The sequence below is a fragment of the Microbacterium sp. C23T genome (assembly GCF_053345975.1).
The window spans coordinates 1-46172 of record NZ_JBKFBD010000038.1; the positions used below are offsets into that span (position 1 = coordinate 1).

41 protein-coding genes, 1 tRNA gene and 1 pseudogene are annotated in these 46172 nt (G+C 69.8%); 10 read left to right on the top strand and 33 right to left on the bottom strand.

Features of this window, described 5'->3' with window-relative positions:
- From ACLBXX_RS18170 to ACLBXX_RS18205, 8 genes are all read right to left on the bottom strand, one after another.
- A partial coding sequence (locus ACLBXX_RS18170) for a twin-arginine translocation signal domain-containing protein (RefSeq protein WP_447659178.1) occupies window positions 1–315 on the bottom strand: 315 nt, incomplete at its 3' end.
- 88 nt (window positions 316–403) lie between these two features.
- Window positions 404–1120: a copper homeostasis protein CutC gene (locus tag ACLBXX_RS18175; protein WP_447659179.1), complete on the bottom strand. Its 717-nt coding sequence runs from the start codon at window positions 1118–1120 to the stop codon at window positions 404–406.
- On the bottom strand, window positions 1120–2463 hold the full coding sequence (locus ACLBXX_RS18180) for an alpha-L-fucosidase (RefSeq protein ID WP_447659180.1): 1344 nt from the start codon (window positions 2461–2463) through the stop codon (window positions 1120–1122). Before ACLBXX_RS18180 ends, ACLBXX_RS18175 begins: the two co-directional genes overlap by 1 nt.
- Complete coding sequence (locus ACLBXX_RS18185) at window positions 2460–4037, bottom strand: M81 family metallopeptidase (RefSeq protein ID WP_447659181.1); 1578 nt, start codon at window positions 4035–4037, stop codon at window positions 2460–2462. Before ACLBXX_RS18185 ends, ACLBXX_RS18180 begins: the two co-directional genes overlap by 4 nt.
- Entirely contained in the window at window positions 4021–5001 is a 981-nt protein-coding gene (locus ACLBXX_RS18190; RefSeq protein ID WP_447659182.1) for an ROK family protein, read from the bottom strand. The genes ACLBXX_RS18185 and ACLBXX_RS18190 overlap by 17 nt, the downstream gene beginning before the upstream one ends.
- Window positions 4998–5957 carry a carbohydrate ABC transporter permease gene (locus ACLBXX_RS18195; RefSeq protein ID WP_447659183.1) on the bottom strand — a complete coding sequence of 320 codons (960 nt, stop codon included), beginning with the start codon at window positions 5955–5957 and terminating at the stop codon, window positions 4998–5000. Before ACLBXX_RS18195 ends, ACLBXX_RS18190 begins: the two co-directional genes overlap by 4 nt.
- Entirely contained in the window at window positions 5947–6855 is a 909-nt protein-coding gene (locus tag ACLBXX_RS18200) for a carbohydrate ABC transporter permease (RefSeq protein WP_447659184.1), read from the bottom strand. The genes ACLBXX_RS18195 and ACLBXX_RS18200 overlap by 11 nt, the downstream gene beginning before the upstream one ends.
- A gap of 46 nt (window positions 6856–6901) precedes the next feature.
- Window positions 6902–8164: an ABC transporter substrate-binding protein gene (locus tag ACLBXX_RS18205; protein ID WP_447659185.1), complete on the bottom strand. Its 1263-nt coding sequence runs from the start codon at window positions 8162–8164 to the stop codon at window positions 6902–6904.
- A gap of 190 nt (window positions 8165–8354) precedes the next feature.
- Between ACLBXX_RS18205 and ACLBXX_RS18210 the strand changes: the two genes are divergently transcribed.
- Complete coding sequence (locus ACLBXX_RS18210; protein ID WP_447659186.1) at window positions 8355–9506, top strand: ROK family protein; 1152 nt, start codon at window positions 8355–8357, stop codon at window positions 9504–9506.
- Between the two features lie 4 nt (window positions 9507–9510).
- Here ACLBXX_RS18210 and ACLBXX_RS18215 read toward each other — a convergent pair whose 3' ends face one another.
- From ACLBXX_RS18215 to ACLBXX_RS18245, 7 genes and pseudogenes are all read right to left on the bottom strand, one after another.
- Entirely contained in the window at window positions 9511–10776 is a 1266-nt protein-coding gene (locus ACLBXX_RS18215; protein ID WP_447659187.1) for an alpha-L-fucosidase, read from the bottom strand.
- Window positions 10777–10939: 163 nt separating this feature from the next.
- Window positions 10940–12025 (bottom strand): annotated as a pseudogene (ilvC, locus tag ACLBXX_RS18220) (ketol-acid reductoisomerase); the annotation flags it as partial.
- Window positions 12018–12527: an acetolactate synthase small subunit gene (gene ilvN / locus ACLBXX_RS18225; protein WP_045297961.1), complete on the bottom strand. Its 510-nt coding sequence runs from the start codon at window positions 12525–12527 to the stop codon at window positions 12018–12020. The pseudogene ilvC and the gene ilvN, both read right to left, overlap by 8 nt.
- A 3-nt stretch (window positions 12528–12530) precedes the next feature.
- Complete coding sequence (locus ACLBXX_RS18230) at window positions 12531–14336, bottom strand: acetolactate synthase large subunit (RefSeq protein WP_447659188.1); 1806 nt, start codon at window positions 14334–14336, stop codon at window positions 12531–12533.
- Window positions 14337–14383: 47 nt separating this feature from the next.
- Window positions 14384–16102 (bottom strand): dihydroxy-acid dehydratase, encoded by a 1719-nt coding sequence (gene ilvD / locus ACLBXX_RS18235; RefSeq protein WP_374974632.1) that lies wholly within the window; start codon window positions 16100–16102, stop codon window positions 14384–14386.
- A 66-nt stretch (window positions 16103–16168) separates the two neighbouring features.
- Window positions 16169–16942, bottom strand: a complete 774-nt coding sequence (gene otsB, locus ACLBXX_RS18240) for a trehalose-phosphatase (protein ID WP_447659189.1) — start codon at window positions 16940–16942, stop codon at window positions 16169–16171.
- Window positions 16939–18387 carry an alpha,alpha-trehalose-phosphate synthase (UDP-forming) gene (locus ACLBXX_RS18245; RefSeq protein WP_387136758.1) on the bottom strand — a complete coding sequence of 483 codons (1449 nt, stop codon included), beginning with the start codon at window positions 18385–18387 and terminating at the stop codon, window positions 16939–16941. Before ACLBXX_RS18245 ends, otsB begins: the two co-directional genes overlap by 4 nt.
- Window positions 18388–18523: 136 nt before the next feature.
- Between ACLBXX_RS18245 and ACLBXX_RS18250 the strand changes: the two genes are divergently transcribed.
- Window positions 18524–18778 carry a hypothetical protein gene (locus ACLBXX_RS18250; RefSeq protein WP_387136756.1) on the top strand — a complete coding sequence of 85 codons (255 nt, stop codon included), beginning with the start codon at window positions 18524–18526 and terminating at the stop codon, window positions 18776–18778.
- A 69-nt stretch (window positions 18779–18847) separates the two neighbouring features.
- Here ACLBXX_RS18250 and ACLBXX_RS18255 read toward each other — a convergent pair whose 3' ends face one another.
- The 3 genes from ACLBXX_RS18255 to ACLBXX_RS18265 are packed head-to-tail and all read right to left on the bottom strand — an operon-like array spanning window position 18848 to window position 21484.
- Window positions 18848–20032 (bottom strand): acetyl-CoA C-acetyltransferase, encoded by a 1185-nt coding sequence (locus ACLBXX_RS18255; RefSeq protein WP_447659190.1) that lies wholly within the window; start codon window positions 20030–20032, stop codon window positions 18848–18850.
- Window positions 20029–20682: a CoA transferase subunit B gene (locus ACLBXX_RS18260; RefSeq protein ID WP_310291401.1), complete on the bottom strand. Its 654-nt coding sequence runs from the start codon at window positions 20680–20682 to the stop codon at window positions 20029–20031. Before ACLBXX_RS18260 ends, ACLBXX_RS18255 begins: the two co-directional genes overlap by 4 nt.
- Window position 20683: 1 nt before the next feature.
- Window positions 20684–21484, bottom strand: a complete 801-nt coding sequence (locus ACLBXX_RS18265; protein ID WP_447659191.1) for a CoA transferase subunit A — start codon at window positions 21482–21484, stop codon at window positions 20684–20686.
- A 108-nt stretch (window positions 21485–21592) separates the two neighbouring features.
- Here ACLBXX_RS18265 and ACLBXX_RS18270 point away from each other — a divergent pair, with 108 nt between their 5' ends.
- Together ACLBXX_RS18270 and ACLBXX_RS18275 are read left to right on the top strand one after the other, a co-directional pair.
- Entirely contained in the window at window positions 21593–22381 is a 789-nt protein-coding gene (locus ACLBXX_RS18270) for an IclR family transcriptional regulator (protein WP_447659192.1), read from the top strand.
- A gap of 196 nt (window positions 22382–22577) precedes the next feature.
- Window positions 22578–25913, top strand: coding sequence for a PxKF domain-containing protein (locus ACLBXX_RS18275; protein ID WP_447659193.1), 3336 nt, complete (start codon window positions 22578–22580; stop codon window positions 25911–25913).
- A gap of 66 nt (window positions 25914–25979) precedes the next feature.
- Here ACLBXX_RS18275 and ACLBXX_RS18280 read toward each other — a convergent pair whose 3' ends face one another.
- Genes ACLBXX_RS18280 through ACLBXX_RS18320 form a run of 9 tightly spaced genes read right to left on the bottom strand, consistent with a single transcriptional unit; the run spans window position 25980 to window position 34697 of the window.
- Window positions 25980–26894, bottom strand: a complete 915-nt coding sequence (locus ACLBXX_RS18280; protein ID WP_387136745.1) for an alpha/beta hydrolase — start codon at window positions 26892–26894, stop codon at window positions 25980–25982.
- Window positions 26879–27631: a 3-hydroxybutyrate dehydrogenase gene (locus ACLBXX_RS18285; RefSeq protein WP_447659194.1), complete on the bottom strand. Its 753-nt coding sequence runs from the start codon at window positions 27629–27631 to the stop codon at window positions 26879–26881. The genes ACLBXX_RS18280 and ACLBXX_RS18285 overlap by 16 nt, the downstream gene beginning before the upstream one ends.
- Window positions 27631–28317, bottom strand: coding sequence for a TetR/AcrR family transcriptional regulator (locus ACLBXX_RS18290; RefSeq protein WP_447659195.1), 687 nt, complete (start codon window positions 28315–28317; stop codon window positions 27631–27633). The genes ACLBXX_RS18285 and ACLBXX_RS18290 overlap by 1 nt, the downstream gene beginning before the upstream one ends.
- A complete protein-coding gene (locus ACLBXX_RS18295) occupies window positions 28314–29942 on the bottom strand; it encodes a class I adenylate-forming enzyme family protein (protein WP_447659196.1) in 1629 nt (542 codons plus the stop codon). Before ACLBXX_RS18295 ends, ACLBXX_RS18290 begins: the two co-directional genes overlap by 4 nt.
- Window positions 29939–31087, bottom strand: coding sequence for a branched-chain amino acid ABC transporter permease (locus ACLBXX_RS18300; protein ID WP_447659197.1), 1149 nt, complete (start codon window positions 31085–31087; stop codon window positions 29939–29941). The genes ACLBXX_RS18295 and ACLBXX_RS18300 overlap by 4 nt, the downstream gene beginning before the upstream one ends.
- Complete coding sequence (locus tag ACLBXX_RS18305; protein ID WP_310291422.1) at window positions 31084–31959, bottom strand: branched-chain amino acid ABC transporter permease; 876 nt, start codon at window positions 31957–31959, stop codon at window positions 31084–31086. The genes ACLBXX_RS18300 and ACLBXX_RS18305 overlap by 4 nt, the downstream gene beginning before the upstream one ends.
- A complete protein-coding gene (locus tag ACLBXX_RS18310) occupies window positions 31956–32669 on the bottom strand; it encodes an ABC transporter ATP-binding protein (protein WP_310291425.1) in 714 nt (237 codons plus the stop codon). Before ACLBXX_RS18310 ends, ACLBXX_RS18305 begins: the two co-directional genes overlap by 4 nt.
- A complete protein-coding gene (locus ACLBXX_RS18315; RefSeq protein WP_447659198.1) occupies window positions 32666–33478 on the bottom strand; it encodes an ABC transporter ATP-binding protein in 813 nt (270 codons plus the stop codon). The genes ACLBXX_RS18310 and ACLBXX_RS18315 overlap by 4 nt, the downstream gene beginning before the upstream one ends.
- 19 nt (window positions 33479–33497) lie before the next feature.
- Window positions 33498–34697 carry a substrate-binding domain-containing protein gene (locus ACLBXX_RS18320; RefSeq protein WP_447659199.1) on the bottom strand — a complete coding sequence of 400 codons (1200 nt, stop codon included), beginning with the start codon at window positions 34695–34697 and terminating at the stop codon, window positions 33498–33500.
- Between the two features lie 216 nt (window positions 34698–34913).
- Here ACLBXX_RS18320 and ACLBXX_RS18325 point away from each other — a divergent pair, with 216 nt between their 5' ends.
- From ACLBXX_RS18325 to ACLBXX_RS18335, 3 genes are read left to right on the top strand one after another with little or no spacing between them, the layout of a single operon-like run.
- Window positions 34914–35372, top strand: coding sequence for a MarR family winged helix-turn-helix transcriptional regulator (locus ACLBXX_RS18325; RefSeq protein ID WP_447659200.1), 459 nt, complete (start codon window positions 34914–34916; stop codon window positions 35370–35372).
- Window positions 35369–36601 (top strand): MFS transporter, encoded by a 1233-nt coding sequence (locus ACLBXX_RS18330; RefSeq protein ID WP_447659201.1) that lies wholly within the window; start codon window positions 35369–35371, stop codon window positions 36599–36601. The genes ACLBXX_RS18325 and ACLBXX_RS18330 overlap by 4 nt, the downstream gene beginning before the upstream one ends.
- Before the next feature lie 50 nt (window positions 36602–36651).
- Window positions 36652–37794 carry a flavin-containing monooxygenase gene (locus tag ACLBXX_RS18335; RefSeq protein WP_447659202.1) on the top strand — a complete coding sequence of 381 codons (1143 nt, stop codon included), beginning with the start codon at window positions 36652–36654 and terminating at the stop codon, window positions 37792–37794.
- Between the two features lie 48 nt (window positions 37795–37842).
- On the opposite strand, the gene ACLBXX_RS18340 is transcribed toward ACLBXX_RS18335, so the two are convergent.
- A tRNA-Lys gene (locus tag ACLBXX_RS18340) sits at window positions 37843–37915 on the bottom strand.
- A 94-nt stretch (window positions 37916–38009) separates the two neighbouring features.
- Here ACLBXX_RS18340 and ACLBXX_RS18345 point away from each other — a divergent pair.
- Together ACLBXX_RS18345 and ACLBXX_RS18350 are read left to right on the top strand one after the other, a co-directional pair.
- Window positions 38010–38837, top strand: a complete 828-nt coding sequence (locus tag ACLBXX_RS18345; protein WP_447659203.1) for an inositol monophosphatase family protein — start codon at window positions 38010–38012, stop codon at window positions 38835–38837.
- 52 nt (window positions 38838–38889) lie between these two features.
- The gene (locus tag ACLBXX_RS18350) at window positions 38890–39468 is read left to right on the top strand and encodes a hypothetical protein (RefSeq protein ID WP_387136720.1); all 579 of its coding nucleotides are present in this window, start codon (window positions 38890–38892) and stop codon (window positions 39466–39468) included.
- Window positions 39469–39481: 13 nt separating this feature from the next.
- Here ACLBXX_RS18350 and ACLBXX_RS18355 read toward each other — a convergent pair whose 3' ends face one another.
- The 5 genes from ACLBXX_RS18355 to ACLBXX_RS18375 form a co-directional block, all read right to left on the bottom strand.
- Window positions 39482–41053, bottom strand: a complete 1572-nt coding sequence (locus ACLBXX_RS18355) for a peptide ligase PGM1-related protein (RefSeq protein ID WP_447659204.1) — start codon at window positions 41051–41053, stop codon at window positions 39482–39484.
- Window positions 41050–42186 (bottom strand): response regulator, encoded by a 1137-nt coding sequence (locus ACLBXX_RS18360; protein ID WP_447659205.1) that lies wholly within the window; start codon window positions 42184–42186, stop codon window positions 41050–41052. Before ACLBXX_RS18360 ends, ACLBXX_RS18355 begins: the two co-directional genes overlap by 4 nt.
- Window positions 42176–42568, bottom strand: coding sequence for a response regulator (locus ACLBXX_RS18365; RefSeq protein ID WP_310291454.1), 393 nt, complete (start codon window positions 42566–42568; stop codon window positions 42176–42178). The genes ACLBXX_RS18360 and ACLBXX_RS18365 overlap by 11 nt, the downstream gene beginning before the upstream one ends.
- A complete protein-coding gene (locus ACLBXX_RS18370; protein ID WP_447659206.1) occupies window positions 42565–44814 on the bottom strand; it encodes a GAF domain-containing protein in 2250 nt (749 codons plus the stop codon). The genes ACLBXX_RS18365 and ACLBXX_RS18370 overlap by 4 nt, the downstream gene beginning before the upstream one ends.
- An 89-nt stretch (window positions 44815–44903) precedes the next feature.
- Entirely contained in the window at window positions 44904–45464 is a 561-nt protein-coding gene (locus ACLBXX_RS18375; RefSeq protein WP_447659207.1) for a Chromate resistance protein ChrB, read from the bottom strand.
- A 53-nt stretch (window positions 45465–45517) separates the two neighbouring features.
- Here ACLBXX_RS18375 and ACLBXX_RS18380 point away from each other — a divergent pair, with 53 nt between their 5' ends.
- Window positions 45518–46057, top strand: a complete 540-nt coding sequence (locus tag ACLBXX_RS18380; protein WP_387136708.1) for a YaeQ family protein — start codon at window positions 45518–45520, stop codon at window positions 46055–46057.
- Window positions 46058–46172: the final 115 nt, after the last annotated feature.

The following is a 46172-nucleotide window of genomic DNA, read 5'->3' on the forward strand; positions in this document are numbered from 1 at the left end:
CGGTGTCGATCGAGATGGGGAACGCCTTCGCGAGCGCGTTGCGCGTCGAGCCGTCCGGCTCGGGAACGGTGATCCCCGTCGCCTTCGTCTGGTAGGGCAGCTGCCGACGCACGGCCCGCGCGAAAGTGCCGGGGGGCCCCCCCCCCCGGGGGCGGCAGGCGCCGGCGGCGCCTGCCCCCACCCGGCCGCGGCGAGCCCGCCCGCCGCGGAGACGCCGACGAGGAAATTGCGTCGACTCAGACCCGAGTGGGGCGGGTTCGCCGCCGTGGTCCCGAGGTCGTGGTCGGATGCGTGATCAGGCATGTTTTCTCCCATGGCGAGGATCGAACCACGCTCCCGGGCACGCCGACAAGGGTCCGCGGATGAGGAAACTCTCAGCAATCGCTCCGACCGGCAGCGGTGCTCAGCCCCGGGCGGCGGCCACAGCTTCCGCCACGATCCCCGGATCGGTCACGTCGTGCCCGTCCGAACCGCCGCCGGGTCCCGCGGGCGCGCCGAGGCCGGCGCGCCGGCGCGCCGAGAGATGCACGGCGCCCACGCCGGCGTGGACGAGGTGGCGGATATCGGCCGGCGCCACTCCCCCGCCTGCCGTCACTTCGAGGTCCGGCCCGGCGAGGCGTGCGTACGCCTCCAGGCGGTCGATCCCCCGGATGCTGCGTTCCGCGCCCCCCGACGTCAGCACCCGGCCGACGCCCTCGGCCAGGAGGGTCTCGAACACCTCGGCGCTGCGCGGCGACGCGTCGATCGCACGGTGGAACACGAGCGTCGCCGGGCCCGCGGCATCCGTCCACCGGCGAAGCGCCTCGCGGTCGGCGCGGCCGTCGCCCTCGAGCGCGCCGACCACGACGCCGCCCACACCCCGCGCGACGCAGGCGCGGATGTCGGCCGTGACGACCGCGACCTCGTCGGCGTCGTACACGAAGCCGCCGCCCCGGGGACGCACCAGCACGTTCACCTTCTCGGCGCCGACCGCGTCGCACACGGCCTCGATCGACCCGATCGACGGCGTGAGACCGCCGACGACGAGCGCCTGGCAGAGCTCGAGCCGATCGGCACCCGCCTCGATCGCCGTACGGGCGCCCGCGGTGTCCTGCACGGCGATCTCGACGGCCGCGCGCATCACAGCTCGACCCGGAGGGCGATCGCCGGATCGGCGCGGAAGGCATCGGGGACGGTCGCGTGCGAGCGGCCATCGGGCGTGCGCTCGAGCGCCGCCTCGGAGCCGTCCGCCCAGCGCGCGGGTCGTCCGGCGAGCTCCTCCGGAAGATCGAACTCGCCTGCGGCGGGGTCGAGCGCGATCACGTTCACCACCCCCTCCGCGGCGGTGTAAGCGCGCGGCGCGCCGGTCTCCTCATACGCGCGCACCCACGGACGCGTGGCGTAGATCGCGTCGCCGTCGCGGCGGAGCCACGCGCCGAGCTCCCGCATGGCGCGTTCCTGCAGCTCGGGGATCGATCCGTCGGCGCGCGGGCCGACGTTGATCAGGAGGTTGCCGTTCTTGCTCACGACGTCGGCGAGGAGGCGGATGAGGGCGGCGCCCGACAGCGAATGACTCGCATCCTCCGCCTGGTTGTAGCCGAAGGAGTACCCGAGACCGCGCGTCGACTCCCACGGCTCGGCGACGATGTCGGCGACGTGGGTGTACTCGCGGGTGAGGAAGCCGTGCCGAGGCACGCCCCAGCGGTCGTTCACGGTGCCGTCCGGCACGGCAGCGAGGTACCGGCGCAGCAGCGCGGCGACCGCGTAGTCCTGCTGCCCCTTGCCGCCGTCCGGCCATTCGATGTCGTTCCAGAGCAGGTCGGGGCGGAAGCGATCGACGAGCTCGTCGAGCTGGGCGGCGGCGTACCGCGAGAACCACTCGTCCGCACGGCGGAAGCGGAAGAGGTCGGTGTCGGACTCGATCGGCGGGTAGTCGCTCACGTGCCAGTCCAGCGCACCCGAGAAGTAGACGCCGAACCGCGTACCGGCGCGACGCGTCGCGTCGTGGAGCTCGGCGATCAGGTCGCGGCGTGGGCCGCGGCGGGCCGCGCTGAACGACGTCGTCGCGGTGTCCCACAGGCAGAAGCCGTCGTGGTGCTTCGTCGTGGGGACGACGTACCGCGCGCCCGCGTCGACGAGCGCGTCGACGAAGGCGTCGGCGTCGAACCCGCCCGGATTCCACTGGTCCGCGAGGTCCTCGTAGCTCGTGCCGGTGCCGTACAGCTCCTGGTGGCGCCGCCACGTCGGGCTGCCCGCGATGCGCACCGTGTTGGCATACCACTCGGCGTACTGGTGGTGGGCATAGGCGTCCTCGGCGGGCACTCCCCCGGGAGGGTGGGCCGGCGCCCATGCAGGCACGGAATAAAGGCCCCAGTGCACGAAGAACCCGAGCTTCGCGTCGCGGTACCACTCGGGGACCGGAGTATCGGGGTACTCGGGCGCCGCGTCGCCGAGATCGGGTCCGGTGCGGGTCTCGAAGTTCATGCGCGTGCCTCCGTGCCGCGGCGTCGGGTGACCAGTGCCGCAAGATCCGGCTCGTCGTCGGTCGTGGCGAACGGGTAGGTGCCGGGGCGCAGCCGGGAGTGGCCGAGGCGCAGCAGATCCTGGTCGACACCCCCGGGTGTGAGCGCGAGCGTCCATCCCGCGGCGAGATCGTAGAGCTCGGGCTCGAGATAGCCGATCTTCACGATCACGATGTCGGCCGTCTCGGGGTCGAGTCCCAGCATCCGGAAATCGTCGAGGTGGTGGAAGGGCTTGCGCCGCTCCGTCACGATCGCGTGCACGGCGCCGCGGCGCACCACGACCTGCGTGCCCGCGACCGGATCGCCGCCGGTGATCGAGACGATCTCGCCGGTGACCTCGACGGGCCCGCGCGGACCGGGATCGACACGCCCGCCCACGTGCACCGTGACCGTGGCGCCGATCCCCGCCGCCTCGGCGGCGCGCACCGCCTCCGGATCGAAGACGGATGCCGCGAGCACCGTGCGCGACGCATCCTGAAGGTCGGCCCGCTCGAGCAGACGTCCGAGGGTCCACGAGACGTCTCCGGCGCCGCCCGCCGTCGGGTTGTCGCCGGAATCCGAGATCACGTAGGGCCTCGGCGCGTCGTCGGCCAGGGCCAGATCGAGCGCCTCATCGAGGCTCGCGGTCGGACCCACGAAGACGAAGTCCGCGCGCGCGTCCCAATACCGCTGTCCGAGTCGCTCGGCTTCACGCGCGATCACCGCCGGGTCGTCGCCGGTCACGATGACCGTGGCGTGGCAGCGGGGCTCGTCGGCCCACGCGTACCCCACCCACACGGCGGCGTCGACGACGCCCTCGAGCTCCTCGACATCCGGGATGGTGCCGTACAGCCCCTTGGCGGGCTCGAGCCGCGTGCTCGTCTTCTCGCCGGGCAGCAGCACCGGAACGCGCACCCACGCCTTGTGGGGGCGTCGCGCATCCGGGTCGGCGCCCGAAGCCGCGCGCAGCCGCTCGAGCAGATTGTGCACCGCGCGCTGCTTGGTGTTCATCCAGTCCTCGTGCGGCGCCATCCGGTAGCACGTGATGAGGTCTACGGCGTCGAACAGGGCGTCCGACACGTTGCCGTGCAGATCCATCGATGCCGACACGAGCGTGTCGGGACCGAGCGCCTCGCGCACGGCGGTCGCGAGGTCGCCCTCGGCGTCGTCCATGCCCACGACGCTCATCGCTCCGTGGATGTCGAAGAAGAACGCGTCGAACGGGCCCTCCGCGCGGATCCCCTCGACGATCGCCTGCTTCATGCGCGCGTACGTCTCCGGGTCGACAGCCCCACCGGGCAGGGAGCGCCCGTGGGTGAGCGGAACCCAGGCCGCAGCATCCCGCAGCTCCTCCCCCTCGGCGAGGAAGGGGTAGTACGCGAGCAGCTCGTCGCCGGTGCGGATCGTGAACGCCTCGTCGCCCGAGATATGCGGGGAGAACGTGCTGGACTCGATCGAGATGCCACCGATGCCGATGCGCGGGCGCGCGAGCCCCGACGGGTGGAGCGGGCCCAGCGGGCCCTTCCAGATCTGGTCGTGGTCAGGACGCGACGTCACGGAGGAGCTCACCTTCTGCGAACTGTTCGGAGGGGATGGACCGATCGGATGCCGCCACCATCGCCGCGGCGCCGAGCACGACCGCGTCGCCGCGCAGCGCGCCGGGGACGATGCGCAGGGGGGCGCCGGACACCGGCGGATCGGTCAGGAGGGTGGCATCGACGGCAGGAGCGAGCAGGTCCCATGCGGATACCACCCCGCCCCCGACCACCGCGAGCGGCACGTCGACGAGGGTCGCGGCGGAGATGCACGCGAGGGCGACCGCCCGACCGGCGTCGTCGAACACCGCCTTCGCCGCCGGGTCGCCGATTCGCGCCCGATCGGCCACGACCCGCGCTGACACGACGCCATCGCCGGTCGCCGCCGCATAGCGGCGCGCGATCGAGGTGCCCGAGGCCAGGGTCTCGAGGTGACCGGTGCGGCCACAGGTGCAGACGAGATCGCCGTAGCCCGGAGTGTGGCCGATCTCGCCGGCGGCTCCGTAGGGACCGTGGCGGAGTCGGCCGTCGAGCACGAGCGCTCCGCCGACGCCGGTGCCGAGCATCACGCCGAGCACGTCGGCGCCCCGCCCCGAGCCCCATGCGGTCTCGCCGAGGAGGAAGGCGTTCACGTCGTTCTCGACGCGCACCTCGACCTCGAGCCTGTCACCGAGCCGCTCGCCGAGCGGGAATCCCGCCCAGTCGACGAACATGTCCGACGCGGCGCGGATCGCACCGCTGCGCGGGTCGACGACCCCCGCCGCGCCGACGCCGACCGCATCGGGACGCACGCCCGCGTCATCGACGAGCTCCTCGACCAGGAGCGCCGCCGTCTCGGCCATCGCGGCGCCACCGGTGCGGGCCGGGGTGTCGCGCGTCGCGCGCGCCAGCACCGTGCCGTCCGCGGCGACGAGGGCGCCGGCGGTCTTCGTGCCCCCGATGTCGATGCCGGCGACGACGGCGGGGGCCTCTGCGCACCCGCTCATCGGCCGCCCAGCCCGGCCATCGCGATGCCCTTCACCAGGTGCTTCTGCAGGACGATCACGAGGATCGTGGTGGGGATCATCGAGATGATCGCGGCCGCCATCTGCAGGTCCCAGCGCGTGCCGGTGAGGCCCGAGAAGCTGGCGAGGCCCACGGGGAGCGTGCCCAGTGTCGCGTAGTCGACCGTCACGATGAGCGGCCAGAGGTAGCTGTTCCAGAACGACAGGAACGTGAACACCGCCAGCACCGCCACCGCCGACTTGGACAGCGGAAGGATGATCTGGAGGAACGTGCGCACCGGACCCGACCCGTCGACCCGGGCAGCCTCTTCGAGCTCGAACGGGATGCCGCGGAAGAACTGACGCATGAGGAAGGTGCCGAACGCCGTGAAGGCGAACGGGAAGATGAGCGCCTGATAGGTGTTGACCCATCCGAACCACTGCATCACCTGGAACATCGGGATGACGAGGACCTCTGCCGGCACCATCAGGGTGGCCAGGAACAGCACGAAGACAGCGTCGCGCCCCTTCCAGCGCAGGCGCCCGAACGCGTAGCCCGCCGTCGTCGAGACGATGAGCACCACGAGGGTGCCGGCGACGGCCACGAACAGCGAGTTTCCGATGTAGGTGAGGAACGGCCCGTAGGCGAACACCTCCGCGAAGTTCCCCCACTTGATCTGCGAGCCGACCAGCGTGGGCGGCATCGAGAACATCTCCTCGTTGGGCTTGAGCGCCGAGAAGAAGGCATAGACGAGGGGCGCGACGAAGATGAGCGCCGCCAGGTAGATGCAGATGTGCGCGAGGACCAGGCGGATGCGCTCACCCGGGGTACGCGCGGCAGTGCGACGGCGCGCCGGGGGCTCCTCGACGAACTCGTCGTCCGACGTCATCAGCAGCGTCTGCTCGATCGCCGACGCGTCCTTGTCGGTCTCGGTCTCGGTCTCGGTGTCAGTGCTCATAGTGCACCCACTTCCGCTGCGCGGCGAACTGCATGCCTGTGATGAGGATGATGATCGCGAAGAGGATCCACGCCGCTGCTGCCGCGAGTCCCAGGTCGCCGAAGGTGAAGCCCTGCTCCCAGATGAACATCACGAGCGGCTTCGTCGCGTTGCCCGGGCCACCGCCGGTGAGCAGCTGCGGCTGCGCGAACACCTGGAGCGCGGTGATCATCGTCATGATCGTCGCGAAGAAGATCGACGGAGAGATCATCGGGATCATGACGCTCCAGACGAGGCGGAAGCCCCGGGCGCCGTCGATGCTGGCCGCCTCGAGCACGCTCTCGGGCAGCTGTTCGAGCGCCGCGGAGAAGATCAGCATGTTGTAGCCGAGTCCCTGCCACACGCTCATGGCGACCACCATGATCATCGCCCACGAGGGATCCGCGAGGAAGTTCGGCAGCGTGGCGCCGAACCAGCTCTGCGCCAGGCCGTTGAACAGACCCTGCGGCTGCAGCATCATCTTCCACACCAGGACGTTGGCCACCATGGGCACGACGACCGGGATGAAGAAGAGCACGCGGAGGGCGCCACGGCCGCGGATGCGCGGCCCGAGTCCGATCGCGAGCGCGAGCGAGAGGGCGATGCTGAGCGGCACGTACAGCAGCGTGTACACCGCGGAGTTGCGCAGCGCCGGCCAGAAGTCGGGGCTGCTGGTGAACAGCTTTGCGTAGTTCTCGACGCCGTTGAAGGTGCGGTCGCCGAACGTCGGCCAGTCGTAGACGCTCATCACGATCGAGAGCCCGACGGGCACGATCGTGAACAGGGCGAGCCCCACCAGGGCCGGGCTTGCGAAGCCCAGCGCCTGGCGGGCCTCGGCCCTGGCGAGCGACCCGCGACGTGTCGTCGTCGTGGTCGTCATTGCTCTGCTCTCTTGCTCACGTGCGAGGGTTCGAGGACGAACCCGGTCAGTTGCCGAACTGCGCCTGGGCGCTCTCCAGCAGGTCCGACATCTCCATCTGGCCGTTGTAGACGCTGACGAGGTTCGGCTGGATGTAGCTGTCGAGCTTCTCCCAGTTCTTCGTCATGTACAGCGGGACGGTGGTGGCGAACGCCGACTCGAAGACCGTCTGGACCTGCTCGCGGTACTCCTCGTCGATCGAGTCGAAGTACAGCGGCTGCGACTCGGTGCGTGCCGGGTACGAGCGACCCGACGAGGCGATGTAGTCCTGCGCGTCCTTGCCGAGGAGCGACCCCATGACCTTGAGCGCGGCCTCGGGGTTGTCGCAGGTCTTCGAGATGCCGTAGCCCGAGCCGAGGATCGGTCCGGAGTTGCCGTGGTCGCCCGCCGGGAGCGGCGCCATGCCGGCGGCGAAGCCCGACTCGTTGTTGAGGTAGCTGACCGCGTTCCACGTGCCGTCGACCGCCATGGCGGCGTTGCCGCCGGTGTACTGGTTCTCGCCCCAGCCGGTGTCCGACGCCGAGGCGACCGGCGCCGCGACGCCGAGGTCGGTGACGAGACCCGAGTACCACGACGCCGCGTCGACGAAGTCGGGGTCGTCGATGTGGAGCGTGCCGTCCTCGGAGGCCGGCTGCTTGCCCGAAAGCGCGATGGGCATCGACATCCACTGGTAGCCGCCCATGCCCATGCCGAAGCCGTACTTGCCGTCGGCCGTCGCCGTCGTCGCGATGTCTTCGAAGTCGTCGAAGGTCCAGTCGATCTCGGGCGTGGCCGCACCGGTCGCGGTCAGCATGTCCTGGTTGTAGTAGACGAGCATCGTCGCGACGTCGAAGGGAACGCCGTACAGGCCGCCCTCGAAGCTGAGGATGCCCTCGGCGCCCGGGTTGAAGTCGGCGAAGTCGAGACCCGCGGTCTCGAGGTCGTCCGCCGTCAGCTCGCGGAATCCGTCGGTGAACCCGCCGAGCTGTGCGCCGCTCATACCCGTGACGCACGCCATGTTCCCGCTGGCCATGTTGGTGGTGAGCTTCGTGAAGAAGTCGTTCCACGGCGCGGTCTGGAGCTTGATCGTCACATCGGGGTTCTCCTCCTGCGCGATCGCGACCTGCTTCTCCAGCGCCGTGGTGTCGGCCTCACTGCCCGCCCACATGTCGACGACGATCGTGGGCTTGCCGTCCGTGGAGCTGTCTCCGCCCGAACCGCTCGCACACCCCGTCAGGACCACCGCTACGCCGGTGGCTGCGGCCACCGCGCCGACGCGCAACTTCTTCATCGAATGCCTCCTATGGCAGCCAGTTCTCACAAGGTTATTTCGAACATCGAACCAACCTTGTACTCTTGTGTCGCAAGTCACCCTCGCAGGTTTCGATCGGTGACGCAACCCGAACATCGGATGTTTATCGACGTGTGATACTTCGTCACATCTCGGAAACACGCCCAGACCACCACCCGCGAGAGGGACCATGACCCCCGACACCGACCGCTCTTCCGTCGATGAGGACCTGTCCCGGCGGATCATCGATCTGATCGCGCGCGGGCAGGCCAGCTCGCGCAGCGAGCTCGCCGCGGCTCTCGGCCTCGCGCCGTCGACCGTCAGCCTCAGGGTGCAGTCGCTGATCGACGCCAGGCTCGTGACCGAGCGAGGCGACGGCACGTCACGCGGCGGCAGACGCCCGCGGCTGCTGGGCATCGACGAGGGTTCGGGGATCGTGCTCACGGTCGACCTGGGAGGCGGACACGCCCGCATCGGCGCGCACTCGCTCAGCGGCGAGCTGCGCGAGACGCGTTCGATCCCGGTCGTCCTCGCGGACGGCCCCGAGGCGACCCTCGACGCCGTGTGCGTGGTCTTCGACGAGCTCGCGCGCGACACCACGATCCACGCGATCGGCATCAGCCTTCCCGGCCCGGTCGACATCGACCGCGGGACCGTCACCCAGCCGTCGCGCATGCCCGGGTGGCCCGGCTTCCGCGTCCCCGATCACGTGCGGCGCCGCTACGGCGTCCCGGTCGCCGTCGACAACGACGCGAACCTCGCCGCGCTCGGCGAGCACCGCGCGCAGTTCGGCGCGAACGGCCACAGCATCACCGTGAAGGCCGGCACCGCCATCGGCAGCGGCATCATCGTGGACGGCCACATCCACCGTGGGGCAACGGGTGCGGCAGGCGACATCACGCACACGCGCATCGACGGCAGTGGCGACATCCCGTGCTCCTGCGGCAACACCGGCTGCCTCGAGACCGTGGCCAGCGGCGCGAGCCTCGTGCGGCAGATGCGCGAGCGCGGGCGGACGGATGTCGAGACCACCGCCGACGTGCTGGCGCTGGCGCGCGACGCGGAGCCGGAGGCGACCATGATCGTCCGCACGGCGGGAACGCACCTCGGTCAGGCGCTGTCGGGCGTCGTGAACTTCTTCAATCCGCACGCGGTGTTCCTGACGGGCAGCATGAGCGCGTCGGAGCCGTTCATCGCCGCGGTGCGCAGCCGGGTGTACGAGGCATGCCACCCACTGGCCACCCAGCAGCTGCGGATCGAAGCCGCGCATACGCGCGCGGACGCCATCCTCCACGGCGCCGCGCGGTGGGCGCTCGACAACCTCGAGCTGCCCACCGCGTGAGCGGTCAGCCCTCGGCGAGCGTGAGCTCGATCACGGGCATCAGCACGTCCGGTTGGGCGACCGGAAGGTGCACGGTGAGCGTCCCCTCCGCCTCGCCGGCCGGCGTCATGTTGACCGCCTTCTGATCCGGGTCGGCCGCCGACGTGCGGAGCCAGGACCCGTCGTTCAGAAATCGCGCGTACGTGACCTTGCCGGCGAGCCCGGCAAGGTGCACGAAGCCCAGCGGCCACGACATCAGGTGCAGGTAGAGCTTGTGACCACGGCGGGTGTATACGCCCTCGCGCGGCGGCACGAAGCTCGCGTGACCGGCGCCGACGATCGCACCTCGGTGCAGCCGCATCCATTCCCCGATCTCCGACAGGGTGCGCTCATCACGCGGGGCGATCGCACCGCGCCCGTCGGGGCCGATGTTGAGCAGCATGTTGCCGTCCATCGACACCGAGTCCGAGAGCATCTGGACGAGCAGCGTCGCCGGCTTCTGCTCGGTGTTGTCGCGGTGGTAGCCCCACGAGCCGTTCATGGTCTGGCAGGCCTCCCACACCTGCGGCACGCCGTCGACCATCAGCGGCGCGGTGGGCTGGTACTGCTCGGGCGTGACGAAGTCCCCCGGGATGCCGAGCCGGTCGTTGACGAGCATCTCAGGCTGCAGCTCGCGGCACATCGCCAGGAGCGCTTCGGCATCCCAGTCCCCCGGCCCCTTGCCGGCGAGCCCGTCCATCGATTCGGGGTAGGTGAAGTCGAAGAACAGATAGTCGATCTTTCCGTAGTCGGTCAGCAGCTCGCGCACCTGGGCGTGCAGGAACTGGCGGTACCGCGCCATGTCGCGACCCTCGTTGAGGGCGGCGATGTCCTCGTCGGCCCGTCGAGGGTGGTTCCAGTCGACCGTGAAGTCGGGGTGATGCCAGTCGATCAGCGAGTGGTAGAGGCCCACCCGAAGACCCTCGGCGCGGAGCGCGTCGACGTACTCCCGCACGAGGTCCCGGCCGCACGCCGCGACCGCGTTGAAGTCGCTGACCGCGGTGTTCCACAGCGCGAAGCCGTCGTGGTGCTTCGTGGTGAGCACGACGTAGCCCATGCCCGTCGCCTTCGCGCGGCTGGCCAGTGCCCGCGCATCGAACAGGTCGGGGTCGAAGTTCTGGAAGTACGGGAGGTAGTCCTCGTCGGTCAGGAACTCGTAGTTCTGCACCCACTCGTGCCGTGCGGCACCGCTGTACAGGCCGAAGTGCACGAACATCCCGAATCGCGCCTCGTCGAACCACTGCTGTCGCATTCTCGCCCCACTCGCCTTCCGTCTGTGTGTGGTCCCATCCTGACACAAACATCCGATGTCTATGCACGCACTCCCTCGTCGTGACAAGAACGCCGAGAGCCCGGCCCCTCTCGGGACCGGGCTCTCAGTGACGATCGCGCGTGGCGCGGTCAGCGGGTCGGGATCAGCGGGCGGCCGAGCCCTCGACGTAGTCCGCGTCCTGCTGCTTCCACGCGAAGAGCGAGCGCAGGTCCTTGCCGACCGACTCGATCGGGTGGGCGGCAGCCTTCTCGCGGAGCTCGAGGAACTCGACGGCGCCGTTGTCCTGGTCGTCGATGAAGCGCTTGGCGAACGCGCCCGACTGGATGTCGGCGAGTACGGCCTGCATGTTCTCCTTGACGTGCGGGTCGATGACGCGCGGGCCCGAGACGTAGTCGCCGTACTCGGCGGTGTCGGAGACCGACCAGCGCTGCTTGGCGATGCCGCCCTCCCACATGAGGTCGACGATGAGCTTGAGCTCGTGCAGCACCTCGAAGTAGGCGATCTGCGGCTGGTAGCCCGCCTCGGTGAGGGTCTCGAAGCCGTACTGGACGAGCTGCGACACGCCGCCGCAGAGGACGGCCTGCTCGCCGAAGAGGTCGGTCTCGGTCTCCTCGGTGAAGGTCGTCTTGATGACGCCGGCACGCGTGCCGCCGATGGCCTTCGCGTACGACAGTGCGGTCGCCCAGGCGCCACCCGTCGCGTCACGCTCGACGGCGATGATGTCGGGGATGCCGCGGCCCGCGACGTACTCGCGGCGCACCGTGTGGCCCGGCGCCTTCGGCGCGACGAGGATGACGTCGACGCCCTCGGGCGCCTCGATGTAGCCGAAACGGATGTTGAAGCCGTGCGCGAACGCCAGCGTCTTGCCCGGGGTCAGCTTGTCCTTGATGCTGTCGGTGAAGATCCCGCGCTGGTGCTGGTCCGGCGCGAGGATCATGATGACGTCGGCCCACTCGGCCGCGTCGGCGACCGACTTGACCTCGAAGCCCTCGTCCTGCGCCTTCTCGATCGACTTGGAGCCGTCCTTGAGAGCGATGACGACCTCGACACCCGAGTCGCGAAGGTTCTGGGCGTGCGCGTGGCCCTGCGAGCCGTAGCCCACGATCGCCACCTTCTTGCCCTGGATGATGCTCAGGTCGGCATCGGCGTCGTAGAAGATCTCAGCCATCTTCGTGTTTCTCCTTGATTGATCGGTTCTGGAAGTAGTGGGTGCCGCGCGCTCAGCCGCGCAGCACGCGCTCGGTGATGCTCTTGCCGCCGCGGCCGATGGCGACGAGGCCGGACTGCGCCAGCTCCTTGATGCCGAAGGGCTCGAGCGCACGTAGGAACGCGTCGACCTTGCCCTTGTCGCCGGTGACCTCGACCACGAGCGCGTCCGGCGCGTAGTCCACGATCTGGCCGCGGAAGAGGTTGACGACCTCGAGCACGTTCGACCGGGTCTGGTTGTCGGCCCGCACCTTCACGAGCATGTGCTCGCGCTGGACGGATGCCGCGGGGTCGAGCTCGACGATCTTGATGACGTTGATGAGCTTGTTGAGCTGCTTGGTGACCTGCTCGAGGGGAAGCTCGTCGACGTCCACGACCACCGTGATGCGCGAGAGCCCGGGGACCTCGGTGACTCCCACCGCGAGCGACTCGATGTTGAAGCCGCGCCGGGCGAACAGGCCCGCGACGCGTGTCAGCAGACCGGGCTTGTCCTCCACGAGGAGGCTCAGCACGTGACTCGTCATGTCTCAGTCCTCCTGCTCGTCGAAGGCGGGCGAGTGATCCCGCGCGTACTGGACGAAGCTGTTGCTCACGCCCTGCGGCACCATCGGCCACACCATCGCGTCGGCGCTCACCACGAAGTCGATGACCACGGGACGGTCGTTCGTCTCGAGCGCCGTCTGGATCGCAGCATCCACGTCCTCTTCCTTCTCGACGCGGATCGCGAGGCAGCCGTACGCCTCCGCCAGCTTCACGAAGTCGGGGATGCGCACCGTGCCGTGGCCGGTGTTGAGGTCGGTGTTCGAGTGGCGACCGTCGTAGAACAGCGTCTGCCACTGGCGCACCATGCCCAGCGACGAGTTGTTGATGATCGCGACCTTGATCGGGATGTTGTTGATCGCGCAGGTGGCCAGCTCTTGATTGGTCATCTGGAAGCAGCCGTCGCCGTCGATCGCCCACACGACGCGGTCGGGCTCGGCGACCTTCGCGCCCATCGCAGCCGGGACCGAGTAGCCCATCGTCCCCGCGCCGCCGGAGTTGAGCCAGGCGTTCGGGCGCTCGTACTTGATGAACTGCGCGGCCCACATCTGGTGCTGACCGACGCCCGCGGCGTAGACGCCTTCGGGGCCGGTGAGCTCGCCGATGCGCTGGATCACGTACTGCGGCGCCATGTGCCCGTCGGTGGGCTGCGTGTAGCCGAGCGGGAACTCGTCGCGGAGTCCGTCGAGGAAAGACCACCACTCGGTGATGTCGGGCGCGGTGCCGCCACTGACGGCGCGGAACGCCACGTCGAGGTCGACGAGCACGTCCTTGAGGTCGCCCACGATCGGCACGTCGGCGGTGCGGATCTTCGAGATCTCGGCGGGGTCGATGTCCACGTGCACGACCTTCGCGTTCGGCGCGAACAGCGCGGCCTTGCCTGTGACGCGATCGTCGAACCGCGCACCGAGGGCGACGATGAGGTCGGCGTCCTGCAGCGCGAGCACCGCCGGCACCGTGCCGTGCATGCCCGGCATGCCGAGGTGCTGCGTGTGCGAGTCGGGGAACGCACCGCGCGCCATCAGCGTGGTCACGACGGGGGCGCCGGTCGTCTCGGCGAGCGAGAGGAGCTCCTCCGAGGCGCGGGCGCGCACGACGCCGCCACCGACGTAGAGCACCGGCTTCTTGGCGTCGGCGATGAGCTGAGCCGCGGCGTGGATCTGCTTGCCGTGCGCCTTCGTGACGGGCCGGTAGCCCGGGAGGTCGATGTTCGGCGGCCACACGAAGGGCGCTTCAGCCTGCTGGGCGTCCTTGGTGATGTCCACGAGCACGGGACCGGGACGACCCGTCGACGCGATCTCGAACGCGGCCGCGATCGCACCGGGGATGTCCTCCGCACGCTTCACCAGGAAGGAGTGCTTCGTGATCGGCATCGTGATGCCGACGATGTCGGCCTCCTGGAAGGCATCCGTCCCCATGAGGGTGGAGAAGACCTGACCGGTGATGCAGACGATCGGCACGGAGTCCATGTAGGCGTCGGCGATGGCGGTGACAAGGTTCGTCGCGCCGGGGCCGGACGTCGCGATCGCGACGCCGACACGACCCGATGCGGCGGCGTAGCCTTCGGCGGCGTGACCGGCGCCCTGCTCGTGCCGGACGAGGATGTGGCGCACGGACTCGTCGTCCATGAGGGGGTCGTACACGGGCATGATGGCGCCGCCCGGAAGACCGAAGACGTCGGTCACCCCGAGCAGGTCAAGAGAACGGACGACCGCTTCCGCGCCCGTGAGCACGGGCGTCGAGGCGGTGCGGGCTGGCGGCCGGGGAACGGCCGCGGCGGTGTCGGCTGACATGGTGATTTCCTCTGAAGTGGGTCGGAGGCGGATGTCGGAAGCCAGGCTCAACCGGTGGTCGCGCCCTCCGCAGCGGAGCGCACGAGTCGGGAGTACTTGGCAAGGACGCCACGGGTATAGCGCGGGGGAAGCGGCTCCCAGCCAGAGCGGCGGGAGTCAAGCTCAGCCTCGTCGACGAGTAGGTCGAGAGTGCGAGCCGCGATATCGACCCGTATCAGATCACCATCGCGCACGAAGGCGATGGGACCTGCGTCCACCGCTTCGGGTGCTATGTGGCCGATGCACAGGCCGGTTGTGCCGCCTGAGAATCTGCCGTCCGTCAAGAGTAGTACATCTTTTCCGAGCCCAGCGCCCTTGATGGCCGCGGTGATCGCGAGCATCTCGCGCATGCCGGGGCCGCCCTTGGGGCCTTCGTAGCGGATCACGACGACGTCGCCGGCGGCGATCTCGCCGGCCTCGAGGGCGTCCATCGCGGCACGCTCGCGCTCGAACACGCGGGCAGGTCCTTCGAACACGTCGGCGTCGAAGCCGGCCGACTTCACGACCGCACCCTCGGGGGCGATCGAGCCGTGCAGGATCGTGATGCCGCCCTTGGCGTGGATCGGGTCGTCGAACGAGTGGATGACCGTGCCGTCGACGGGGTCGGGGTTCAGGTCGGCGAGGTTCTCGGCCAGCGTCTTGCCGGTGACGGTGAGCGCGTCGCCGTGGAGCAGGCCCTCGTCGAGCATCGCCTTCATGATGACCGGGATGCCGCCGTGGCGGTCGACGTCGTTCATGACGTACTTGCCGAACGGCTTCATGTCGGCCACGTGCGGCACCTTGTCGCCGATGCGGTTGAAGTCGTGCAGGCTGAGGTCGACATCGGCCTCGCGGGCGATCGCGAGGAGGTGCAGCACGACGTTGGTCGAGCCGCCCAGCGCCATCGCGAGCGCGATCGCGTTCTCGAACGCCTCCTTGGTGAGGATGTCGCGCGTCGTGATGCCCTGGCGCAGCAGGTTGACGACGGCCTCGCCCGAGCGGTGGGCGAAGTAGTCGCGGCGGCGGTCGGCCGACGGCGGCGCGGCCGATCCGGGCAGGCTGAGGCCGAGCGCCTCGGCGACGGAGGCCATCGTGTTGGCGGTGTACATGCCGCCGCACGCGCCCTCGCCCGGGGCGATCGCGCACTCGATGCGCTTGAGGTCGGCCTCGCTCATCTTGCCCGCGAGGCACGCTCCCACGGCCTCGAACGAGTCGATGATGGTGACGTCCTTCTCGGTGCCGTCCGAGAGCTTGACCCAGCCCGGCGCGATCGAGCCGGCGTAGAGGAAGACGCTCGAGAGGTCCAGGCGCGCGGATGCCATGAGCATGCCGGGGATCGACTTGTCGCACCCGGCGAGCAGCACCGAGCCGTCGAGGCGCTCGGCCATGATGACGGTCTCGACGGAGTCGGCGATGACCTCGCGGGAGACGAGCGAGAAGTGCATGCCCTCATGGCCCATCGAGATGCCGTCCGAGACGGAGATGGTGCCGAACTGCAGCGGATAGCCGCCGCCGGCGTGCACGCCCTCCTTGGCGCCCTGCGCGAGCCGGTCGAGGCTCAGGTTGCAGGGGGTGATCTCGTTCCAGCTCGAGGCGATGCCGATCTGCGGCTTGTCCCAGTCAGCGTCGCCCATGCCGACGGCACGGAGCATGCCGCGCGACGTCGTGGCTTCGATGCCGTCGGTGACGACGCGACTGCGGGGCTTGATGTCGATGGAGTTGTCAGCGAGCGAATCGGGCTGGGCCATTGACTCAGTGTATTCCCGCACGGCGACCGCCTCGCCCCGAGTGACGGAGCACCGAGGCGGCTGGTCCTAACGCCCTGAGCGCTCCGCTGCGAGACGCTGCAGCAGGGCCGCGAGCGCCGCGATGTCGGCGACACGCACGCTCGCGGAAGTCTGCCCCTCTCCGACGCGCACGCCGAGGTCGCCGTCCCCGAGGCTCGCCAGCGCGTCCTCGTCGGTCACGTCGTCGCCGGCGAACAGCACCGCCGTGGCGCCCACCCGCTCGCGCAGCTCGGCGATCGCGGAGTCCTTGCCCTCGTGCCGGAACGCGAACTCGACGATGTTGTGTCCCGTGCGACGGCGCCAATGCGGGGCCTCGGCCGCGACGATCTCATCGACGACGCGGTTCGCCTCGGCCGCGGCCGCAGCGCTCGCCCGGCGCGTGTGCACGCCGAACCCGAAGGTCTTCGGCTCGATCCAGACGCCCTCGAGGTGCGCGGTGGCCTCCTCGGCGTGGCCACGGAGGGCGTCGCGCAGGGCGACGTCGGCATCATCCTCGCCGTGGCTCACCACGCCCTCGCCCGGGATCCAGAACTCTGCTCCGTGCGATCCCGCCAGCAGCACCCTCGACGAGTCGTCGTGCTCGGCGATCACGCGCAGATCCACGAGGCTCCGCCCCGATACGAAGGCGACGACGGTGTCAGGCGTCGCGACCAGGGCGTCGACAGCTTCGCGCGCGGCGGGCAGCATCCGTGCGTCCATCGGCTCGTCCTCGAGCGGCGACAGGGTGCCGTCGAAATCGAGCGCGACGAGAAGGCGATCGGATGCCGCGACCCGGGCGATCGCCTCGTCCGCCGCGCTCACGCGCCGGCCTTCTGCACGCGCTTGCCCTCCCGGGCGGTGTCGAGGGCGTCGAGGAACGACCGCGACCAGCTGGCGACGTCGTTCTCGACGACCTTCTTCCGCAGCGCCCGCATGCGGCGCCCCTGCTCGGCGGCGGGCATCTCGATCGCGCGCAAGATCGCTTCCTTCATCCCATGGATGTCGTGGGGGTTGATGCGGATCGCGCTCGGCAGCTCGTCGGCGGCGCCGGCGAACTCGCTGAGCACCAGCACGCCGCGGTTGTCGGTGCGGGTCGCCACATACTCCTTGGCGACGAGGTTCATGCCGTCGCGGAGCGCCGTGACGAGCATGACGTCGGCGGCACGGAACAGCGCCACCATCTCGTCGCGGGGGTAGGCCTGGTGCAGGTAGCGGATGGCCGTGTGCCCCATGGTGTCGTGGTCGCCGTTGATGCGCCCGACCGTCAGCTCGATCTCGTCGCGCAGCTGCATGTAGGCCTCGACGCGCTCGCGGCTGGGGCTCGCGACCTGCACGAGGGTCACGTCCTCGACGTCGATGCGGCCGTCCTCGAGCAGCTCGCCGAACGCCTTGAGGCGATGGCGGATCCCCTTCGTGTAATCGAGCCGGTCGACGCCGAGCAGGATCTTCTTCGGGTTGCCGAGGCTTTCGCGGATCTCGGCGGCGCGGGCCTTGATGTCGGGGCGCTCGGCGAGCTCGATGTACGACCCGGTGTCGATCGAGATGGGGAACGCCTTCGCGAGCGCGTTGCGCGTCGAGCCGTCCGGCTCGGGAACGGTGATCCCCGTCGCCTTCGTCTGGTAGCGCAGCTGCCGACGCACGGCCCGCGCGAAGTTGCCGGCGTCCGCCACCCGCTGGAAGCCGATGACGTCCGCGCCGAGAAGGCCCTCGAGCACCTGGCGCCGCCACGGCAGCTGCGAGTAGAGACCGTATGCCGGGAAGGGAATGTGGTGGAAGTAGCCGATGGTGAGGTCGGGGCGGGCCTCGCGCAGCATCTGCGGCACGAGCTGCAGCTGGTAGTCCTGCACCCACACGGTGCCGCCCTGGGCGGCGACGCCGGCGGCCGCCTCGGCGAATCGTCGATTGACCTTGACGTAGGCGTCCCACCACACGCGACGGTACCGGGGCGCAGCGATGACGTCGTGGTACAGCGGCCAGAAGGTGTCGTTCGACATGCCCTCGTAGTAGAGCTCGACCTCGTCGGCGCTCAGCGACACCGGCACCAGGTGCGTGCCCTCGAACTCGAAGGGCTCGACCTCGATGTCGGGCTGGCCGGGCCAGCCGACCCAGGCGCCGTCGGCGCGCCGCATCACCGGCTCGAGCGCCGTCACCAGCCCGCCGGGCGAGCGGCGCCAGCCCGACCCGTCAGCGGCGTCGGCGACCCGGTCGACGGGCAGGCGGTTGGCGACGACGACGAGTTCGGCGGCGGGGGCGGTGGGCTCTGTCACGCGGTCTCCTGACGGTTTCGTGGACTCGGCACGCTCAGGCTAACAGCGTGGCTGAGGGCCCCGAGTCCCCTTGACGCGCCGGACGACACCATGTCAAGGGGCGCGGCGCCCGCACGGGCCGCGCTAACGTGGCCCCATGCGCAAGTACCTCTTCGGCACCGGCATCCTCACCGCGATCACGGGCGGGCTGACGCTGATGAGGGGACTCCGCGAGAACGAGCCGTTCACGTGGCGGATGGCCCTCGCATGGCTCAGCTGGGGCATCTCCCTGGCCCTCGCGATCGGCGCGATCGTCGATGTCCGGCGCGCCTCGCGCGGCGAGCTCATCGCGAACGACTCCCCCGTCCACGGCCGCGAGAAGAAGCTCCTCAAGCGCCGCATCCAGCCCTGACCCGCACAGACGAGCGCCACGAGACCCGTCCGGGTCCCGTGGCGCTTCCGTCTGGGGGTCGAGGATCGATCAGCGCGTGAGGATGAGCGCGTCGCCCTGACCGCCGCCGCCGCACAGCGCCACCGCCGCCGTGCCGCCGCCGCGCCGCACGAGTTCGTGCACGGCGTGGACGACGAGGCGGTTGCCGGATGCCCCGATCGGGTGTCCGATCGCGATGCCGCCGCCGTGCGGGTTGACCACGTCGTCCGAGAGGCCGAGCTCGGCCTGCGAACGCACGACCACGGCGCCGAACGCCTCGTTGATCTCGACGATGTCGAGGTCGCTCGCGGCGATGCCCTGCTTGGCCAGAGCCTTCTCGATCGCCCGAGCGGGCTGCGAGTGCAGCGAGTTGTCGGGGCCGGCGACCTGGCCGGACGCGCCGACGACCGCGAGCACGTTCCAGCCGTTCTCGTCGGCGTGCGAGCGCGTCGTCAGCACGACCGCGGACGCGCCGTCCGAGATCTGCGACGAGTTGCCCGCCGTGATCGACCCGCTCGACGCGAAGGCCGGGCGCAGGCCCGCGAGGGTCTCGACGGTGGTCTCGGGGCGCACGCCCTCGTCCTTCGTCGCGACGACCGGATCGCCCTTGCGCTGAGGGATCTCGACCGGCACGATCTCGGCGTCGAAGAGCCCCTCGGCCTGCGCGGCGGCCGCACGCTGATGCGACCTCGCGGCGACGGCATCCTGAGCTTGCCTCGTCACCTCGAGCCGCTCGTTGTGGCGCTCGGTCGACGCCCCCATGCTCTCGCGGTCGTATGCGTCGGTGAGCCCGTCGAACGCCATGTGGTCGAGGACCTCGATCGACCCGTAGGCCCAGCCGTCCCGCGAGCCCATGAGCAGGTGCGGGGCGCGGGTCATCGACTCCATGCCGGCGGCGACCACGACGGTCGCGTCGCCCACCGCGAGCATGCGCGCGCCGTCGATGATGGCCGTGAGGCCGGAGAGGCACACCTTGTTGACCGAGCCGGAGTGGACGTCCCACCCGATGCCGGCGCCCACTGCCGCCTGACGCGCGGGGTTCTGCCCGCTCCCGGCCGCGAGCACCTGGCCGACGAGGACCGCGTCCACGGCATCGGCGGGGATGCCGCCCTTCTCGAGGGCGCCCTTGATCGCGGCACTGCCCAGCTGCACCGCCGTGAGCGGAGCCAGCTGGCCCTTGAGCCGCCCCTGCGGAGTGCGCGCAGCGGCGACGATGACGACGTCGTCGTGGTTCATGCTTCGATTCTCTCTCCGACGGCGACCGTCAGCTCCGGTTCGGTGGCCGCGATGACCTCTTCCACGGTGACCCCTGGAGCCGTCTCGACCAGGACGAGCCCGGCGTCCGTCACGTCGATGACCGCCAGGTCCGTGATGATGCGGTCGACCACCCCGCGTCCGGTGAGCGGCAGCGAGCACTCGTTCACGATCTTCGCCGAGCCGTCCTTTGCGACGTGCTCCATCAGCACGATCACCTTCGCGGCACCGTGCACCAGATCCATCGCGCCGCCCGGCCCCTTCACCATCTTCCCGGGGATCATCCAGTTGGCCAGGTCGCCCGTCGCCGACACCTGCATCGCGCCGAGGATCGCGGCGTCGATCTTGCCGCCGCGGATCATCCCGAAGCTCGTCGCCGAGTCGAAGAAGGCGGCTCCGGGCAGCGTCGTCACCGTCTCCTTTCCGGCATTGATGAGGTCGGGGTCGACGTTCTCCTCGGTCGGGTACGGCCCGACGCCCAGGATGCCGTTCTCGGACTGCAGCACCACGGTCACGCCCTCGGGCACGAAGTTCGGCACCAGGGTCGGCAGGCCGATGCCCAGATTGACGTAGGCGCCGTCGGCGAGCTCCTCGGCCGCGCGGGCGGCCATCTCGTTGCGGGTGAGCGGCATGTCAGGCCCCTTCCGGCATCTCGCGCGCGGCGGCCTGACGGACCGAGACCGTGCGCCGTTCGATGCGCTTCTCGATGTCGGATCCGACCTCCACGATGCGGTGCACATAGATGCCGGGGAGATGGATGCTGTCTGCCTCGAGCTCGCCCGGTTCGACGAGCTCCTCGACCTGGGCGATGCACACGCGCCCCGCCATCGCGGCGAGCGGGTTGAAGTTGCGTGCAGCCTTGTTGAAGACGAGGTTGCCGTGACGATCGCCCTTCAGTGCGTGGACGAGCGCGAAGTCGGTGACGATCGCCTCTTCCAGGACGTAGTCGCGAGGCGTGCCCGATACGTCGAAAGCGCGCACGTCCTTCACGGGCGACGCGACCGCGATGCTGCCGTCGGCGGCATAGCGACGCGGCAGTCCGCCCTCGGCGACCTGCGTGCCGACGCCGGTCTGGGTGTAGAACGCGGCGATGCCCGATCCGCCGGCGCGGAGCTTCTCGGCGAGCGTGCCCTGCGGGGTCAGCTCGAGCTCGAGCTCGCCCGAGAGGAACTGCCGCTCGAACTCCTTGTTCTCGCCGACGTACGAGGAGGTCATCTTCCGGATGCGCTTGGCGTTCAGGAGGATGCCGAGCCCCCAGTCGTCGACGCCGCAGTTGTTGCTCACGATGCTGAGGTCGCTCGTGCCCTGTGCAAGCAGCGCCTCGATGAGCGCGATGGGGTTGCCGGACAGCCCGAACCCTCCCACCGCGAGGGACGCCCCGTCGGGGATGTCGGCGACGGCCTCCGCCGCCGATCCCCAGGTCTTGTCGATCATTGTGCTCCTTCGCATTCCGGTCGCTCGGCTTCCATCGTCCGGCTCGACGGGGCGCACCGCCACCTCCCCGCTTGCCATGTGGCCACCCCGCGCCGTAGCGTCCATATTGTGGACACCGTAGCCAAGCGCACCGTTCCGGGAGCCCAATCGATCGCCCGCGCGGCCCAGCTCCTGCGACTGGTCACCTCGGGTGGAGATGACGGGATGCCGGTGGCCGAACTCGCCCGCCGCGCCGACCTCACCCGCCCGACGACGCATCGGCTCCTCACCGCGCTGCGCCACGAGGGCCTGGTCGATCAGGATGAGCGCACCGGCCGCTGGATGCCCGGACCGGAGCTGTACCTGATGGGCACGGTCGCAGCATCCCGGTACGACATCACCGCTGTCGCTCGCGACATCGTGCGCTCGCTCGCCGTCCGCACCGAAGAGAGCGCGTTCCTGTCCGTGCGCCGTGGCGACGAGACCGTGTGCCTGCTGCGCGAGGAGGGCAGCTTCCCGATCCGCTCGTTCGTGCTGTCGGAGGGCGTGCGGTTCCCGCTCGGCGTCGCCTCCGCGGGGCTCGCGATCCTGTCGTTCCTCCCGCCCCACGATGTGGACGCCTACTTCGAGCGCCACCCGGAGCTCTCGGATCGATGGGGCGCGTCACACAGCGAGCAGCGGCTGCGCACGCGCCTGCGCGACACCCAGGAGCGCGGCTACGCCGTCAACCCCGGGCTCATCGTCGAGGGCTCCTACGGCATCGGGGCGGCGGTCTTCACCCGCGAGGGCCACCCGCAGTGGGCACTGAGCCTCACCGGCGTCGAGTTCCGCTTCGGCCCCGACCGCCTTCCCGAGCTCGGCCGCACACTCCTCGCCCACGCACACCAGCTCACGACCCGCATCGCCGCGTCGCGCTGAAGGCGTTCCCTGCGGTCCTCGGGCTGCAGCGCTCCTCAGGACGCGGCTAAGTTGCGCACAGTTCCGTATGAGATTCAGCGCGCGTCGGCTATCTTGATCGCAACCCGAGCGGCAAAGGGGCCTCTTGGGGAGCAGTACCCCTGGGGAGGGACCAATGAAACAACGGACGTCTGTGCTGTCCGCAATCGCTCTGGCGGTGTCAGCACTCCTGGTTTCGACAGCCGGCGCGGCTTACGCCGACAATCTCGAGGTCGACGGCGATCTCCTGAAGGCCGGCACGCAAGCTGTGCTCGACTTCGGTGACGTGACGTGCGGCACCACGACGAGCCGACAGGTGACCGTCTACGTTCAGAGCAACGGTCACGGCGGCAACGGGAACAACAACAACGACAACAACGGCGGCGGACAGGTGTTCGCCAACGGCGAGGTCGTCGACATCACCGCCACGACGGCCGCGCCGTTGTCGGTGAGCGTCGCCGCAGGTGACGCGGGAAACGTCATGCTGCCCGCCAACTGGGAGACCGCGTTCGGCAACAACACCCTCTCGCCCGGCGGCGCGACCGCGACCGTCACGCTGACCGCCGGAACCGTCGCCGGAACCTTCACGGGATCCGTGACCTATTCCGGCACGGGCGACAACACCGGCGGCAACTCGATCACCCGGCAAGTCACGCAGAGTGTCACCTGGAAGACGGTCGGCTGCAAGTCCGCCACCACGACCACGGTGTCGTGTCCGGCGTCGGTGGTCTACACGGGCCAGGCGATCACGCCGTGCTCGGCCACCGTGACGGGTTCGAACGGGTTCTCGCAGTCGCTCCCCGTCACCTACTCCCCGAACACCGCGGTGGGTTCTGTGACCGCCTCCGCCTCCTTCGCCGGTGATTCGACGCGCACCGGCAGCAGCGGCGGCGCGACGTTCGGGATCACCAAGGCGTCATCGACCACGACGGTGTCCTGCCCCGCATCGGCGACGTACACGGGCTCACCGCTCACGCCGTGCACGGCCGGCGTCACCGGCGCGGGAGGGCTGAGCCAGGCGCTCACCCCGACGTACACCGCGAACACCGACACCGGAACGGCGGGCGCCGCGGCCACGTTCGCGGGCGACTCGAACCACACCGGATCTACGGACAGCAAGACGTTCACGATCCTCGGCGCCACGGCGAACTGTGCCGTCGTCGGGTTCAACGGCGACTACGACGGGCTCGCACACCGTGCCACCGGCGCGTGCACGGGCCTCGGAGGCGTCGACATCAGCGCGGGCCTGGATCTCGGTGCGTCATTCACCGACGTGCCCGGAGGCACGGCGTCATGGAGCTTCGCGTTGCCGAATTACGCGTCGCGGTCCGGTTCGGCGGTGATCGCCATCGGCCCCGCAGCCTCATCCATCTCGATCCAGTGCTCCGACGTCGTCTACAACGGCGCCGCGCAGGAGCCGTGCTCGGCGACGGTGACGGGCGCCGGCGCGCTGTCCGCGTCGGTGACCGTGCACTACGACCTCAACACGACCGCGGGCACGGCGACGGCGAGCGCCTCCTACCCCGGCGACCTCAATCACACGAAGAGCGAGGCATCGACGACCTTCAAGATCGCCAAGGCGCCTTCGACGACCGAGATCACGTGCACGTCGCCGCACACCTTTACGGGCTCGCCGATCACGCCGTGCACGGCGAAGGCGATGGGTGCCGGCGACCTAGACCAGGCGATCACGCCCTCGTACAGCGGCAACACCGGGGCGGGCGTCGCCTCCGTGTCCGCGGTCTTCGAGGGTGACGCCAATCACGAACCCAGCAACGACACGTCGTCGTTCGTCATCGCAAAGGCGACGTCTTCGGTGAAGCTCTCCTGCCCAGCGTCCGTGGTCTACACGGGTGCCGCACAGGTCGCCTGCACGGCGAGCGTGTCGGCCGTCGGCCTTGCGGCGTTCGAGATCGACGTGGACTACACGGACAACACGAACGCGGGGCACGCGACCGCCACCGCATCGTGGGGCGGCGATGACGACCACGTCGGAAGCAGCGCGAACGGCGGCTTCCAGATCGATAAGGCCGCATCGTCGATCTCGCTGGAGTGCCCCGAGTTCGTGGTGTTCACCGGTGAGCAACTGACGCCGTGCGGTGCAACGGTCTCCGGAGCCGGGCTCACCGATTTCGCAATCGACGTCGACTACGCGGCCAACATGTACGTGGGTGACGCCAGCGCCGCCGCGAAGTGGGACGGCGACGAGAACCACGACGGCAGCACCGCCGAAGGTGGGTTCCGCATCGAGAAGGCGCCGTCGTCGATCGCTCTGTCGTGCACTCCGGGCGCCGTGTACACGGGCAGTGCGCTGACCCCGTGCACGGCGACCGTCTCCGGCGCCGGTCTGACCGCGTTCACGGTCACTGTCACCTATGCCGGGAACACCGATGCGGGACAAGCCGACGCCGCAGCTTCCTGGCCGGGCGACGCCAACCACACGTCGAGCGAGGCATCGACGAAGTTCGCCATCGCGAAGGCGATCTCGAACACAGAGGTCACGTGTCCGGCGTCGCAGATCTTCACCGGATCCGCCATCGAACCGTGCACGGCGAATGTGACCGGACCGGGCGGGCTCAACAAGCCGCTGACACTCTCGTACACCGACAACACCTCCGTCGGCACCGCCACCGCGTCCGCCGCGTACACCGGCGACGGAAACCACGAGGGCAGCGATGACGCGGTGCAGTTCACGATCGAGAAGGCGACGTCGGCAATCGGTCTGTCCTGCGCTCCGGGTGCGACCTACACGGGCAGCGCGCTGACTCCGTGCACCGCGACGGTCTCCGGAGCGGGCTTGGCCTCGTTCACCATCCCCGTCACGTATTCCGGCAACACCGAGGCCGGAACGGCGAGCATCTCGGCGGCGTGGGCCGGGGACGACAATCACACCGGAGCCACGGCCACCGGGACGTTCCACATCGCCAAGGCTCCGTCCACTGTCACGGTGACATGCCCGTCTACGCCGATCATGGCCACCGGATCACCGATCGAGCCATGCTCGGCGGAGGTCACCGGTGCGGGTGGCCTGCAGCTCACCCTGACGCCGACCTACACCGACAACAAGCTGGCGGGCAGTGCGGCGAAGGCGTACGCGAAGTATGACGGCGACGCGAACCACCTCCCGGACGACGACACGAAGACATTCACGATCGCCGCCTGGACGCTGAACGGCTTCTTCAAGCCGGTCGACATGGGTGACAGCGTCATCAATATCGTGAAGGGGGGCTCGACGGTTCCGCTCAAGTTCACGGCGTTCGCCGGCGCGACCGAGCTGACCGATCCCGCGAAGCTGGGCGCCTCATTCATCGCACGCGAGATCAAGTGCGATCTGACCGACATGCAGAGCGACGACCTGTTCACGACCACCGGCGGCACGACACTCCGGTACGACACCACCGCACACCAGTGGATCCAGAACTGGGCGACGCCGAAGAACGCCGGCAAGTGCTACCAGGTGACGCTGACCACCGCAGATGGAACAACGCTGAAGGCTCAGTTCAAGACGAAGTAGCCCGCACGCCTCAGAGTGCCCGGCGGCATGCGATCACCGCAGCCGCCGGGCGCTCGAACGACGTGGTCACACCCGGGCCGCGAGCTCCTCACGGACGGCGGCGGCGACGACGTCGGCGCCCTCCGGCGACATCACGATCGTGTAGTGGTTGAACCCCTCGATCCGCTCGTGCTCCACTCCGGGGTACTCCGAGAGCAATCGCCCGAGATGTTCCGGCGCGTACAAGCCGGGCGGCTCGTTCTGGAGGCCGCGGGGCACGGTGATGAGGCGGGTCGGATGCTGCAGCCCGGCCAGCGCCGCCGGCAGGGCGTCGCCCGTGTTCATGTCGAGGGTGTCGTCGGCGGTCGTCGCGTAGCTCGTCGCGGGACGGAACGCGCCCGCCCCGTCGTCGACGAGGTCGTACGCGAGATAGCGCTCGAGCTCGGGCGTCCACGCGCCGGCGAAGGCCGGATGCTGCCGCCAGAAGTCCAGGTACTCCCCCGTGTCGGCGAACCTCATCGACAGGCGCGCCGCGGTCGGGCCGAGGATGCCGGCGACGAGCTCGTCGGTGCTGAGCCCCGCCGGGACGTCGAGCGGCAGCCCGCCGTCGACGAGCAGCAGCCGCGAGACGCGCTCGGGGTGGAGGTGCGCGAACACGACGGACACGAACCCGCCCATCGAATGCCCGACGACCACGGTGCGGTCGATGCCGAGCGCCTCGAGCAGCGCGCTGAGGTCCGCCGCGTGTGCGGCCATCCCCGCGGCGCCGCCGATGCCGTTGCTGCGCCCGCGCCCGCGCAGATCCGGCGCGACGATGCGAACCCCCGGGAGGCGCTCCACGACGAACGGCCACGCCAGGTGCGAGGCCGTGACCCCGTGCACCAGCAGCACCGTCGGCGCCTCGGGCCCGGCATCCGCCGGCTCCCAGACTCCCGCGCGCAGCGCCCCGCCGTCGACGGGAACGTCGACCGTCCGATACTCGTGGTTCACCGCGCCGTCCATCCGCCGTCCATCGTGTACGAGGCTCCCGTGACCATGCCGGCCTTGTCCGACACGAGCCATCCGGCGAGCGACGCGACCTCGTCGGCTTCGACGAGCCGCTTCACCGCGCTCTCGGTGAGCATGATCTTCTCGACGACTTCGCTCTCCGCGATCCCGTGCACAGCGGCCTGGTCCGCGATCTGCTTCTCCACGAGCGGTGTGCGCACGTAGGCGGGGTTGATGCAGTTGCTCGTCACGCCGTGCGGGGCGCCCTCGAGCGCCGTCACCTTCGACAGGCCCTCGAGCCCGTGCTTCGCGGAGACGTACGCCGACTTGAACGCGCTCGCCCGCAGGCCGTGGGCGCTCGAGATGTTGATCACACGCCCCCATCCGCGCTCGTACATCGCCGGGAGCGCCGCGCGGATGAGGAGGAACGGCGACTCGAGCATGAGCCGCACGATGAGCCGGAAGGCGTCCGGATCGAACTCCGTGATCGGGGCGACCCGCTGGATGCCGGCGTTGTTCACGAGGATGTCGACGTCGAGGGTCAGGTCGTCGAGCGCGGCGGTGTCGGCGAGGTCGACGGCCCAGGACTCACCGCCGACGGCGGTAGCGGCATCCGTCGCGGCATCCGCGTTCAGGTCCGCGATGATGACGTGCGCGCCGCGCTGGGCGAACTCGTGTGCGCAGGCGAGGCCGATGCCGCTCGCCCCGCCGGTGACGAGTGCGCGCTTGCCCGCGAGATCCTTCTCCGCCATCAGGCTTCCTCTCCTGCGTCGTCCGCTCGCGGCGCGAGGGCGTTGTCGATGAACCGGGTCATGCCGGCGAACACCACCGGGTCGAGCTGCGCGGGCGGCTTGCCCTCGGCGTCGCGCTCCCACAGCAGGAACCGCATGCCGATGAGCTCACCCATGCCCATGAGGGCCCACGCCGTCGTCTCGGGGTCGAGGGCGCGATCGACGTCGCCCGTCGCCTGCGCCGCGCGCAGGCCGGCCTCATAGCCCTCGACGATGCGCGTGTAGTGCGTGCGCAGCACCTCGGGCGAGACGAACTCCGCCTCGCGCACGACCCGGTACAGCGCGGGGTGCTCGGCGGTGAACCTGAAGAACCCGGCGAACCCCGCGCGCTCCGCTTCCAGGCGACCGGTCGCCCCGGCCATCGCCTCCGACATGGAATGGCGCACGCGGCGGTTGAGGTCGAGCACGAGCGCCTCGAAGATCGCCTGCTTGCTGTCGAAGTACAGGTAGAACGTGCCGAGACCGATGCCCGCGCGCTCGGTGATCTTGACGATGGATGCCTCGTGGTAGCCCTGCTCGGCGAATACGAGCTCCGCCGCCTCGAGCAGGCGTCGCCGGGTCGCCTCGCCGCGCTTGGTGAGCGGGCGTCCGGTGGCGGACGACACCAGCTCCTCTTCCCGGTCGACGAGTTCGTCGGACATGCTCATCGGGATTCCCCCTTCGTACGCTCGTGCACCACTGTGTGCGCGCGCTCCCCAGCACGATCTTCCTGCTCCCGCCGCGGTTCGACCAGCAACCTGGCCTGTTCGCGGAGACGCGATCGTGCGAGCTTCTCGATGGTCGACCGCGGCAGCGCGTCGACGAACTCCACGTGGACGGGGATCTTGAAGGCGGCGAGGTTGCGCCGCGCGTGGGCAAGCACCTCGTCGACCGACAGCGCGGCCCCCGTCACGGGCACCACGAACGCGACTCCCCGCTCCCCCCACACCGCGTCGGGCACGCCGACGACGGCGACTGCCTCGATGAGCGGGTGCAGGCACAGCGCGTACTCGACCTCCGCGGGAGCGACGTTCTCGCCGCCCGAGATGAAGATGTCCTTCAGGCGGTCGACGATGCGGTACACGCCTGACGCGTCGCGGGATGCCAGATCGCCGGTGCGCAGCCATTCGCCGCTCATCGCACGGGCCGTCGCGTCCTCGTCGTCGAGATAGCCGGCGAAGACGCTCGGGCCGCGCACCCACAGCTCGCCGGTGGCCTCGTCCTCCAGTGCGAGCCCCGAGGCGGGATCGACGATCCGCACCGACACGTGCGGGTACGGCCGGCCGACGGCGCCGGGGGCCTCGATCGACTCGGCCGCAGGCAGGTGCAGCACGTTGGGTGCCGCTTCGGTGAGCCCGTACCCCTGCGAGAGCGGGATCCCCCGCGCTGTCCACTCCTCCTGCAGCTCCACCGGCATCGTCGCGCCCCCGACGAGAGCGAGACGCAGGGACGCGGCATCCGTGCTGATCCAGTCGCGGTCGCCCGCGAGCAGCGCGTACTGCGTCGGCACGCCCATCATCGCGGTGACCTTGCGGTCGGCGATGAGCTGCAGCACGCGCGCCGGCTGGAACGACCGCTCCAGCACGACCGTCGCGCCGACCCACCACGCGAGCAGCGGCTGACAGTTCCACGCGGCGACGTGGAACTGCGGCAGCATCGCGAGCACGACGTCGTCCTGCGTGAGCGGCAGCGCCTGCGCGAGGGCCAGGTTGTTCCAGAAGCAGTTCGCGTGCGTGAGCACGACGCCCTTCGGTGCGGATTCGCTCCCCGACGTGAAGATCACGAGCAGCGGGTCGTCGTCGCGCACCGGTCGGCGGGTCACCGGGTTCGCTGCGCGGGGCACAGTCCCCGCTTCGACGCCGGTCGTGCCGAGCACGGAGACCGGCGGGGCGACGGCGGCGATGCGCAGCGCCTCGCCCGCAAGCGCGGCATGCTCGTCCTCGATCAGCACCAGCGCCGGAGCGGAACGGGTGAGGACATCGGCGAGCTCGCGCGGCGTGAGCCGCCACGACAGCGGTACGAAGGCGATGCCCGCGATCGCGCACGCGAAGAACGCCACGACGTGGTCGGTGGAATTGCCCGACACGGTCGCGATGCGGTCGCCCGGCCCGTAGCCCGCGTGGCGCAGTCGGTCGGCGAGCTCCGACGAGCGGGCGGCGAGGGTGGCGTAGTCGGTCGTCACTCCTCGGTCGTCGATCGCGATGCGCTCCGGTGAGCGGGTCGCGCGGTCCACGATCCACCGGCCGACGGTGTGCGGCCCGTCGTCGACGTCGGGGTCGGCGGTCCAGCTCACGCGCGCACCTCGACGGGGGCTTCGGCGGACTCGTCGGCATCGTCGAGCTGCCGCAGCGACCCGCGGACCTTCTCTCCGCGCCGGCGGCGGACCGCGGCGTCGATGGTGCCCGCGATGCCTCCCGGGAGGAACATCACCACGATGATGAAGAGCACCCCGAGGAGGAAGAGCGGCTCCGACAGCGGGATCCGCAGCACGTCGGGAAGCCCGGCGATCGCGTCGGAGCCGGCGAGCACGGTGAGCCGCTGATCGAGCAGCGTGTAGAGCACACCGCCCACGATCGCACCCCAGCGGAATCCGACGCCACCCAGCACCACCATCACCAGGACCGTGATCGTGAGGTCGGCGGAGACCGACCGGGGCACGGTGCCCGACTGCAGGAGCATGTACGCGACTCCGGCGAGGCTAGCGAGACCCGCCGCAATGACGAACACGATGAGTCGGACGCGGTAGGGCGACAGGCCCAGCACACGCACGCGCTGCTCGTTCTCGCGCGTCGCTCGGGCGAGATGCCCCAGGCGCGACGTGTCGACCCACAGCACGACGAGATACACCAGGACGAGCACCACGAGCGTGAACCAGTACAGGTTGCGGGTGTTCACGACCCCGATGAGGAAGTCGGGCACCTGCGCCGTATTGAGGCTGAGTCCCTCCTCGCCGCCGGTGACCTGCGAGTTGCGCCGCACCAGCACCGATCCTGCCTGCGCGAACGCCAGCGTCACCATCGCGAACGGGATGCCCGAGACGCGCATCGACACCGCGCCCGTCACGAGGGCGATGACCATGCCGCCGATCAGCGCGATGAACACGCCGGGCCACAGCGGCACGCCGAAGTGCTCGAGCGCGATCCCCAGACCGTACGCGCCGGCGCCGAAGTAGAGGGCATGCCCGAACGACAGCATCCCGCCCGACCCGAGCAGCAGGTTGTACGACAGCGCGAGCGCGGCGAACACCATGCAGAGGGACAGCAGCGCCAGGGTGCCGGGCATGTACGTCGGCGTCGGCAGAATGCCCGGGAGCGAGAGGTTGAGCAGCGGCAGCATCGCCATGAACGCGACGAGGACGACGCCGACAACGGCGGGAAGGAAGCGACGGATGCTGCGCTCCGAGGTCGCCTCGAGTCCCTGAGCCTGTCGAAGGGTCATGCCTTCCTCCCGAGGAGTCCGGTCGGACGCACCAGCAGCACGAGGGCCAGCAGGATCACGACGATGAAGTCCCCGGTGCCGCCGAGGTAGAAGTTGGCGAACTGCTGCAGCACGGCGACGAGGACGGACGCCACCGCCGCACCGGTGAGCGAGCCGAGGCCGCCGACGACGGTGACGATGAACGCGAAGATGAGGAGCGTCTGCCCGAGGTGCGCCGACACGAAGGTCGAGTAGTGCATCGCCAGCACGCCGCCGATTCCCGCGGCCGCGCCGCCGATGGCGAAGACGAGGGTGAACGAGCGGCGGACGTCGATGCCGAGCGCCGTCACCATCGAGCGGTTCTCGACGCCGGCCCGGATGATCATGCCGTAGCGCGTCTTCTGCAGGAACAGCACGAGGGCGGCGAGCACCAGCACGGCCGCGATCATCAGCACCCAGTAGGTGTTGGGGATGCGGGCGCCGAGGACGTCGGTCGTCTGCTTGAGCCACGGCGGTCCGCCGATGTGGATCGGGTCGGTGCCCCAGATCCCCTCGAACAGCGCCACGGCTGCGAACGACAGGCCGACCGTGACGAGCACCTGCTCGATGTGCCGCTCGTACAGCGGCCGGATGAGCACGAGTTCGGTGAGGGTCGCGAACACGGCCCCCACGCCCGCGCCGACGAGGACCGACAGCAGGAAGGATCCCCACGAGTCGGTGCCGAGCGCCTGCGCGACCATCCAGCCCATGAACGCGCTCAGGGTGAGGAACGCGCCGTGCGCGAAGTTGAGCACGTGCATGAGGCCGTAGATGAGGCTCAGGCCACTGGCGACGAGGAAGTAGAGGGCGCCGAGACCGACGCCGGTGATGAGGGTGAGGACGAGGGTGCTCATGAAGCGTGCTCCACGTGGACGCCGAGGAGGCGGCGGGTGAGGTCTTCGTCGTCGAGGAGATCGCGCGCCTTGCCGACGTGCGCGACGCGCCCGCCGGCGATGACGACGGCGTCATCGGCGAGACGACGCACGACCTCGAGGTTCTGCTCGACGAGGAGGATGGGGACGGTCTTCGACGCCTCCTGGAGCGCGTCGGCGACCTCGGTCACGATCTTCGGCGCGAGGCCCTTCGTCGGCTCGTCGACGAGGAGGAGCCGGTTGTCGTTGAGCAGCGCCCGTGCGACCGACACCATCTGCTGCTGACCGCCCGAGAGCGTGCCCGCCTGCTGGTCGCGGCGGGCGACGAGATCCGGGAACAGCTCTGCGACGAACTCGCGCCGAGGGTTCCGCTGACGTTCGGCCAGGGCGAGGTTCTCAGCGACGGTGAGCTTCGAGAAGACCTCGCGGTCCTCCGGCACGTACCCGACGCCGCGCCGCACGATGCGATGCGTGGGAAGCCCGTCGATGCGGTCGCCCGCGAGGGTCACCTCGCCGCGACGGGAGATGAGGCCGAGGATGCCGCGCAGGGTCGAGGTCTTGCCGACGCCGTTGCGGCCGAGCACCGCGGTGATGCCGGTGGCGGGCACGTCGAACGAGACGTCCTCGACGACCTGCTGGCCCGCGATCGTGCACCGGAGGTTTCGGACGGTCAGCACGGACTCCCCGCTCATGCCGCCTCCCCCGCCGATCCGGTGCCCAGGTAGGCGCTCTGCACGAGAGGGTTCTCCATGATCCGCTGCGGCGTGTCGTACGCGATGATCGTGCCGAAGTACATGACGGCGACCTTCTCGACGAGGCCCATCAGCACGTCGATGTGGTGCTCGACCATCAGCAGGGTGCAGCCCTTCTCGCGCTGCATGTCGCGGATGTTCTCGACCAGCCCGGGCACATCGCCCGAGCCCACGCCCGCCATGGGCTCGTCGAGCAGCACGATGCTCGCCTCCGTCGCCAGGAGCACGGCGATCTCGAGCTTGCGCTTGTCGCCGTGCGAGATGTCGCCCGCGAGCGCGTCGCGCTTGTGGCTGAGCCCCACGACCTTGAGCTTCGTCAGCGCGAGCTCGGTGGCGGCATCCGTCCGCTTCGGGAAGTGCAGGAGAGAGCCGGAGCCGCCCAGCGACACCTGGGCCGCCAGACGCACGTTCTCGAGCACCGACAGCTTCGGGAAGAGGCTCGACGTCTGGAAAGTGCGACCCAGCCCCGCCCGCGCCCGCGCCGGCACCGACGCCGTCGTGATGTCTCGGTCGTCCAGCACGACGCGGCCGGCAGTGGGCTTCATGAGCCCCGAGATCACGTTGAAGAGCGTGGTCTTGCCGGCGCCGTTGGGACCGATGACGCCCACGAGGGAGCCGGCGGCGACGTCGAGCTCGACGTCTTTGAGGATCGTCGCCCCACCGATCTGCAGGCCGAGGCCCTCGATCTTCAGCGGAGAGCCGCGGCGCGCGGTCTCCGCGGCGGGCGCGGACGGGACTGTGGTGCTCATCGTTTCGCGAAGCCCCGGATCACTCGGCTTCGGCGGGGGCGACGTCGTCGGCCGAGACCGTGTCGACGAGCTCGGGCACGAATGTGCCGTCCTTCGCGACGAGTTTGACCTGGTACATCTCCTGGATGAGGGCATGGTCGCTCGCGCGCACCGTCATGCTGCCCTTCGGCCCCTCGAACTCGAAGCCTTCGAGCGCCGCGACCATCGCGTCGACGTCACCCTGGCCCGACTCGATGGCGTGGACGATCATGATCGCCGCGTTGAAACCGTCGGGGCTGAACAGGTCGGGCGTGCCGCCTGCCTCTTCGATCGCCTCGACCATCGCGGTGTTGACGTCGTTGTCGGGGGCCTCGGCGAAGTAGTGGTTCAGGAAGCTGATCTTCTCGGATGCCTCGCCGTACGCGCCGAACGTCGCCGAGTCGCCGAGACCGGTCACGACGGGAATCTCGTCCATGACCCCCTGCTGGCTCATCGCCTGCCACATCGCGCCCGAGGTCGCGCCGGCCCACGCCACGAACACGAGGTCGGGAGCGCCCGCGAGCACCTGCTGCGCGAACGGCGTGAACTCGGTCGCGTCCTCGGCCACGAGCACGGAGTTCACCGTGGCGCCCTGGCCGCCGAGGATCGCCTGCACCGCCGCGACATTGCCCTGGCCGAACGCGTTGTCCTGCGCGAACACCGTCACGGTCTTGCCCTCGATGTCGTCGAGGAATGTGCCTGCAGTCGCGACGTCTTGCGCGCTCTGCCGGCCCGAGCGGAACGTGTAGTCGTTGATGCCGGTGATCGCGTCCGCAGCTGCCGGGCCCGAGATGTAGACCACCTTGTTCTGCTCCGCCTGCTCGGCGACGGCCAGCGCGACGCCCGACGACGCCGTGCCCGCGATGATGTTGACGCCCGAGCCGATGAGCTCCTTGACGGCGGTGACGGCCTTGTCGGGGTCGCCGGCGTCGTCGCGGTATTCGACGTTGATCGTCGTCCCGTCGATCTCGCCGGTGCCGTCGGTGGCGTAGTCGAGCCCCGCCTTGAAGGCGTCGAGGTACTGCTTGCCGTAGCCGGCGAGCGGCCCGGACTCGCTCGTGACGATGCCGACGGTGACCTCGGACAGCCCGCCCGGCTCGGTGGACCCGTTGTCGGGATCGCCGGACGGCGCGCAGGCCGCCAGGGCGAGCGCTGCCGTGACGACCACGGAGCCCAGGAGCAACTTCTTCGTAACCCGCATGTGCGTGCCTTTCCCCATTGGAAGGATCTGGTGCGTGAATCGGCGCTTCGTTCTCAAACATGAGATCCGATTCAGGTTCTTGCAATCTAGGAAACGGAAGCCGCGCAGGTCAAGTCGGCGAGCCCGCCCCTCCCCCGTCGTTACCGAATCGGGACGAATTCCCACGTCTTTCCCGATTCACATACCTGCGGTATATATCAGCGGTATGCTTCTTGTGTGACCCACGATCAGGACATCGAGACCCTCATCGTCGCCGCCCACGCGCTGACCCGCGTCGCGGCGCTCGAGACCGCAAATGAGACACCCGCCGCCCAGTGGCGCACCCTCACGATCCTCCGCGACAACGGAGCGCTCCGGATCGGCGAGCTCGCCCGCCTCAGCCGCGTGACCCAGCCCGGCATGACGCGTCTGGTCGGCCAGATGGCCGATCACGGACTCGTGGCGAGGACGACGGATGCCGCGGACTCGCGCGCGACGGTCGTAGAGGTCACCCCGCTCGGCCTCGAAGCCCTCCAGACCTGGCTGCTGCAGCTCACCGCCGCCCTCGCTCCCCACTTCGACGATCTCCAGCCTGAGGAGTGGGACGCACTGCGGACCACGGCATCCGTCCTCATGCGCAAGCTCGACCGCACGCGCACCGCGTCCGCCGTCGACACGGCCGAGGCCACCCGATGAGCGCCCACGGCAGCACCACGGGCTCGGTCTGGCGCCAGCCCGCGCAGGTATGGGCCGTCGCCTTCGCCTGTGTCGTGGCATTCATGGGGATCGGCCTCGTGGACCCGATCCTCCCCGCCATCGCGGAGTCGCTGCAGGCGAGCCCCGTCCAGACGGAGCTGCTGTTCACGAGCTACCTGCTGGTGACAGGCCTGGCCATGCTCATCACGAGCTGGATCTCGAGCCGCATCGGCGCGAAAGCGACTCTGCTCATCGGCCTCGCGCTGATCGTCGTGTTCGCACTGCTGTGCTCGCTGAGCGGCAGCGTCGATGCGATCATCGGCTTCCGCGCCGGCTGGGGCCTCGGCAACGCGCTCTTCATCTCGACCGCCCTCGCCACCATCGTGGGGGCGGCGTCCGGCGGCAGCGGCGCGGCGATCGTGCTCTACGAGGCCGCGCTCGGCCTCGGCATCGCGATCGGTCCGCTCCTCGGCGGCCTGCTCGGCGAGATCAGCTGGCGCGGACCGTTCTTCGGGGTCGTCGTGCTCATGGCGATCGCGTTCGTCGCCGTCCTCGTCCTGCTGCGCGGGCCGAGCGAGAAGCCGGTGCCGGTGCCGCTGTCGGCGCCCTTCCGGGCACTGCGCATCCCGTCGCTGGCCGTGCTCGCCGTCGCCGCCCTGTTCTACAACATCGGCTTCTTCGTGCTGCTCGCCTTCTCACCGTTCCCGCTCGGGTTCGGCGCCATGGGCATCGGCTTCACCTTCTTCGGCTGGGGCGTCGCCCTCGCGATCACGAGCGTGTGGGTCGCGCCGCTGCTGCTGCGCTTCATGGCTCGCACCACCGTCATGCTCCTGACGCTGCCGCTGCTCGCGATCGACCTGGTCATCGCCGGAATCCTCGTCGAAGACGCCGCGGCGCTGGTGGTCTGCATCATCGTCGGCGGCCTGCTCCTGGGCGTCATGAACACGGTGCTCACGGAGTCCGTGATGGAAGCCACGGATCTCCCCCGTTCCGTCGCGTCCTCGTCGTACTCGGCGGTCCGCTTCCTCGGCGGCGCCGCCGCTCCCCCGCTCGCCGCGCTGCTGTGGCACCTGTACGGCCCGACCGTGCCGTACCTCTTCGCCGCGGCATCCGTCCTCATCGCCACCGGCACGATCCTCTTCGGCCGGCGCGCTCTCGCCCGCATCGACGAGCGCGAAGCGGATGCTGCGGACGAGGCCGCGGCCGTACTGGTGGGCGACGCGGCCTGAATCGGCCGCCGAGGCTCGCGGCGCCGGTCGCCGATCACTAGCGTCTGGGTGTGGACCATTCGCACACCGATGTGCTCGTGATCGGCGCCGGCCCCGCGGGGCTGGCCGTCGCCGCGTGCCTCCGCCGCCGCGGGATCACCGCGACCATCGTCGACTCGGGTGAGGCTGTCGGCGAGACCTGGCTTCGCCGCTACGAGCGCCTGCATCTCCACACGCCCCGCATCCAGTCGGCGCTCCCCGGCCTGCGCATGCCGCGCCGTTTCGGTCGCTGGGTCGCGAAGGACGACGTCGCGCACTACCTGCGTGTCTACGCACGCCTCCACGACCTCCATCCGCGGTTCGGGATCGAGGTGCAGCGGATCGAGCGCGAAGACGGCAGCTGGCGTGCGGCCACCTCCGACGGCGACGTCACGGCGCGTCAGGTGGTCCTCGCGACCGGTTTCAGCAACCGCCCGATCGAGCCTTCCTGGCCGGGGCAGGACACGTTCACCGGCGAGATCCTGCACGCCTCCCGATACCGCGATGCCGCACCCTTCGCCGGAAGAAGCGTCCTCGTCGTCGGAGCCGGCAACTCGGGCGCCGAAATCGCCGCCGACCTCGCCGAGCACGGCGTCGCCGAGGTGCGCCTGGCGGTCCGCACTCCGCCGAACATCGTTCCGCGTCAGCTCGGTCCCATCCCGACGACCCTCGTCGCCATTCCGATGGACTTCCTTCCCGCGTGGTTGACGGACCCCGTGAACCGGCTCCTGCAGCGCCTGGTCGTGGGAGACCTCACCCCCTACGGCATGCCGACCGCAGGCTCCGGGCTCGTCGCGCAGCAGCGCGCGACAGCGGTCACCCCGACGATCGACGTCGGCCTCGTGGCCGCGCTGCGCGCCGGCACGGTGACCGCCGTCCCCGCGCTCGAGCGCTTCGAAGGGAACGAGGCGGTCCTCGCGGACGGCTCGCGGCTCACTCCTGGCGCGGTCATCGCAGCCACCGGCTACTCGACGGGCCTTCAGCCCGTCGTCGGTCATCTCGGGATCCTCGACGTCCACGGAGGCCCGGCGTCGACCGGTGGCGGAACGCATCCCCACGCGCCGGGAATGCGGTTCGTCGGCATCCGGAGCCCGCTGAAGGGTCTCCTCCTGCAGATCAACCTCGATGCGCGAGCCGCCGCGCGAGCGATCTCCCGCGAGCTACGAGGGAACTGATCCTTGACAGCAGAAAGGCCCCGGAGATTCCGGGGCCTTTCTGGTCGGTGCACCCCCTGGGACTCGAACCCAGAACCCACTGATTAAGAGTCAGTTGCTCTGCCGATTGAGCTAGAGGTGCGTTGTTCACTTACGAGGCGAACGAGGATCAACATTAGCATCACGATCGCGTCTCGTGAAATCGAGGCGGGAACGCCCCGGCTATCCTTGATTCCGTGACCTCCCCCTCCCCCGTTTCGACGTTCGACACGCCGTTCGAGGGAGACCTCCGCGCGGATCTCGATCTCGCTCTGCGACTGGCCGACGCGGCGGACGCGGCATCCATGTCGCGCTTCGATGCGGCCGATCTCGACGTCCGCCTGAAGGCCGACGCGAGCCACGTCACCGAGGCGGATCTCGCCACCGAGCGCGCGCTGCGCGACCTGCTCGAGACCGAGCGTCCGGGCGACGGGGTGTTCGGCGAGGAGTACGGCGTCACGGGCGACTCGGCGCGGCAGTGGATCATCGACCCGATCGACGGCACCGCGAACTACCTCAAGGGCATCCCGATGTGGACGACCCTCATCGCCCTCGCCATCGACGGCGTGCCGCGCGTGGGGGTGGCGAGCCAGCCGGCGATCGGACGCCGCTGGTGGGCCGCGAGCGGCCTCGGCGCGTGGACGAACACGCCGACGGGCGAGACGAAGCGTCTCGCCGTGTCGACGGTCGACACGATCGCGGACTCGAGTGTGAGCTTCCAGAGCATCGGGCAGTGGCGCGACGCCGGCAAGCTCGACGCCCTGGAGCGCCTGACCTCGTCGGTGTGGCGCGATCGCGGCTACGGCGACGCGTGGCCGTACATGCTGCTGGCCGAAGGTCGTCTCGAATTCGTCGCCGAGTTCGGCGTCAAGGAGTACGACATCGCTGCACTCGTGCCGATCGTGACCGAGGCCGGCGGCAAGTTCACCTCTTTCGACGGCAACGACTCGCTCTCGGATCTCTCCTCGCTCGCGACCAACCGCGTGCTCCACACCGCCTATCTCGACCTGCTCCACACCGCCTGATCCCGCACTGCCTGACACCCGACCGCCTCCCATCCCCCACGGAGACTCTCTGATGCCTGCCACCCGCATCCTCGGCACCGCCGCCGCCCTCGCCCTCTCCGCCGTGCTCCTCTCGGCCTGCGCCGGAACGCCCGAGGCCGCGCCCGAAGAGACCGGCAACGCGACGACGCCGACCGCCGCCGCACCCGAGCCTTCGGCGACGCCCGAGCCTGCGCCCGCCTCGACCGAGGACCCGACCTGCACCACGATCATCGGCGAGTCGGTCGTGGCGAGCTTCGAAGACCTCGGCTGGAGCTCGCAGGCGTCGCCGCTGTACATCGGCAGCACCGAGGTCGAGGACGGCCTGCAGTGCATGTGGGCGGACTTCGAGGGTCCGGCCGGCGACCACGGGCAGATGTTCGGCTGGGCGCCCGTCTCCGACGCCGACGCCGTCGACCTGCAGGAGGAGCTCGAGTCCCAGGGCTGGGTGCGCGAAGAGGACTCCGCGGGCGTCTACATCACCGAGAGCGCGGACACCGCGATCGCGACGGATGCCGAGGGCTACGGCATGACGTACCTCTTCACGTCCGGCCAGGTGAAGGTCGCCGACACGAAGCAGGGCCTCCTGCTGATCGACTGGCCCCAGAGCTGACGCCCCGCGCGGGTCATTCGGGCAGCACGTGCTCTGCCCGCGCCCGCGCGGCCTCCTCGAGCACGATCCGGCCGCCGCGCTCGTAGAGCTCCATCGCCCGCTCGGGAGTGTCACCGACCGCCGTCATGCCGATGCGGCCCTGTTCGGTGATCGAGCTGATCATGTGGAACACGATCCCCTCCTGCCGCGACCGGTCGAAGTGCAGGTCGTGGCGCGCCACGGCGTCGAAGAGGTCCCCCACCGAGAGCGCGCGGAGGTCGTCACCCTCGAGGTGGTCCGTCGCGACCAGATGTTTCGGCACACCCTCCGGGGTGAGGAACGCGCCTTCCTCGCCGTCGTAGCGGCCGTCGGTGAGGAACTGCAGGGTGAGGAACGGATGCGTCGTGCCGCCCTTGCGGAGATTCAGCTCGATCGCCCACGAAGACCATTCGCCCGCAGCATCCCGCACGACGACGAAGTCCAGCGCGAAGCGCCCGCGCACCCCCATGTCCGCCAGGCGCCGGGCGACCGCGAGCGCCGGCTCGCTGATGAGCCTCGAGTACGCCGGATCGGCGGGGAACACGCATCCGAGGTAGCTCTGTCCGCTCGGACCGCCCAGCAGCTGGTCGTGCGTCGAGAGCAGCTCGATCGTGCGGTCGGGAAGCACCCGCAGCTGCACGCTCGGGCTCAGGATCTCCTCGCCCACGATGCGCTCCTCGACGATGCCGTGCCGGGTCGCGAGGGCGTCGAGCATGTCGGCCGGGCTCAGGGTCTCGACCTCCGGCTGCATCGCCTGGAGGGCCCGGACGATCGCGTCACGGCGGGCGTCGCCGGCGAGCTCGCCCACGCCGGCGAGTTCCACGAGCGCGTTGCCCGACCCCGATACGCCTTCGTCGAGCTTGAAGATCATCTGCCGCACCGTCGGCTTCTCGTCCAGCACCGTCTCGATCGCCCGCACCGCGTCGTCGCGGCTGCGCAGATCCTCGACACCGAGCGGATGCTGCACGCCGACGTCGCGGAACAGCCGCCGGCATCCGGACTTCGTGCCGAGCGGGGCGAGACGGTGGTCTGCGCCGTACATCGGGATGCCCAGCACCAGCGCGAGATCGCGCTCGCGCTCGGTCGTGTTGTACGGGATCAGGTGAGACCGCTCGCGATCGGGGATGCTGCGGGAGATGCGTGCCAGGACCCGCGGACGCTCGAGCACCTTCTCGCTCAGGGTGCGGTGCGTGCCGTCGCCCACGGAGATGAGCGTGAGCCGTGCGAGCGCGTGGCTCGGGATGACTCCCGGGAGGAGCGCGAGGTAATACTCGATGATGCGGGGGTCGATGGGCTGCGAGGTGACGTAGGTCATGCGCAGCATGGGCTGGCGCAGCAGCAGGAGCAGGAACAGGAACCGTTCCTCGTACGCCTGCACCATCGCGGCCGAGGTCGCGCGGCTGCCCACCGTGAGAGAGGGCACGACGACGACCGATTCGTCCTCGAGGTTGTGCTGCATCGATGCCCAGACCCCCGGCATCCGTTCCTGCAGGCGGTCGAAGCGGACATCGCGCTCGGCGTCGGAGAGCGACGAGAGCGTCGCCGGCGCCGTGTCTGTGAGGGTCATGGTGCGACTCGATTCTCGGGATGACGGATGCCGTCCACGGCGTACGCGCGGACGGCCCGGCTGAAACCGCGAACGTCGAGCTCCCCCACCGGGTTCGCGGCGATGTGCTCCTCGACGGCGGTGAACGCGCGCTGCGCGACGAGGATCTGCCCGGCGGCGGCGGCCGCGCAGAGGCGGGCGGCGAGGTTGGTGACGCTCCCGATCGCGGCGTAGTCGAACCGGCCCTCGAAGCCGATCCGGCCGAGCGTCGCATATCCCTGCGCCACACCGATGCCGATGCCGAGATCGATCGCGCGCCGATGCCACGCGGCGGTGAGGTCGCCCACCCTGTCGCGAATCTCGATCGCCATCTCGATCGCGCGGCGCGCCGGGTCGTCGAGCGGCAGCGGGTCGTTGAAGAACACCATGACGCCGTCGCCGGTGAAGCGCTCGAGCGTTCCCTCGTAGCGGTCGATGAGCTCGCCGAGCACGGCATGGTATTCCGACAGCACGCCCATGACCTCTTCGGGCTCACTGGCCTCGGCGAACGGGGTGAAGCCCCGCAGATCACAGAAGACGACCACGATGTCCCGCCGGTGGCTCGCCAGCACGGCCTCGTCGCCGTTGTCGAGCACGACGTCGACGACCTGCCGCGACAGGAAGCGTCGCAGTCGGTTCACCCGGTCGAGCTCCTCGACCTGGCTCGCCACGCGGGCCTCCAGTTCGACGTTCCAGGCGGCGAGTTCGGCGGCCTGCCGCTCGATCGTGTCGTGGTACCGCTTCAGGCGCGCGAGCGACGCGACGCGCGCGATGAGCTCCGCCTGATCGAACGGCTTGCTCACGAAATCGTCGGCGCCGGCCTCCAGCGCGTGCCGCTTCTCCTGATCTCCGCTCGCAGTGATCATCACGACGGGCAGGAACCGCCAGCGCGGCACCGCGCGGATGCGACGGCACACCTCGTACCCGTCGATGCCCGGCATCATGATGTCGAGCAGCACGAGGTCGACGTCGTGCCGCTCGAGCTGCTCGAGGGCTTCTTCGCCCGAGGCTGCGGTGATGACGCCGTAGCCCCGCGGGCTCAGCACCGCGTCCAGCAGTCGCAGGTTCTGCTCGAGGTCGTCGACCGCGAGCACGAGGATCGGGTCAGGAGGCATCGGCGCGGCCCCTGCCGATGAACGCGTCCACCTGCCCGGGCAGCTCGCGGATGCTGATCGGCTTCTCGAGGTACCCGTCGAAACCCGATTCCTTCGCCCGCTCCCGGTCCTCGCGCATCGCGAACGCGGTCACCGCGACGACGGGTACGGCCTGCAGGGCGGGATCCTCCCGCAGTCGCCGCAGCGCCTCATAGCCGTCGAAATCGGGCAGCTGCAGATCCATCAGCACGAGGTCGGGCTCGCAGGTCGCCGCGAGCGTCACGCCCTCCTCGCCGGTGACCGCGGGCAGCACCTCGTAGCCAGACGCCGTGAGCACGTCGCGCACGAGCTTGAGGTTGAGGGGGTTGTCCTCGACGACGAGGACCCGGTGTCCGGTTGTCACGGCGCCTCCCCTCCGCCCGGGCTCGCCGCGACCGCGCCAGCGAGCGCTCCGACGTCGCGCAGCGCCCCGACGAGCGCGTCCCGGCCGACCGGCTTGACGAGGTAGGCCGAGGCGCCCATCGCGAGCCCACGCGCCCGCTCGTCCACGATCGACACCACGATGACGGGCACCGCGGCGGTGGCGGCATCCGTCCGCACGCGTCTCAGCACCTCCCAGCCGTCCGTCCGTGGCAGACGGATGTCGAGCAGCACGGCTGCGGGCACGTGCGTGCGGATCGCCGCCAGGCCCCCGTCGCCGTCGCGCGCGATGACGACGTCGACCCCGAGTCCGTCGAGGTACGCCGAGATGAGATCGAGCGACGCGCGGTCGTCCTCGACGACGACGATCGTCGGCCGCCCCGCGCCGTCGGCGTTCGCCGGCGCCTCGATCGGCACACGCCGCGGAATCGTGAACCCGAACGTGCTGCCGACGCCGACCTCGCTCTCGAGCCACATCGTGCCACCGAGGATGGCCACGATCCGCCGGCACAAGGTGAGGCCGAGGCCCGTGCCCTCTTCGCTCTGCAGCCCCCTCCTGCCCTGCTGGAAGGACTCGAAGATCCGCTCGCGGTCGGCCGGTGCGATGCCGACGCCGGTGTCGGCGACCGCCACGGCGATCTCATGCTCGCTTCCCCGGGCGGTCACCGTGACGCTGCCGCCGTCCGGCGTGAACTTCACCGCGTTGCTCAGCAGGTTCACGACCACCTGCTTCACGCGCAGCTCGTCGGATTCGACCGTGTCGATGTCGGCGTCGACATCGATGGACAGACGGATGCCGTGCCTCGCGGCCCGCTCGCGCACCATCGAGGCCCCGTACTCGAGTGCGGAGCGCAGCGAGAACGTCGACGGCTCGAGCTCCATGCGCCCGGCCTCCACCTTCGACAGGTCGAGGATGTCGTTGAGCAGCTGCAGCAGGTGACGGCCGGAGCCGAGGATGTCGCGCAGGTACTCGTCCTGCCGGTCGTTGAGCTCGCCGAACATGCGCTCGAGGAGCACCTCCGAGAACCCGATGACGGCGTTGAGGGGCGTGCGCAGCTCATGCGACATGCTCGCGAGGAACTCGGACTTGTGACGGCTCGCGATCTCCAGCTCGGCGGACTTCGTCTCGAGCTCGCGGAACAGCTGCGCGTTCCAGACCGCGAGCGCCGACTGGCTCGCGAAGTTCTCGAGGAAGTCCATCGTGTCGGCGGAGAATTCGCCGGGCGTGCGTCGGCGCACCACGAGCGCGCCGACGATCCGATCGCCCCGGAGGACGGGCACGGCGACCATCGACCGCCAGCCGTCCTCGTGCAGCAGACGCAGGTGGATGTCGAGTTCGACATCGTCGAGGTCGGCGACGGCGATGGGGTGCCGCTCCCTCGCGGCACGGCCGACGAGTGTGGTGTCGAGGTCGACCTTGATGCCGCGCAGCCGCTCCAAGAGCCGGTCGCTCGCGTACGCGCTGCGCACCGTGAACGCGTGCTCGTGCTCGACGTACTCCATGATCGAACCGCCGTCGCATCCGGCGAAGCGCACCGCGTTCATGATGATCGTGGTCAGCACCTCGTCGAGCACGAGGCTCGAGCTCACCGCCTCGCCGACCTCGCTGAGCGCTTCGAGCTGATTCACCTTGCGCGCGAGTTCGACGCTGCGGTCCTCGAGCGCGCGCACCAGGTGGACCTGCCGCACGACGACGGCCGCCTGGGCGGCGAAGGCGTCGAGCACAGCGAGCGCGTGCTCGTCGAACGGCGAGACCTCGGTGCGCCACAGCGAGAGCACGCCCACGACTTCGTCATCCAGGAGCATCGGGGCGGAGATGACGCTGCGATAGTGACCCACCTTCTGCGCGTCCTGCCGCCCGTACTCGGCATCGGCGAGCACGTCATCGATCTGCTGCATCTGCCGATCCGTCGCCACGCGCCCGACGAGGCTGGCGCGGTCGAGCCGGAAGGGGTGCGCGGCGATGTAGGCGACCATCTCATCGGGGACGCCGACCCACGACGACAGCACGAACCTGTCCCCGTCGATGAGGTACACGTGGGCGGCGTCTGACCGGCAGAGCCTACGCGCGCACTCGACGATCGTGTCCAGGGCCGAATCGGGGTCCGAGGCCGAGCGCCCGAGCGCCAGCAGAACTTCGTTCATCGCCGCGAACTGCTCGGTGGCGTCGGTGTAGCCACGCTGGAGGGTCTCGAGATCCTCCTCGTCGGCTCCATCCGAACGCTCCACGGGTGGCCTCCTCCCAGTGAGACCTGCGTTCGCCGCGATGACAGGCCACATTGTCCTCGCGCCCGGGGGCGCTTTCAAGACGGGGGGGTTCAGGCGGGAGACGCGCCCGGGAGGTTCGCGGCGAACACCTGCTCGGCGTAGCCCGCGAGCTTCTCGGTCACGTCTTCGAGTCTCCGCGTGGCGGTGGCGGCGATGTCGAGCTCGACGACGTTGCGGCGACGCAGATCCCGGTGCCAGCGGCGCAGGCGCTCGAGGCTCTGCTCCTCCTCCTCGAGCTCGCCGAACGTGAACTTCTCCTTGGCGATCTCGCGGTCGATCTCGTCGGAGAACTTGCCGCAGTCGGCGACGAACTCCTGCCACTCGTCGGTGCGCGCGGCGACGAACTCGTCGCGCAGCACCGCGATGTCGTCGTCCCCGTGCGATGAGGCGGTGAGCACCGCGAGGGTCCCCCCGCCGCGCTCGGCGAGCGCGCGCACGGTCGGGAGGGCATCGGTGAATGCCGGCAGGTCGGGGACGGTCCACGCGCCGGATGCTACAGGGACCGCTCCGACGCGGCGAAGCTCGCGCCACACGGCGACGCGGTGACGCGACGGCTCCGCCGGAACCTTCGGGATGACCAGCAGCCAGGACACGGTTGCGTCAGTCGCCATCGGAACACGGTAACAGGCGTTACATCGGCCGGCACCCCGTAGGCTCGATTCCCATGGCGATCGGCGTGACGATGTACACCTTCGATATCCAGCTGGCCGATGTCGATCGGGGCGTCTACGAGGATCTCTCGGTGCGTGTGGCGCGTCATCCGTCCGAGACGGACGCCTTCATGCTGACCCGGGTGCTCGCGTACGCACTCGAGTACGAAGAGGGCATCGCGTTCAGTGAGGGCATCTCGGCCACCGACGAGCCCGCTGTGCTCGTCCGCGATCTCACCGGCGCGCTGGTGGCGTGGATCGAAGTCGGGGCTCCCGACGCCGCACGTCTGCACACCGGCAGCCTGGCCGGCGCGCGTGTCGCGGTGTACACCCACCGCGACCCGGCGAAGGTCGCGGCGCCGTGGGCGGGGAAGAAGATCCACCGCGCCGAGGAGATCAGCCTCTACAGCTTCGACTCCGGCTTCTTCGACGCGGCGACGGCGGTGCTCGAGCGCCGCAACACGATGACCGTGTCGATCACCGAACGCCGGCTCTACCTCGACCTCAACGGCTCATCGTTCGAGTCCGACGTCCACGAGGTCGCCGCGGGCTGACACGGCGGGTCAGGGCAGGAAGTTCTCCCGCGCGAGCGGCGCGACCTCGATCTCCCGCGCCCCCGCGCGGGGGGCCCCTCGGAGGTCCCCGGTCTCGGCGTGCGGGCCCGGGACC

Excerpts from the sequence above, each read along its gene's own strand:
- ACLBXX_RS18175 (WP_447659179.1), bottom strand. The coding sequence starts at position 1,120 with ATGCGCGCGGCCGTCGAGATCGCCGTGCAGGACACCGCGGGCGCCCGT.
- ACLBXX_RS18180 (WP_447659180.1), bottom strand. The coding sequence starts at position 2,463 with ATGAACTTCGAGACCCGCACCGGACCCGATCTCGGCGACGCGGCGCCC.
- ACLBXX_RS18190 (WP_447659182.1), bottom strand. The coding sequence starts at position 5,001 with ATGAGCGGGTGCGCAGAGGCCCCCGCCGTCGTCGCCGGCATCGACATC.
- ACLBXX_RS18195 (WP_447659183.1), bottom strand. The coding sequence starts at position 5,957 with ATGAGCACTGACACCGAGACCGAGACCGAGACCGACAAGGACGCGTCG.
- ACLBXX_RS18200 (WP_447659184.1), bottom strand. The coding sequence starts at position 6,855 with ATGACGACCACGACGACGACACGTCGCGGGTCGCTCGCCAGGGCCGAG.
- ACLBXX_RS18205 (WP_447659185.1), bottom strand. The coding sequence starts at position 8,164 with ATGAAGAAGTTGCGCGTCGGCGCGGTGGCCGCAGCCACCGGCGTAGCG.
- ACLBXX_RS18210 (WP_447659186.1), top strand. The coding sequence starts at position 8,355 with ATGACCCCCGACACCGACCGCTCTTCCGTCGATGAGGACCTGTCCCGG.
- ACLBXX_RS18215 (WP_447659187.1), bottom strand. The coding sequence starts at position 10,776 with ATGCGACAGCAGTGGTTCGACGAGGCGCGATTCGGGATGTTCGTGCAC.
- ilvN (WP_045297961.1), bottom strand. The coding sequence starts at position 12,527 with ATGACGAGTCACGTGCTGAGCCTCCTCGTGGAGGACAAGCCCGGTCTG.
- ACLBXX_RS18230 (WP_447659188.1), bottom strand. The coding sequence starts at position 14,336 with ATGTCAGCCGACACCGCCGCGGCCGTTCCCCGGCCGCCAGCCCGCACC.
- ilvD (WP_374974632.1), bottom strand. The coding sequence starts at position 16,102 with ATGGCCCAGCCCGATTCGCTCGCTGACAACTCCATCGACATCAAGCCC.
- ACLBXX_RS18250 (WP_387136756.1), top strand. The coding sequence starts at position 18,524 with ATGCGCAAGTACCTCTTCGGCACCGGCATCCTCACCGCGATCACGGGC.
- ACLBXX_RS18255 (WP_447659190.1), bottom strand. The coding sequence starts at position 20,032 with ATGAACCACGACGACGTCGTCATCGTCGCCGCTGCGCGCACTCCGCAG.
- ACLBXX_RS18260 (WP_310291401.1), bottom strand. The coding sequence starts at position 20,682 with ATGCCGCTCACCCGCAACGAGATGGCCGCCCGCGCGGCCGAGGAGCTC.
- ACLBXX_RS18265 (WP_447659191.1), bottom strand. The coding sequence starts at position 21,484 with ATGATCGACAAGACCTGGGGATCGGCGGCGGAGGCCGTCGCCGACATC.
- ACLBXX_RS18280 (WP_387136745.1), bottom strand. The coding sequence starts at position 26,894 with ATGGACGGCGCGGTGAACCACGAGTATCGGACGGTCGACGTTCCCGTC.
- ACLBXX_RS18285 (WP_447659194.1), bottom strand. The coding sequence starts at position 27,631 with ATGGCGGAGAAGGATCTCGCGGGCAAGCGCGCACTCGTCACCGGCGGG.
- ACLBXX_RS18290 (WP_447659195.1), bottom strand. The coding sequence starts at position 28,317 with ATGAGCATGTCCGACGAACTCGTCGACCGGGAAGAGGAGCTGGTGTCG.
- ACLBXX_RS18300 (WP_447659197.1), bottom strand. The coding sequence starts at position 31,087 with ATGACCCTTCGACAGGCTCAGGGACTCGAGGCGACCTCGGAGCGCAGC.
- ACLBXX_RS18305 (WP_310291422.1), bottom strand. The coding sequence starts at position 31,959 with ATGAGCACCCTCGTCCTCACCCTCATCACCGGCGTCGGTCTCGGCGCC.
- ACLBXX_RS18310 (WP_310291425.1), bottom strand. The coding sequence starts at position 32,669 with ATGAGCGGGGAGTCCGTGCTGACCGTCCGAAACCTCCGGTGCACGATC.
- ACLBXX_RS18315 (WP_447659198.1), bottom strand. The coding sequence starts at position 33,478 with ATGAGCACCACAGTCCCGTCCGCGCCCGCCGCGGAGACCGCGCGCCGC.
- ACLBXX_RS18320 (WP_447659199.1), bottom strand. The coding sequence starts at position 34,697 with ATGCGGGTTACGAAGAAGTTGCTCCTGGGCTCCGTGGTCGTCACGGCA.
- ACLBXX_RS18330 (WP_447659201.1), top strand. The coding sequence starts at position 35,369 with ATGAGCGCCCACGGCAGCACCACGGGCTCGGTCTGGCGCCAGCCCGCG.
- ACLBXX_RS18350 (WP_387136720.1), top strand. The coding sequence starts at position 38,890 with ATGCCTGCCACCCGCATCCTCGGCACCGCCGCCGCCCTCGCCCTCTCC.
- ACLBXX_RS18355 (WP_447659204.1), bottom strand. The coding sequence starts at position 41,053 with ATGACCCTCACAGACACGGCGCCGGCGACGCTCTCGTCGCTCTCCGAC.
- ACLBXX_RS18360 (WP_447659205.1), bottom strand. The coding sequence starts at position 42,186 with ATGCCTCCTGACCCGATCCTCGTGCTCGCGGTCGACGACCTCGAGCAG.
- ACLBXX_RS18375 (WP_447659207.1), bottom strand. The coding sequence starts at position 45,464 with ATGGCGACTGACGCAACCGTGTCCTGGCTGCTGGTCATCCCGAAGGTT.
- ACLBXX_RS18380 (WP_387136708.1), top strand. The coding sequence starts at position 45,518 with ATGGCGATCGGCGTGACGATGTACACCTTCGATATCCAGCTGGCCGAT.